At 67.1% G+C, this 57671-nt stretch carries 48 protein-coding genes and 1 pseudogene (2 of these 49 running past the window's edge); 29 read left to right on the top strand and 20 right to left on the bottom strand.

Annotated features, from left to right (window positions below; genetic code table 11):
* On the bottom strand, nucleotides 1–98 hold the beginning of the coding sequence (locus LE190_RS04705; protein WP_225237595.1) for a universal stress protein. The gene continues 397 nt to the left of window position 1, outside the view; the window shows 98 of its 495 coding nt (coding positions 1–98); the start codon lies at nucleotides 96–98; the stop codon falls past the left edge of the window.
* A 530-nt stretch (nucleotides 99–628) separates the two neighbouring features.
* Between LE190_RS04705 and LE190_RS04710 the strand changes: the two genes are divergently transcribed.
* The 11 genes from LE190_RS04710 to LE190_RS04760 all read left to right on the top strand — a co-directional run bounded on the left by LE190_RS04710 (nucleotide 629) and on the right by LE190_RS04760 (nucleotide 11823).
* Nucleotides 629–1762: a YjhT family mutarotase gene (locus tag LE190_RS04710; RefSeq protein ID WP_225237596.1), complete on the top strand. Its 1134-nt coding sequence runs from the start codon at nucleotides 629–631 to the stop codon at nucleotides 1760–1762.
* 13 nt (nucleotides 1763–1775) lie between these two features.
* Nucleotides 1776–2474, top strand: coding sequence for a FadR/GntR family transcriptional regulator (locus LE190_RS04715; protein ID WP_225237597.1), 699 nt, complete (start codon nucleotides 1776–1778; stop codon nucleotides 2472–2474).
* A gap of 193 nt (nucleotides 2475–2667) precedes the next feature.
* The gene (locus LE190_RS04720; protein ID WP_225237598.1) at nucleotides 2668–4242 is read left to right on the top strand and encodes an ABC transporter substrate-binding protein; all 1575 of its coding nucleotides are present in this window, start codon (nucleotides 2668–2670) and stop codon (nucleotides 4240–4242) included.
* Between the two features lie 66 nt (nucleotides 4243–4308).
* Nucleotides 4309–5262: an ABC transporter permease gene (locus LE190_RS04725; protein ID WP_225237599.1), complete on the top strand. Its 954-nt coding sequence runs from the start codon at nucleotides 4309–4311 to the stop codon at nucleotides 5260–5262.
* A gap of 21 nt (nucleotides 5263–5283) precedes the next feature.
* The gene (locus tag LE190_RS04730; RefSeq protein ID WP_225237600.1) at nucleotides 5284–6141 is read left to right on the top strand and encodes an ABC transporter permease; all 858 of its coding nucleotides are present in this window, start codon (nucleotides 5284–5286) and stop codon (nucleotides 6139–6141) included.
* A gap of 5 nt (nucleotides 6142–6146) precedes the next feature.
* Complete coding sequence (locus LE190_RS04735; protein ID WP_225237601.1) at nucleotides 6147–7067, top strand: dihydrodipicolinate synthase family protein; 921 nt, start codon at nucleotides 6147–6149, stop codon at nucleotides 7065–7067.
* A 5-nt stretch (nucleotides 7068–7072) separates the two neighbouring features.
* A complete protein-coding gene (locus LE190_RS04740) occupies nucleotides 7073–8095 on the top strand; it encodes an ABC transporter ATP-binding protein (protein WP_225237602.1) in 1023 nt (340 codons plus the stop codon).
* Nucleotides 8092–9114: an ABC transporter ATP-binding protein gene (locus tag LE190_RS04745; protein WP_225237603.1), complete on the top strand. Its 1023-nt coding sequence runs from the start codon at nucleotides 8092–8094 to the stop codon at nucleotides 9112–9114. Before LE190_RS04740 ends, LE190_RS04745 begins: the two co-directional genes overlap by 4 nt.
* Before the next feature lie 9 nt (nucleotides 9115–9123).
* On the top strand, nucleotides 9124–9822 hold the full coding sequence (locus tag LE190_RS04750) for an N-acetylmannosamine-6-phosphate 2-epimerase (protein ID WP_225237604.1): 699 nt from the start codon (nucleotides 9124–9126) through the stop codon (nucleotides 9820–9822).
* Between the two features lies 1 nt (nucleotide 9823).
* Entirely contained in the window at nucleotides 9824–10726 is a 903-nt protein-coding gene (locus LE190_RS04755; protein ID WP_225237605.1) for an ROK family protein, read from the top strand.
* Nucleotides 10723–11823: a sialate O-acetylesterase family protein gene (locus LE190_RS04760; RefSeq protein WP_225237606.1), complete on the top strand. Its 1101-nt coding sequence runs from the start codon at nucleotides 10723–10725 to the stop codon at nucleotides 11821–11823. The genes LE190_RS04755 and LE190_RS04760 overlap by 4 nt, the downstream gene beginning before the upstream one ends.
* Nucleotides 11824–11836: 13 nt before the next feature.
* Here LE190_RS04760 and LE190_RS04765 read toward each other — a convergent pair whose 3' ends face one another.
* Nucleotides 11837–12985 (bottom strand): N-acetylneuraminate epimerase, encoded by a 1149-nt coding sequence (locus tag LE190_RS04765; RefSeq protein ID WP_225237607.1) that lies wholly within the window; start codon nucleotides 12983–12985, stop codon nucleotides 11837–11839.
* Between the two features lie 351 nt (nucleotides 12986–13336).
* Between LE190_RS04765 and LE190_RS04770 the strand changes: the two genes are divergently transcribed.
* From LE190_RS04770 to LE190_RS04785, 4 genes are all read left to right on the top strand, one after another.
* On the top strand, nucleotides 13337–16294 hold the full coding sequence (locus tag LE190_RS04770; protein WP_225237608.1) for a TonB-dependent receptor domain-containing protein: 2958 nt from the start codon (nucleotides 13337–13339) through the stop codon (nucleotides 16292–16294).
* Between the two features lie 208 nt (nucleotides 16295–16502).
* Nucleotides 16503–17651: an ABC transporter substrate-binding protein gene (locus tag LE190_RS04775; protein ID WP_225237609.1), complete on the top strand. Its 1149-nt coding sequence runs from the start codon at nucleotides 16503–16505 to the stop codon at nucleotides 17649–17651.
* Nucleotides 17652–17653: 2 nt separating this feature from the next.
* Nucleotides 17654–19762, top strand: coding sequence for a hybrid sensor histidine kinase/response regulator (locus tag LE190_RS04780; protein ID WP_225237610.1), 2109 nt, complete (start codon nucleotides 17654–17656; stop codon nucleotides 19760–19762).
* Nucleotides 19763–19878: 116 nt separating this feature from the next.
* Nucleotides 19879–21123: an endonuclease/exonuclease/phosphatase family protein gene (locus tag LE190_RS04785; protein ID WP_225237611.1), complete on the top strand. Its 1245-nt coding sequence runs from the start codon at nucleotides 19879–19881 to the stop codon at nucleotides 21121–21123.
* Nucleotides 21124–21155: 32 nt separating this feature from the next.
* Here LE190_RS04785 and LE190_RS04790 read toward each other — a convergent pair whose 3' ends face one another.
* Nucleotides 21156–21623, bottom strand: a complete 468-nt coding sequence (locus LE190_RS04790; RefSeq protein WP_225237612.1) for an Lrp/AsnC family transcriptional regulator — start codon at nucleotides 21621–21623, stop codon at nucleotides 21156–21158.
* Nucleotides 21624–21784: 161 nt separating this feature from the next.
* On the opposite strand from LE190_RS04790, the gene LE190_RS04795 reads away from it, so the two are divergent.
* Together LE190_RS04795 and LE190_RS04800 are read left to right on the top strand one after the other, a co-directional pair.
* On the top strand, nucleotides 21785–25324 hold the full coding sequence (locus LE190_RS04795; protein ID WP_225238052.1) for an indolepyruvate ferredoxin oxidoreductase family protein: 3540 nt from the start codon (nucleotides 21785–21787) through the stop codon (nucleotides 25322–25324).
* Between the two features lie 174 nt (nucleotides 25325–25498).
* Nucleotides 25499–25750 (top strand): hypothetical protein, encoded by a 252-nt coding sequence (locus tag LE190_RS04800; protein ID WP_225237613.1) that lies wholly within the window; start codon nucleotides 25499–25501, stop codon nucleotides 25748–25750.
* A gap of 64 nt (nucleotides 25751–25814) precedes the next feature.
* Here the strand turns inward: LE190_RS04800 and LE190_RS04805 are convergent, their stop codons facing one another.
* The 10 genes from LE190_RS04805 to LE190_RS04850 all read right to left on the bottom strand — a co-directional run bounded on the left by LE190_RS04805 (nucleotide 25815) and on the right by LE190_RS04850 (nucleotide 38446).
* Nucleotides 25815–26732 carry an alpha/beta hydrolase gene (locus LE190_RS04805; protein ID WP_225237614.1) on the bottom strand — a complete coding sequence of 306 codons (918 nt, stop codon included), beginning with the start codon at nucleotides 26730–26732 and terminating at the stop codon, nucleotides 25815–25817.
* A 96-nt stretch (nucleotides 26733–26828) separates the two neighbouring features.
* Nucleotides 26829–27434 (bottom strand): redoxin domain-containing protein, encoded by a 606-nt coding sequence (locus LE190_RS04810; protein WP_225237615.1) that lies wholly within the window; start codon nucleotides 27432–27434, stop codon nucleotides 26829–26831.
* 49 nt (nucleotides 27435–27483) lie between these two features.
* The gene (locus tag LE190_RS04815; RefSeq protein WP_225237616.1) at nucleotides 27484–29634 is read right to left on the bottom strand and encodes a protein-disulfide reductase DsbD family protein; all 2151 of its coding nucleotides are present in this window, start codon (nucleotides 29632–29634) and stop codon (nucleotides 27484–27486) included.
* A 171-nt stretch (nucleotides 29635–29805) separates the two neighbouring features.
* Nucleotides 29806–31806 carry an LTA synthase family protein gene (locus LE190_RS04820; RefSeq protein WP_225237617.1) on the bottom strand — a complete coding sequence of 667 codons (2001 nt, stop codon included), beginning with the start codon at nucleotides 31804–31806 and terminating at the stop codon, nucleotides 29806–29808.
* Between the two features lie 233 nt (nucleotides 31807–32039).
* Entirely contained in the window at nucleotides 32040–32384 is a 345-nt protein-coding gene (locus LE190_RS04825; protein ID WP_225237618.1) for a four-helix bundle copper-binding protein, read from the bottom strand.
* A 110-nt stretch (nucleotides 32385–32494) separates the two neighbouring features.
* Complete coding sequence (locus LE190_RS04830; protein WP_225237619.1) at nucleotides 32495–32890, bottom strand: hypothetical protein; 396 nt, start codon at nucleotides 32888–32890, stop codon at nucleotides 32495–32497.
* Between the two features lie 95 nt (nucleotides 32891–32985).
* Nucleotides 32986–33687: a hypothetical protein gene (locus tag LE190_RS04835; RefSeq protein WP_225237620.1), complete on the bottom strand. Its 702-nt coding sequence runs from the start codon at nucleotides 33685–33687 to the stop codon at nucleotides 32986–32988.
* An 86-nt stretch (nucleotides 33688–33773) separates the two neighbouring features.
* Nucleotides 33774–36620 carry a PAS domain S-box protein gene (locus LE190_RS04840; RefSeq protein ID WP_225237621.1) on the bottom strand — a complete coding sequence of 949 codons (2847 nt, stop codon included), beginning with the start codon at nucleotides 36618–36620 and terminating at the stop codon, nucleotides 33774–33776.
* A gap of 69 nt (nucleotides 36621–36689) precedes the next feature.
* Nucleotides 36690–37085, bottom strand: coding sequence for an MAPEG family protein (locus LE190_RS04845; protein WP_225237622.1), 396 nt, complete (start codon nucleotides 37083–37085; stop codon nucleotides 36690–36692).
* A gap of 101 nt (nucleotides 37086–37186) precedes the next feature.
* Nucleotides 37187–38446 carry a metal-dependent hydrolase gene (locus LE190_RS04850; RefSeq protein ID WP_225237623.1) on the bottom strand — a complete coding sequence of 420 codons (1260 nt, stop codon included), beginning with the start codon at nucleotides 38444–38446 and terminating at the stop codon, nucleotides 37187–37189.
* 161 nt (nucleotides 38447–38607) lie between these two features.
* Between LE190_RS04850 and LE190_RS04855 the strand changes: the two genes are divergently transcribed.
* From LE190_RS04855 to ccoS, 5 genes are all read left to right on the top strand, one after another.
* Entirely contained in the window at nucleotides 38608–40170 is a 1563-nt protein-coding gene (locus LE190_RS04855; protein WP_225237624.1) for a PAS domain-containing methyl-accepting chemotaxis protein, read from the top strand.
* 150 nt (nucleotides 40171–40320) lie between these two features.
* A complete protein-coding gene (gene hemN / locus LE190_RS04860; protein ID WP_439847470.1) occupies nucleotides 40321–41769 on the top strand; it encodes an oxygen-independent coproporphyrinogen III oxidase in 1449 nt (482 codons plus the stop codon).
* 7 nt (nucleotides 41770–41776) lie between these two features.
* A complete protein-coding gene (locus LE190_RS04865) occupies nucleotides 41777–42541 on the top strand; it encodes a sulfite exporter TauE/SafE family protein (protein ID WP_225237626.1) in 765 nt (254 codons plus the stop codon).
* Nucleotides 42538–44976, top strand: coding sequence for a heavy metal translocating P-type ATPase (locus tag LE190_RS04870; protein ID WP_225237627.1), 2439 nt, complete (start codon nucleotides 42538–42540; stop codon nucleotides 44974–44976). The genes LE190_RS04865 and LE190_RS04870 overlap by 4 nt, the downstream gene beginning before the upstream one ends.
* A gap of 2 nt (nucleotides 44977–44978) precedes the next feature.
* Entirely contained in the window at nucleotides 44979–45188 is a 210-nt protein-coding gene (gene ccoS, locus LE190_RS04875; RefSeq protein WP_225237628.1) for a cbb3-type cytochrome oxidase assembly protein CcoS, read from the top strand.
* A gap of 27 nt (nucleotides 45189–45215) precedes the next feature.
* Here the strand turns inward: ccoS and LE190_RS04880 are convergent, their stop codons facing one another.
* A complete protein-coding gene (locus LE190_RS04880) occupies nucleotides 45216–45464 on the bottom strand; it encodes a TraR/DksA C4-type zinc finger protein (protein ID WP_225237629.1) in 249 nt (82 codons plus the stop codon).
* A 226-nt stretch (nucleotides 45465–45690) separates the two neighbouring features.
* Here LE190_RS04880 and ccoN point away from each other — a divergent pair, with 226 nt between their 5' ends.
* The 7 genes from ccoN (at nucleotide 45691) to LE190_RS04915 (ending at nucleotide 51672) form a co-directional block, all read left to right on the top strand.
* Complete coding sequence (gene ccoN / locus LE190_RS04885; protein WP_225237630.1) at nucleotides 45691–47151, top strand: cytochrome-c oxidase, cbb3-type subunit I; 1461 nt, start codon at nucleotides 45691–45693, stop codon at nucleotides 47149–47151.
* Between the two features lie 16 nt (nucleotides 47152–47167).
* On the top strand, nucleotides 47168–47782 hold the full coding sequence (ccoO, locus tag LE190_RS04890; protein WP_225237631.1) for a cytochrome-c oxidase, cbb3-type subunit II: 615 nt from the start codon (nucleotides 47168–47170) through the stop codon (nucleotides 47780–47782).
* A gap of 1 nt (nucleotide 47783) precedes the next feature.
* A complete protein-coding gene (locus tag LE190_RS04895; protein WP_224947365.1) occupies nucleotides 47784–47963 on the top strand; it encodes a cbb3-type cytochrome oxidase subunit 3 in 180 nt (59 codons plus the stop codon).
* Nucleotides 47956–48921, top strand: coding sequence for a cytochrome-c oxidase, cbb3-type subunit III (ccoP, locus tag LE190_RS04900; protein ID WP_225237632.1), 966 nt, complete (start codon nucleotides 47956–47958; stop codon nucleotides 48919–48921). Before LE190_RS04895 ends, ccoP begins: the two co-directional genes overlap by 8 nt.
* A complete protein-coding gene (gene ccoG, locus LE190_RS04905; protein WP_225237633.1) occupies nucleotides 48918–50297 on the top strand; it encodes a cytochrome c oxidase accessory protein CcoG in 1380 nt (459 codons plus the stop codon). Before ccoP ends, ccoG begins: the two co-directional genes overlap by 4 nt.
* A 15-nt stretch (nucleotides 50298–50312) precedes the next feature.
* Entirely contained in the window at nucleotides 50313–50831 is a 519-nt protein-coding gene (locus tag LE190_RS04910) for a FixH family protein (RefSeq protein ID WP_225237634.1), read from the top strand.
* Between the two features lie 67 nt (nucleotides 50832–50898).
* A complete protein-coding gene (locus tag LE190_RS04915) occupies nucleotides 50899–51672 on the top strand; it encodes a hypothetical protein (protein ID WP_225237635.1) in 774 nt (257 codons plus the stop codon).
* Between the two features lie 166 nt (nucleotides 51673–51838).
* Here the strand turns inward: LE190_RS04915 and LE190_RS04920 are convergent, their stop codons facing one another.
* The 6 genes and pseudogenes from LE190_RS04920 to LE190_RS21815 form a co-directional block, all read right to left on the bottom strand.
* Nucleotides 51839–52105: a PAAR domain-containing protein gene (locus LE190_RS04920; protein WP_225237636.1), complete on the bottom strand. Its 267-nt coding sequence runs from the start codon at nucleotides 52103–52105 to the stop codon at nucleotides 51839–51841.
* Between the two features lie 140 nt (nucleotides 52106–52245).
* On the bottom strand, nucleotides 52246–53841 hold the full coding sequence (locus LE190_RS04925; RefSeq protein WP_225237637.1) for an SEL1-like repeat protein: 1596 nt from the start codon (nucleotides 53839–53841) through the stop codon (nucleotides 52246–52248).
* A 96-nt stretch (nucleotides 53842–53937) separates the two neighbouring features.
* Nucleotides 53938–54303 (bottom strand): phospholipase D-like domain-containing protein, encoded by a 366-nt coding sequence (locus LE190_RS22140; RefSeq protein ID WP_439847460.1) that lies wholly within the window; start codon nucleotides 54301–54303, stop codon nucleotides 53938–53940.
* A gap of 49 nt (nucleotides 54304–54352) precedes the next feature.
* Nucleotides 54353–56104, bottom strand: a complete 1752-nt coding sequence (locus LE190_RS04940) for a phospholipase D-like domain-containing protein (protein ID WP_225237638.1) — start codon at nucleotides 56102–56104, stop codon at nucleotides 54353–54355.
* Nucleotides 56052–56936, bottom strand: a complete 885-nt coding sequence (locus LE190_RS22000; protein ID WP_225238053.1) for a DUF2345 domain-containing protein — start codon at nucleotides 56934–56936, stop codon at nucleotides 56052–56054. The genes LE190_RS04940 and LE190_RS22000 overlap by 53 nt, the downstream gene beginning before the upstream one ends.
* A 63-nt stretch (nucleotides 56937–56999) precedes the next feature.
* Nucleotides 57000–57671 (bottom strand): annotated as a pseudogene (locus LE190_RS21815) (type VI secretion system Vgr family protein) (its annotated part continues 1119 nt past the right edge of the window); the annotation flags it as partial.

A 57671-nucleotide genomic window follows, 5' to 3' on the forward strand; every position in this document is an offset into this window, starting at 1 on the left:
CGTCCCGCGCCCGAACTGGCCAGCAGGACCCCCAGTTCGGCTGCGCGAATGGCCAGGTCGGAGCCATCGGTAGCAATGCAGATGCGTTCGAGGAACATGATGAGTGCCCTTTGATCGTCCAAGTAAACACAGCATTCAAGTTTCTCGTGGCAGATTCTTTGATGCACATCAAATCTGCCGGAGATGCCGCACGCCACGCATTCCTGCGCGCGGGGTAGCCCTGCCTCCCACACCAGGCTGGGCATCACCGTGGCCACAGCCGGCTTGGGCACGCAAACAGCCTGCGAGCCGCCCTTTGGCGCTACGGACAGGGCTGACCAATCTGCCGTGGCGGTCCTGCGTCAGTGGCCGGTGGCAGCGGACCGCCGCGATGGCGATGGCCGGTGCATTGCAGCCAAGCCGGCGTGCTTGAACGCTGTGCGCAACCGGGCATGCGCGTATCGCGAAATCCAGGTACGCAGAGAAATATCAGACGGGATTCGCCTCTGCTGGAACGCTGAAATCCCCGCAAGATCCGGCCATGGTAAGATATTTGACATCTGACATCTGTGGTGCTAAGATTTTCTCCAGTTAGCATTTCAATGCCAGACTGAACAAGGCAATCGTTGCCGTCCTAAATGGAATCCCAGTGAACCTTCTCCATTGCACCCCGGTCCAGGAATCGCATCAGCGCCCTCGATTCGCCTGGCCGGATTTTCCAGTCGCCTTGAAAGAGGCGACAGGCGCGCGCGTGGACAATGTCTTGTTTGCCGGACTGGGTTCGGCTGGCCAGGCCTGGTTTTCGCTCGATACCGCGCGCGATACCGGTGCGCCGGCAAGCTGGCGGCGCCGTGCGGATTTCCCCTTTGCGGCACGCAGCGGCGCGGCCGCCGCCGCCGCGGGAGACATGATCTATGTCTTCGGCGGCTGTGGCCGCCCGGCTCCCGGGCAAAGCCTGCAGCAGTTCGACAGTATCGCCTGCTACGACCCCGGGTGCGACAGCTGGACCGAATTGCCGGCTCGCCTGCCGGTCGGCATGCTCGGCGCCTGCGCGGCCGCCATCGGCTCCTCCATCTATCTCTTCGGTGGCTACGACAAGCCGCAGTTCGACCGGTTCTTCCAGGAATACGAGGCAGCCGCCGAAGAGCGCCGGCCCGGGCTCCAGCACGCCTTCATGGCCCGCAGCGTGGACGACTTCGCCTGGAACGACCGTGTCTGGGAATTCGATACCGTGCGGCAGGCCTGGCACGACCGCGGCCCCACCGGGCACGCCCCCACATGCGGCACGGGCATCATTGTCAATGGCCGCGCGCTCACGCTCGCATGCGGCGAGATCAAGCCCGGCTTGCGCACGCCGAAAACGAGCCAGGTGTCGATCCACGCCAGCCGATTGGACTGGCAGGCCATGGACGCATTGCCGGCCGGCGAACAGCCCCAGGAAGGCATTGCTTCCGCATTTGCCGGAAAGTGCGTCAGGGTTAAGATTCTTGCTGGCGGCACACATTTTCCTGGCGCCCGCCGTGCTTATGAGTCGGGGGAACTGTATGCTCACAAGGGATTGCGCAAACTCTGGCGTGATGAGATCTATATATCGAGACGCGATGTGTGGGAACTGGCCGGGCACCTGCCTCAGGGACGGGCATCCGGATTGTCTTTTGAAGTCGAACAGGGTTTGTTGCTGGTAGGGGGCGATACGCAAGACGGAACGCCCTGTCTGGAGACCTGGCTGCTTTCATACAATGAAAGCACGGGCATAACGATAAGTAGTAACAAACTGATATAGGAACAGCACCACCATGTCGAAAAAAATTCCTGCGTATCGCCAGGCGCAAGCGGAGATCAAGCAATTCATCGAACGCAAGGGACTCCGCCCGGGCGACGGCCTGCCGCCGGAAGGCATGCTGGCCGAAGACCTCGGCATCAGCCGGCCGTCGCTGCGCGAAGCGGTGAAGTCGCTGGAGTCGCTCGGTATCCTGGAGTCCCGGCATGGCGAAGGCATCTATGTGAAGGCGTTTTCCTTCGACGCGATCCTGGAGAACCTGCCGTATTCCATGGTCGCCGATGACGCCCAGGTGACGGACCTGCTCTACGTGCGCACCTACCTGGAACTGGGCGCGATTCCCTCGGTGATGCGCAATATCCGCCCCGAGCATATCGAGAAGCTGCGCACGCTGGCCGAGACCATGCTGAGCAAGGCGCTCTCCGGCGAGACTTTCTTCGACGAGGACCGCGCCTTCCACGCCGAGATGTACCGCTGCCTCGACAACAGCTTCCTGCTGTCGATGATCGATCTGTTCTGGTGCATCTTCAATAACCTGCTGAGGAATTCGGGCGGCATGGACATCGATAACTGGCAGCTGGAAATGACGGCGCGCGACCACATGGCGATCGTCGAAATGCTGGAAAAGAACGACAAGGCCGGCCTGATGTGGGCGCACGCCAAGCACTTCGAGTCGATCTCCAAGCGCTATCCAAAGGGTGCGATACAGATCTGAGTCCCAACAAGCCCGCGTCCGCCTGGCCGGACACCGCGCTGCACGCGACTTCACCGGTGCGGCGCCCAACAACATCTCCCCTACAAGAGCTGATGCATCGGCCGGGGGAACTGTCGTCGAAACAAACACACGCACCAGGATAAAGAGGGCGCCATCACATCGTGCCCGGTTATCCGGGAGGGGAGGAGACCCGATGATGAGCACGATGAGCATGAAACAGGCCGGCACCAGGATGTTGACACTGGCCCTGGCTGCGCTACTGGGACTGGCTGTGGACAGGGGCGCCGCCGCCCAGGTCTTCACCGGCGCCTTCGACGTCGGCGCGGCCGGCAATGCCCAGAAATTCAATCCGCTGATCGCGCCCGCGGGCTTCGGCTTCTACAACAAGTATTTCGGCACCCTGAGCCTGTACGATGCCGGCCTGCGCAAGATCTCGGGCGACCTGGCGGAAAGCTGGACCTATGCCGAGGATGGCAAGCGCCTGGTCATCAGGCTGCGCAAGGGTGTGAAGTGGCACGACGGCAAGCCGTTCACCGCGGCCGACGTCAAGTTCACCCTCGGGCTGGTCAAGCATCCTGACATGGCGAGCGTGTTCGCATCGCGCCTGAGCGACGTGCGCGCGATCACGACCCCGGATGCGCACACCGTCGTGCTGGAGCTGGCGAAGATGGATGCGTCGCTGCCGGACGCCTTCACCAGCATCATGATCGTGCCCGAACATTTGCTTGGCAAGATCCCGGCCAGGGAGCTGCGCAATTCCACCTGGTGGAAGTCGCCGGTCGGCACCGGTCCCTTCAAATGGGCCAGGTACAGCCCGGACCAGTACGTGGAACTGGTCGCCAACCAAGACTTCTATCGCGGCAAGCCGCAGCTGGCAAAACTGGTCAACCGCTACTTCAAGGACGGCAGCACCGCCACCATCGCCCTGCAGGCCGGGGAGATCCAGTTCAGCGCGATGACGCTGGACCAGGTCAGGGAAAACCGCAGCACCAGGGCGGTGCACGTGATCGAAGGTCCGTCCCATGTCCTGAACTATATCGGCTTCAACAACGGCGACCCGCGCTTCAAGGACCTGCGCGTGCGCCAGGCGCTCCTGCTGGCCATCGACCGCAAGGCCATTGCCAGGAGCATCTTCGGCGGCACGGCGAGCATCGGCAACTGCGCCCTGACGCTGCCGCAATACGTTCCGGCCGATATCGAACAGTACGACTACCATGTCGCGCATGCAAAGGCGCTGTTGCGGGCGGCCGGCTGGAAGCAGGCGGAGCCGCTGGAAATGCTCACCTATTACAACGACCAGGCCAGCAAGGACGTGATGGCGGTGCTGCAGGCGATGCTGGGCAAGGTCGGCATCCAGGTCAGGCCGCGCTTCGTCGACGGGTCGACCTTCGGCACGCTCACCGATGCCGGCAGGTTCAGCCTGGTGTACGCCGGCGCCGGCAACGGTCCCGACCCCAGCACCCTGGTTCCACTGATGAAGTCTTCCTTCGCACCGCCCCGGGGCGTGAACCGGATGCGGGTGAACATTCCGGAACTGGACAGCCTGTTCGAGGCCGCCCAGCAGGAAGCCGACGACGCCAGCCGCACCGCGATCTACCAGCAGATGTGCCGCGTGACCAATGCCCAGTTGCCCTGGATTCCGCTGTGGGTCGGCAACCGCTTCGGCGGATTCTCGAAGAAGGTCGGGAACATGGTCTGGACGCCGGCGCCGGGTGGTGGACGCTACCAGGATTATCCGGAGCGCTGGACCATCGAGCAGGCGCCCTGACGCGCATTCCCACGAAACACCCACGAGACACTACGAGACGGCGGGGGCAGCCCCGCCGCAAGGAACATGCTGAGATATCTCTTCAAGCGACTGCTGGTCAACATCCCGACGCTGCTGGCGATCCTGGTCACCGTCTTCGTGCTGATCAACATGGCGCCCGGCGATCCGGTCGACGCCTTCGTGCCGCCAAGTACCGCATTGACGGCCGAGCAGAAGGAGACGCTGCGCCGTGAACTCGGGCTGGACAAGACGCCGCCCGAGCGCTTCCTGCGCTGGGTCGGGCAGGTCGCGCGCGGCGACCTCGGCTACCGCTACAAGGACGGCGCTCCGGTACTGGACGAGATCGCCAGCCGCATCGCGCCCACGCTGATGCTCGCCTTCGCCGGACTGAGCGGCGGCTCGCTGCTGGGCATCGCGCTCGGCATCGCCGCCGCGCGGCGCTACAACAGCAAGACCGACCACGCGCTGTCGATCTTCGCCTACCTGGCGTTGTCGAGTCCCGTGTTCCTGCTCGGTATCCTGGGCATGTACCTGTTTTCCCTGAAGCTGGGCTGGTTCCCGACCGGCGGCTATTCCGATCCCGGCAGCGGCGGTCCGCTCAGGACGCTGTACTACCTGGCCCTGCCGGCCACGGTGCTGTCGGTCCAGTTCGTCGCGATCCTGATGCGCTACACGCGCGCCGGCCTGCTCGAGGTACTGACCCAGGATTACGTGCGCACTGCCCGCGCCAAGGGCCTGTCGGCGCGCGCGGTGACGCTGCGGCACGCCTTCCCGAACGCCCTGATCCCGATCGTGACGGTGATCGGCGCCAACCTGAGCGCGCTGATCGGCGGAGCCGTGTTCATCGAGACCGTGTTCTCCTGGCCGGGCCTGGGCATGCTGTTCCTGGACGGGATCGAGAGCCGCGACTACCCCCTGATCATGGGCATCGCCCTGTTCATGGCGATCGCGATCCTGCTGCTGAACATGCTGACCGATGTGATCTATGCGTGGATCGACCCGCGCATCAGCCTGAAATAAACCATCTTGCGGACCTTCCTGATGAATCATTCCAGTATCGGCGCGGCGCGTTGGAAGAAGTTTAAGTCGAGCAAAACGGCGATGTGCGGCCTGGTGGTGTTCGCCGCGATTGCCCTGCTGTGCCTGTTCTCGCGCCAGCTGTTCCATTTCGACGCGAACGCGATCGACCTCGATGCGACCCTGCTGCCGCCGTCCAGCCTGCACTGGCTTGGCACCGACCAGATCGGACGCGACATCCTGGCGCGTACCTTCGCCGCCGGCCGCGTGTCGCTCCTGGTCGGTGTCGCCAGTGTCGCCCTGGCGCTCGTGATCGGCACCGTGCTGGGCGCGCTGGCGGGCTACTTCGGCGGCTGGGTGGACAGCCTGGTGATGCGCGTGGTCGACATGGTGATGACCTTCCCCCCGATCATCGTCCTGATGACGCTGGCCGCGGTGATCGGCTCCGGCACCGACAAGACCGTGATCGTGATCGGCCTGCTGTCCTGGCCGCTCGTGTGCCGCCTGGTACGGGCGCGCATCCTCAGCGTGCGTGAAATGGAATTCGTGGCGGCGGCCAGGACGCTGGGCGCCAGCCATGCCTACATCCTGCTGCGGCACTGCCTGCCGAATACCGTGGACGTGCTGGTGGTGTTTTCGTCGCTCGGCTTCGTCTCGGCCATCATCGCCGAAGCCGGGCTCAGCTTCCTGGGCCTGGGCGTGCAGTTTCCGGATGCGAGCTGGGGCAGCCTGATCAGTATCGCGCGCGAGGCTTCCGTGCTCAAGCAGTACCCGTGGATCTGGCTACCCTCGGGCATCTTCATCGTGCTGACCGCGCTGTCGGCCAATTTCATCGGCGACGGTTTGCGCCAATCTTTCGACCCCAAAACAATCAAGGAATAACCAAGATGTCCACTCTGAAACTGCATGGCATTGTGCCGCCCGTCGTCACCCCGCTGAACGAGGATTTCTCCGTCGACGAAACCAGCCTGCGCAAGGTCGTGCGCCATCTGGTCGACGGCGGCGTGCATGGCCTGTTCCTGCTCGGCTCGACCTCGGAATGCGTGTTCCTGAATGCGGGCCAGCGCGCCCGCGTGATCGAGATCGCGCTCGACGAGGCCGGGGGCAGGGTGCCCGCCGTGTGCGGCACCATGGATCCGACCACCGACCGGGTGATCGAGAACGCCAGGCAGGCCCGCTCGCTCGGCGTCGACGGCCTGGTGGTGACCTCGCAGTTCTATACCCGCTCCAGCCAGGGCGAGACCATCGACCACTTCAGCATGGTCAAGGATGCGGTCGACCTGCCGATCCTGGCCTATGACATCCCGGTGTGCACCAACCTGAAGCTGTCGCGCGAGACCATCCGCACGATGTACGAGCGCAAGCTGATCTGCGCGGTGAAGGACAGCAGCGGCGACATCGAGAACATGCGCATGCTGGGCCTGGACTTCGCCGATGCGCCGGACTTCGCCATCCTGACCGGCTCCGAGACCGTGGTCGACTACGCGCTGCTGGGCGGCGCGCACGGCAACGTGCCGGGCCTGGGCAACGTCGATCCGGCCGGCTACGTGCGCCTGTACGAGGCGGCCAGGGCCGGCGACTGGGTGGCCGCGCGGCGGGAACAGGAACGCCTGATCCGGCTGTTCCAGATCGTGTTCCAGGGCGTGCCGCACACCAGCCCGAACGCGTCCGGCGTGGGCGGCTTCAAGACCGCGATGCACCTGATGGGCCTGATCGCGCACCCGCACATGAGCCGTCCGAACCGGGTACTGCCACCGGCCGCCGTGGAGCGGGTGAAGGACATCCTGCTTGCCACCGGCATGCTGTAAGCGCCATGCACAGCGCGCAAGTCATTCTCGAGGTCAAGGGGTTGACCACCTCGTTCCAGACCCCGGGCGGCAGCGTCAAGGCGGTCAAGGACCTCGGCTTCACCCTGCGCCGCGGCGAGACCCTGGCCATCGTCGGCGAGTCCGGCTGCGGCAAGTCGGTCACCTCGTTCTCGCTGATGCGCCTGCTGGCCGCGCAGGCCAGGATCGAGGGCGAAGCCTGGCTGACGACGCGCGAGGGCGCGCGCCTCGACCTGCTTGCGCTGCCCGAGCGCGAGATGGCGCAGGTGCGCGGCAACCAGCTCGGCATGATCTTCCAGGAGCCGATGACCTCGCTGAATCCACTGCAACAGGTGGGCGACCAGATCGCCGAAGCCATGCTGGTCCACGGCATCTGCGGCAAGGCGCAGGCGCAGGCGAGGGCGCTCGACCTGCTCCGGCTGGTCGGCATCTCGGCCCCCGAAGTGCGCGCCCGGCAGTATCCGCACCAGATGTCGGGCGGCATGCGCCAGCGCGTGATGATCGCGATCGCGCTCTCCTGCAAGCCGCAGGTCCTGATCGCCGACGAGCCGACCACCGCGCTCGACGTCACCATCCAGGCCCAGATCCTGCGCCTGATGCGCAAGCTGCAGGGCGAGGTCGGCATGGGCATGCTGTTCATCACCCACGACATGGGGGTGGTGGCGCAGATCGCCGACCGCGTGGCCGTCATGTATGGTGGCCAGCTGGTGGAACTGGCCGATACCCGCACCCTGTTCCGGCGGCCGCTGCATCCGTACACCCAGGGCTTGCTGGCCTCGGTGCCGCGCCCGGGCCAGGGCGGACGCCTGGTCGGCATTCCGGGCCAGGTGGAGACCGTGTATGGCGAACCGGTCGGCTGCCGCTTCGTGAACCGCTGCGCGCTGGCAGCCGACGTGTGCCGTGCCGAGCGGCCGGTGCTGGCCGTCCATCCCGAACAGCAGCTGGTGCGCTGCCACTTCGCCGGCCAGGCCGGCGCGGCGCATCCGGCCCCAATGACGAGGGCGACATGAATACCATTTCCGCATACCGGCCCGTGGTTCCCGCCACCGCCGCCAGCGGCGACCCGATCCTGCGCTTCGCCGGGGTCGGCATCAGCTTCCAGACCAGGACCGGCATGTTCGGCAAGGCGCGGGCCCTGCGCGCCGTGCAGGACGTCTCGTTCGAACTGCTGCGCGGCGAAGTGCTGGGCATCGTCGGCGAATCGGGCAGCGGCAAGTCGACCCTGGCCAGGATGGCGATGCGCCTGCTCGCGCCCAGTGCGGGCGAGATCCTGTACGAAGGCAGGCCGCTCGCCGCCTACAAGGGCGCGCAGGACAAGCGCCTGCGCGGCGAGGTCCAGATGGTGTTCCAGGACCCGAACGCCAGCCTGAACCCGCGCCTGAGCATCGAGCAGAGCCTGCTCGAGCCCTTTATCCTGCACCGCCGCGGCAGCCGGCAGGAGCGGCAGGCGGAAATCCTGCGCCTGCTGGACGTGGTCGGCCTGCCGCCCACGGTACTGCAGCGCTACCCCTTCGAACTCTCGGGTGGCCAGAAGCAGCGCGTGGTGATCGCGCGCGCCCTGGCCCTGAAGCCGAAGGTCCTGATCGCCGACGAGGCCGTGGCAGCGCTCGACGCCTCGGTCAAGGCGCAGATCATCAACCTGCTGCTCGACCTGCGCCAGGAATTCGGGCTGTCGATCATCTTCATCTCGCACGACCTGCCGATGGTGCAGGCGATGTGCGACCGGGTGCTGGTGCTGTACCTGGGCCGCCTGATGGAAACGGCGCCGCGCGCCGTCGTGGCCCAGGGCGGCATGCATCCGTATACACGCGCACTGTGGAAGAGCTCGCCCGCGGCCGATCCCGACCAGGGCCTGGCGCACGAGGAGACGCTGGCCGGCGAGATCCCGAGCCCGCTGGATCCACCGGGCGGCTGCGTGTTCCACACGCGCTGTCCCCAGGCCACCGGGCGCTGCCGGGAAGCGGTGCCGGAACGCCGCGCGCTCTCGCCCGGGCACGACGTGGCCTGCATCCTGTTCGAACCTTCCTGAGACCATTCCATGCAACTCTCCCAACTGAAACACGCCCTCGTCGTGTCCTGCCAGCCGGTGCCCGGCAGTCCGATGGACAGGCAGGACATCATCGTCGCCATGGCCGGCGCCGCGGTCGCCGCCGGCGCTGGCGGCCTGCGCATCGAAGGCGCGGACAATGTACGCGCCGTGACCGCGGCCATCCGCGACGTGCCGGTGATCGGCATCGTCAAGCGCGACCTGGACGACAGTCCGGTGCGCATCACGCCCTACCTGAAAGACGTGCAGGCCCTGGCCGACGCCGGCGCCGCCGTGATCGCCTTCGACGGCACCGACCGGCGGCGTCCGGTGGCGGTGGCGGACCTGCTGGCCGCCACCCGCGCGGCCGGCCGCCTGGCGATGGCCGACTGCGCGATCCTGGAAGACGGCCTGGCCTGCATGGCGCTGGGCTGCGAGCTGATCGGCACGACCCTGTCCGGCTATACCGAACAGACCGCCGGACTGCCGGACGATCGTCCGGACCTGGACCTGGTCGCGCGGCTGGCCTCGGCCGGCGCCATGGTGGTGGCCGAAGGCCGCATCCGCACGGCCGCCGAGGCCGCCGCCGCGCTGCGCGCCGGGGCCTATTGCGTGACGGTCGGCTCGGCCATCACGCGCATCGAGCACATCACCGAATGGTTCGTCGCCGCCATGCGCCAGACGCGGGTGCAAGCACAGGGGCCGCGCTGAGATGCTGCTCGCAATCGATATCGGGGGCACCAAGGTGGCAAGCGCGCGCGTGGAAAACGGCACGGTCGTCGAGCGCCGCCAGCTTCCCATGGCCTATGACGAAGCGGGTTTCGCGGGCGTCATCGCCGCCTTGAGCGCGGGCTGGCCGGCGCCTGCACGCGTCGCCGTGTGCACCACCGGCTACATCGACGGCGGCCGCGTGCGTTCGGTCAACCGCGACATCATCCGGTTCTGGGACGGCTTTGCCCTGGCCGACCAGCTGCGGGCGCGTTTCGATTGCCCGCTCACCCTGATCAACGATGGACAGGCGGCGGCCTGGGGCGAGTACACCGCCCGCCGCACGCCGTTGGCGCCGGCGCCGCCGGCCAACCTGCTGTTCATCACCCTGTCGACCGGGGTCGGCGGCGGCCTGGTGCTCGACGACCGGCTGCGCGCCGGCCCGCACGGCCTGGCCGGCCACGTCGGCCATGCCGGGGTCAGGCTGGCAGCGCTGGATGGCGCCACGGTGTGCGGGTGCGGCCGCAGCGGCTGCCTGGAAATGATCGCTTCCGGGACGGCGCTGGCGCGCCAGGCGCGGGCCGCCTTCGGCAAGCCCGTGACCAGCGCCGAGCTGTTCGCGCGCGCCACGACCGACTACCTGGCCGACGCCATCCTGTCGCATGCGGCGCAGGCGGTGGCGGAAGCGATCGGCGGGCTGCACATGATCGTCGACCTGCAGGAAGTGGTGATCGGCGGCAGCGTCGGCCTTGCCGATGGCATGCTGGAGCGCATCCGCTGCGCCCTGGACTGCCTGGCGCTGCGCGCTGCGCCCGTACTGAGCGCGGCGCAACTGGGGGGCGACGCCGGCCTGGCCGGGCTGATCGCCCTGGACACGGCGGGAGCACAACGAGGGGACATCGAATGAAGCAGGACCATGAAGTGAAGCGCTGGTACGTGCTGGTGATCGCCGGGCAGTCGAATGCCCAGGGCTTCGGCGAGGCGATGCCGGAAGAGGGCGACCTGGCGCCATCGCCCCGCATCCGGCAGCTCGGCCGCTACCGCGGCATGCGACCCGACGGGCGCGTCGAGGACCGCTGGAACCGGATCGTCGAGGCCAGCCACGTGCTGGACCACGTCAAGGACATGCGCTTCTGTAACCTCACGGGGAATACCGATCCGCGCCGCTCGGGCACGGTCGGCCCGGGCCTGTTCGTGGCGCGCCATCTGCTGCCGCTGCTGCCGCCGGACGCCGGCATCCTGCTGCTGCCGGAAGCGCATGGCGGCGCCGGCATGAGCTTCGGCGACCCCGGAACCTACCGTCCCGAGCACGCATGTGTCGAGGGCGAGCAGCCCGGCGCCTGCATCGGCCGCTGCGTGCAGAATTCCCCCGGCCTGGAGGACAGCAATACGCAAGGAGCGATGGCCTGGGCCGACACGCAGGGCCGCGCATCGCCCTTGTACCTCGACCTGCGCGACCGGCTGCGCCATGCGCTGCAGCTGCATCCGGATAACCGCCTGCTCGGTGTGGTCTGGATGCAGGGGGAATCCGATGCGCGCGCGGGCGACCCGCATGCTGCGCAGCACAGCGCCAATTTCAGCCGGATGGTCGACCGGCTGGGTGCGGAACTGGCCGACCTGCGCGCGCACTTCCCGGGTGGCGACTGGCGCCGCGTCCCGTGGATCAATGTGCTGGCCACGCACTGGTGGGACGAAGCGATCGCCTCGCACAGGACCGTGATCGAGGGCTATCGCATGCTGGAGCGCCAGCGTCCAGGGCAGATGTGCCTGCTCGACCTGCGTCGGACCGACAGTGGCGCGCCCATGGAGACCAACCTGAGCCACTACGTCGATCCGCGCAGCGCGGCCTATCCGGCCAGGCCCGACAGCCTGGTGACGGACGGGCGTTCGTGCGAGCCCGAGATGATCCACATTCACCTGTCGTCCGGCGCATATCGCGGCGAGGCCGGGCGCCGCATCGCGCAGGCGCTGCGGGAACGCTGCTTCGGCGCGCCGGCATCCTGAGCCGGGTGCGGCGTCAGCGCAGCAGCTCGACTGCCTTGCCGTTCCAGGTCATCAGGAACACGTCGCGGCTGCCGGCGCCGCCCTGCAATTCACCGCCGATCAGGAGCACGCCTTCGTCCAGCTGCACACAGGACCCGTAGCCCAGTCCTGAAGGCAACTTGCCGGCCACGCTCCAGCGGCCATCGACGCTAGCATAGATATCGGCGCGCCAGGTCTTGCCCAAGCCCCGGTGGGCATACAGCTGGCCGCTGTCGAAGCGCTTCCAGGCCCCGGGAAAGTTGGCCCCGCCGGCAGCCAGCAGCACGCCTCCGCTGTAGCCGGCGCAGGCCCCGGCGATGCCTTCCTGCCGGGTGTCGCCGGGCGCGGCCGGCATCGGGCTCGGTGCGCTCCAGTGCAGCCGCTCTCCCTCCAGCCTCACCTGTTTCGCATGCGGCGAGCGCAGGCCCGGCTTGAGTTCCCCGCCGACCAGGGTGACCGTGTCGCCATCGACGGCGACCCCGGCGCCGACGGTCGGGGCGCCCGGGTCGATGCCCAGGTTGCGCCACCGGTTGCTGTCCGGGTCGTAGTGCAAGACCTGGGCGGTGAACAGGTAGTCCTGCGGGCGCTGCTCGAAATAGCGCCGGTCCACCTCGTCCAGCTGCTCCTTGCCGCCCGCCGCGGCCCGGGCCCGGTCGATGAAGTAGCCGTCGAAGATCGCCTTGTTGGCGCCGCCGAAGAACAGGATGCCGCGCCCATCCAGGGTGGCGGCGCCGGCCGCCAGGCCGCCCATGGGGGAGCGGGTCGCCACCTGGCTCCACGCGTTCGCGACGGTATCGAATTTCCAGACGGTGTCGAACACGATCATCCTGCTGTCGAGCGGGTCGGGCCTGCCCTGGCCATTGAAGACATAGATGGCGCTGCCGATCGCCACCGCGTTGGCATGCTCGCGCGGCTGGTCGGGGAAGGGCGCCTGCGCCTGCCAGGGCGCACCAGGCGTGGACAGGTCCAGCGCGTACCAGGCCTGGCCGGCGCTGCCGAGACCGGCGTAGACCCGCTGGCCGACCTTGGCTGCCGCGGTCATCTTGGCCGGGACGGGGAAGTCCGGGAAGCGCCTGTCCGCCGCTGCCGTACTGGCGGCGAGCATGGCGGAAAGGGCAAGCGACAGGAGGACAAGTTTCTTCATTTTGTAGGGTGCTTGCAAAGCGTGATGACAACTATGGGGGATTGCGAGCGATGCCGTGAGGGGACCGGATCGCCGCTTGTTTTTCTTCCATCCTGGCGCTAGGCTGCCAAATTTATTTCTTTATGGCAAGTATAACGGCCGACCTGCATATATGATATATGATGTCTTAACTGTCATGTGCCCATCCTATGGGTTGCGCCGCGTGCAGCTCAGCGCCACAGATCCTCGTATTTCATAGTAGGGCGTTCCTTCCAATGTGCGTTTTGTACAACAATTTTTAAATTGCACCCGATGAAGCTTTGTTCTACTATCACATGGTCAGATATCTGATATCAAATAAAGGGAGACGTTGTGAAATTTTCATTTGCGAATCGATCGAAGTCGTTCAGGGCGCGCCCGCGCTGGCCATCGGCAGCGCTGCTCGCCTGTCCGGCACTGCTGCTGGCGCTGCCTGCGAGCAGCCACGCCCAGGAAAACCCGGAGGCCAAGGCGGCCACCGGACAAGAGCAGGACATGAAGGTCCAGGTGGTCACCGTCACCGGCTCCAACATCAGGCAGGCCCAGAACTCGGTTTCGTCCTCGCCCATCACCGAGGTGGGTGAACACCTCATCAAGGGCACGGCATCGATTTCCATCGGAGATACGCTCAACAGCATTCCCTCGGTCACTTCCGGCCTGTCCGCGTCCTCCAACAATACCTCGGTCGGCGGCGACGCCGCCAACGTGGGTGTCGCCACGACCTCGCTGCGCAACCTCGGATCGGCGCGTACCCTGGTCCTCGTCAATGGCCGCCGCTACGTGTCGGGCGTGTCCGCCAATACCGGCTACGGCGTCGACCTGAACAGCATTCCGACGGCGCTGATCCGGCGCGTCGACGTGCTGACCGGCGGCCAGTCGGCGATCTATGGTTCGGACGCCATCGCCGGTGTCGTCAACATCATCACCAAGAAGAACTTCAGCGGCTTCGAATTCAGCGCCTTTGGCGGCGGCGCGGAAGACGGCGGCGCCGGCCGCAAGAACATCGATCTCACCTACGGCAAGAACTTCGAGTCGGGCAATGCCTGGATATCCGCGGGCCAGTCGCGCCAGGATCCGCTGCTGTCGAGCGAGCGGCCGTTCTCGGCCTACGAACTGGCCTTCATCGACGCCGACAAGGATGGCGTGCGGGAAGCGATCGCACGCAGGAACGGCCCGGCGCACGTGCCGGGCGCCGCGCTGATCGCGCCGAACGGCCTGACCATCTTCGGTAACGGCGCGCCCTTCAATACCGGCCAGCCGGTGCTCGACGGCCAGTTCAACCCGCAGGGCGGCGGCGACTGGGACAACCAGCACGCGCGCCGCTACCTGGTGGCGCCCTACCAGCGCAGCTACATCGCGTCGGGCCTGAACTTCGAACTCAGCCCCACGTCGCACGCCGACATCGAACTCAACTACGCCAGGACCACCTCTTCGGTGGCGCTCGAGCCGGCACCGGTGTCGGTGGTCGGCGATATCTTCCGGGTGCCGATGGGCGGCACCACCGGCATCAACGTGGCGACCAGCCCCTATTTCGTCGGCAGCAGCGCCGGCCGGCAGCTGCTGGCCGCCATGGGCGCGAATACCTCGCTCGACAGGCTCCAGACCTTCAAGCGCCTGTCCGAGTTCGGCGACCGTACCGTGTCGAACGAGCGCAATACCTTCCGGATCGCGGCCGGCCTGACCAACGAGCTGAGCGACAGCCTGTCGCTCAAGTCCAGCATCGTGTATGGCGTGACGCTGGAAAAGCAGAAGAATACGGGCGACTTCAGCATCGCCAACTTCCGCAATGCCGTCACGATCGTGCCGAACGGACGCGGGGGCTACCAGTGCGCCGACGCCGTCGCGCGGCTCGAAGGCTGCCAGCCGGTGAACCCCTTCGGCACGGTCGACAGCCTGGCCGGCCAGGCCGGGGTCACGGGCTTCTCGCCCGCCGCCATCAAGTACCTGATGATCGACACCGGCCAGACCGGCGAGATCCGGCAGACGGTGGTCAACAGCGTGCTGTCCGGTTCGCTGCCCTGGTCGCTCTCCGGCCAGCAGCCGCTCGGCTTCGCGGCCGGTGTGGAATACCGCAAGGAGCAGGCCGAAGAGACGCCCGACGCCTACCGCCAGATGGGCCTGTCGCGCGACCTCCAGGTTTCGGCGATCAAGGGCGACTTCGACGTGAAGGAAGCCTTTGCCGAGCTCGAGGTGCCGGTTGCCCGCTGGCTGAGCGTGGACCTGGCTGCGCGCCTCGGTTCGTATTCGACCATCGGCTCGGCCGCCACCTATCGCCTCGGCGTGAACGCGCCGCTGACCGACCTCGTGCGCCTGCGCGGCAGCTGGTCGCAGTCGGTGCGCGCGCCGAACATCAATGACCTGTTCTCCAACGGCAGCACCAGCACGGCCGCGGCGAACACCGATATCTGCAACGGCGTGACCGCGGCCACGACCGGCAACATCGCCGCGAACTGCCGTTCCATCCCGGCGATCGCGCGCCGCATCGCCAGCGTCGGCGCCTTCACGCTGGTGGCATCAGAAGCCAACAACACGCGCCTGCTGCAGGCCGGCTCGCCGACCCTGAGCGAAGAGACGGCCGATTCGGTCACGCTCGGCGCCGTGTTCACCCCGATGCGCGGACTGTCGTTCTCGGCCGACTACTTCGATATCAAGATCAAGGACGGCATCACGCGCGACTCTTCCGACGTCTACGTGAGGCGCTGCTACAGCGTGGCGCCGGGCGCGTTCGACCCGACCTGCGGCGGCAACCTGGTACGCGACGTCAACGACGGTCCGATCCTGAACCTGCGCTCGCCGCTGATCAACGCCGCCAGCATCACCACCCGCGGGGTCGACCTGGAACTCGACTATGCGCAGCGCAACTTCAACTTCGCCGCCTATGCCAACTACCTGGAGCGCTACGACGTCACCAACTCCAGCGGCGCGGTCGAGAAGTTCATGGGCCGCGTGCTGTTCCCGAAATGGCGGCTCGCCTTCAACGGCACGTATAACGTGACCAGCAAGTTCGACCTGTTCGCCCAGGTGCGCCACCGCAGCGCCACCCGGGCCTTCCTGGAGCCGACCAACCTGTCGCCGGAACTGAACCGGTTCAAGTCGGCCTCCTATGTCGACCTGCGCTTCAACTACCGGATCACGGATGCCGTGCATGCCTACGTCGGCGTGAACAACGTGGGCGACGTCCAGCCCGACATCAACCCGCGCGACGCGGCGACCGGCACCAACACCGAGCCACGTGCCTACGACGTGATCGGACGCCAGTACTTCGCAGGCATCAACGCGAAGTTCCGCTAAGCGGCCGGCAGGGCGGGGCTGCTATGCGGCTCCGCCCTGGCCAGCTTCCCAGGCTGGCCAGGCGCAGCTCCCGGGCACGATTGAGGGCGCCGGGGCGCGCAGGACCTGATTTCCAGTTTACAATGTCGGCCATAATCGAAACTTCATTATGCCGAGCCCACGTCTTTCTTCCCGCAGACTTTCGTTCGCCCGCGTCCTCGCGGCAGGCATGCTGCTGGCCTCCGCCGCCTGGCCTGGCGCGCAGGCGGCGGCGCCGGTGCGCATCGGCCTGGATGCCGAATTCGGCCTCGACAACAGCACCTCGGCGCAGGCCGTCGAACTTGGCCTGCGCGCGGCCATCGGCGAGATCAACCGCGCTGGCGGCGTGCTCGGCGGGCGGCCGCTCGAACTGGTGACCAAGGACCACCGCTCGATCCCGGCGCGCGGCATCCGCAACATCGAAGAGTTCGCGCGCATGTCCGACCTGGTGGCCGTCTTTGGCGGCAGGTTCAGCCCGGTGATCATCGAAGAGCTCCCGACCCTGAAGGCGACCCGTACCCTGTTCATGGCGGCCTGGTCCTCGGCCGACGGCATCGTCGACAACGGCATGCAGCCGAACTACGTGTACCGCCTGTCGCTGCGCGACAGCCTGGCCATGCCCAAGCTGCTGGAGACGGCGCGCAAGCGCGGCCTGCGCCGGGTCGGGCTGCTGCTGACGAATACCTCCTGGGGCCGCAGCAACCTGGCGGCGGCGGAAAAATTCGTGGCCGCCACCAAGGATGTCCGCATCGTGCAGACCGCCTGGTACAACTGGCGCGACCAGACCCTGGTGGCCCGCTACCGGACCCTGCGCGCGGCCGGGGCGCAGGCGGTGGTGCTGGTCGCCAACGACGACGAGGCGGCGGTACTGGTGCGCGAGGTGGCGGCCCTGCCAGCGGCCGAGCGCATGCCGATCCTGAGCCACTGGGGCGTCACCGGCGGCGAATTCGTGCGCCAGGCCGGCCCGGCCCTGAACCAGGTCGACTTCTCGGTGATCCAGACGTTTTCCTTCTTCCAGCTCGACCGCCCGCGGCGCGAGCGCATCCTGGCCAGCCTGGCCGCCGTGTCTCCGGTGCGCCGCATCGAGGACATCAAGGGGCCGGTGGGCGTGGCCCACGCCTATGACCTGATGCACATCCTGGCGCGCGCGATCGACCTGGCCGGCAGCACCGACCGCAAGGCGGTGCGCGACGCGCTGGAGCGCGTGCGTGAACACCGCGGCCTGATCAAGACCTATGCGCCGCCGTTCACGCCCACCCGCCACGAGGCGCTCGGCCCGCGCGAACTGCTGGTCGCGCGCTACCGTCCCGACGGCGTGCTGGTGCCGAGCGCCGACTGAGCATGGCGTGGTCGATTCCCCGCTCGGGCAGCCTGTCGCGGCGCTTCGCGATCGCCTCGGCGATCCTCACCGCTTGCGCGGTGCTGCTGGTGACGGCGACCTCGCTATGGCTGGGCAACCGCCAGCACAGCGCCGCGCTCGCGCTGCTGGAGCAGCGCGAAGCGGCCTTCCATGCGCGTACCGTCGGCAATGCACTGAACACCCTGGCCACACGCATGGATGAGGTGGCGGCCAGTCCGATCCTGGCCACCGCCCTGGTCGATAGCGCGGGCCGCGAGACCTATCTCGCTCCCTTCCTGAACGGGCTGCGCCAGATCAACGGCATCCCGGTCCAGGTGCTGTTTACCGATTTCGAAGGCAAGCCGATCGCCGGCAACGGCGGCGAAGGCTTCGACGCCGAGCAGATGGCCTGGCTGCGCGCCAGCATCGACGCCGGCAGCGAGCGCGCGGCCATCTTCGAGCGATCCGACGGCGCCGAACTGGCCGGCGTCAGCCTGCTGCGCTACTCGCGCACCAATACCCCGGAAGGCGCGCTGGTCTACAAGCTGAAGGTGCGCGACCTGCGGCCCGCCGCCACCAGCGCCCTGAAGTGGAAGGGGCAGGGCGCCGCGACGGGCGGACCCGACGACGGCGGCATCGACCTGCCGCTGGCGGCGCCGGAGCGCTACGCCCACCTGGGCCTGGCGCTGCACCTCGACACGTCCGGCATCGGCGAGATCCTGGAAACGCCCTGGGAGCAGTACAGCCTGGTCGGCGGCGTGGCCCTGCTGCTGGCCGGGGTCGTGTTCCTGCTCGGCTCGCGGCTGTCGCTGGGCCTGACCCAGGACCTGCGCCAGCTCGAGCAGTTCGCCGGCCAGCTGGGCGAGCAGGGCATCAGCACCCGCCGCGCCGAGCTGGCGGGCAGCAGCGAAACCATCAACCTGGCGCGCGCCATCAACGGGATGCTCGACCGCCTGCACCAGCAGCAGGAACGCCTGCAGCGCGAGCACGCGCGCAAGGACGAATTCCTGGCGATGCTGGCGCACGAGCTGCGCAACCCGCTGGCGCCGATCAGCAGCGCGGCCCAGCTGCTGCGCGTGCTGTTCGCCGGCGAGCCGCGCATCCGCCAGGTGAGCGAAGTGATCGGGCGCCAGGTCACCCACATGACCCACCTGGTCGACGACCTGCTCGACGTCTCGCGCGTCACGCGCGGCCTGGTCACGATCAGCAAGGTGGACGTGGAGCTGGGCGCCGTGCTGCGCGACGCCGTCGAGCAGGTCGCGCCGGTGGCCGCGGCGCGCCACCATCACCTGGACCAGGACATCGCGCCCCAGCCGGTCTTCGTGCGCGGCGACCGCACGCGCCTGATCCAGGTATTCGCCAACCTGCTCAACAACGCCGCCAAGTACACGCCGGATGGCGGCCAGCTGGCGCTGTCGCTGCGGGTGGAGGGCAAGGAAGCGCTGGTCGAGGTGTGCGACAACGGCATCGGCATCGGCCCCGAACTGCTGCCGGAAGTGTTCGACCTGTTCACCCAGGGCCAGCGCACGCCGGACCGCGCCCAGGGCGGGCTCGGGCTGGGCCTGACCCTGGTGAAGAAGCTGGTCGAGCTGCACGGCGGCCGGATCGAGGCGCACAGCGAGGGCGCGGGGCGCGGCAGCCGCTTCGCGGTACGCCTGCCCTGCCTGGCGGTGCCGCAGGACGCGTCCACCGCGCCCGGCCAGGCCGGCGCCGTCGGCCTGGCCGCCAGCCGCGCGCGGCGCATCCTGGTCGTCGACGACAACGTCGACGCCGCGCGTACCCTGGCCCTGCTGCTCGAGGCCGAGGGCCAGCAGGTGGCGGTCGAACATACGGCCCAGGCGGCGCTGGCGCGCGCCGCGCTGGAAGACTTCGACGCGGTCCTGCTCGACATCGGCCTGCCCGACATGAGCGGACATGAACTGGGCCGGGCACTGGCGCGCCTGCAGCGCGACAGCGGCCGCGTCCCCAGCGCGCTGATCGCCGTCAGCGGCTATGGCCAGGAGCAGGACCGCCGCATGTCGCGCGAGGCCGGCTTCGCGGCCCACCTGGCCAAGCCGGTGGATGCCGCGGTGCTGATGGATACCATCGCGCAGGCGACCGGCGCCGCCTAGGCGTGCACAGGCCATTGCTGCAAACACAAGACTCCGCGATAATCCCTGTTGCCGTCCAGACGCACGCGTTCCCACCACAGCCATTGCCATGCCGGCCCGCACGCCGGCCCCACACCATGAAAACAACCCGCCTTTCGTTCAAGCCGCTGCCTTTCGCCCTTCTGCTGGCGCTGTCCGCCCCCGCCGTCCACGCCGCCGCGGACGCGCCCGCGGCGCCGCCGGCGCGCATCGGCGTCGCCTCCTTCAACCTGGCCTGGGCCGGTTCGCAGCAGGATTTCGACCACCATGCCGCGGTCTGCAAGGCCGTGTCCTGGTGCGACACGCGTCCGCGCCGCCTGCCGGGCCAGACCACGCCGACCGAAGAGGCGGTGCAGGCGGCGCGCCAGTGCGCGGCCGATACCGAACGCCTGGCGGGCGGCCCCGCGCTGGCGGCGATGATGCCGCCGTGTTCGGCCTACCAGGGCCGCCGCGGCGACCCGCCGCCCACCAGCCAGGACTACGCGGCCAAGCTGGCCGGCCTGCAGGCCACCGTCGCCCAGCTGATCGAAGGGCAGGGCGTGGGCGTGATCGCCTTCCAGGAAGTGCGCTCGGCCGCGGTGGTGCGCACGCTGCTCGGCCGCCATGCGGACCGCTTCAGCGTCTGCGACGCCACCCATGACGGCTTCCAGACCGTGGCGTTCGCCTGGGACCGCAGCCTGAGCCCCGAGCCGGCGGTATGCAGCGTCGAGCACGGCCTGGCCGTGAGCGACAATCCGGGCGACCCGGAAGCGCGCAAGGTGCGCCCGGGCCTGGCGCTGGAGCTGCAGTGGCCGGGACGCCGGCTCAGCTTCCTGAACGTGCACCTGAAGTCGAGCTGCGCCAACATCGTGCCGACGTCCGCGTTCCAGGCACGCCTGCTGGACGATCCGGCGCCCGCCTGCCAGGTCCTGAACCGCCAGGTCGCGCCGCTCGAGCGCTGGCTCGACAGCGTGGCGCAGCGCAGCCCCGAGTTCGTCCTGCTGGGCGACTTCAACCGCCGCATCGACGAGGAGGAAAAGGCCGCGATCAAGCCGGAACAGGTGCGCAGCGACGGCAGCAACCCGGCCGGCGTGCCGGCCCAGGACGCCACCGGCAAGGTGAGCAGCCGCTACCTGTGGCAGGAACTGAACGACGGCACCCGCTCGCTGACCCAGGTGCCGCTGGCCGGCGTCGACCAGGGCTGCCGCGGTTTCACGGGGCTGGACCACATCGTGCTGAGCGATGCGCTCGCGAAGCGCCAGCCGGCCGGCCTGGGCTCGCGCAAGACCGCCGTGGTGCAGGCGCCGAACCAGCGCATCGAGACCAGCGACCACTGCCCGCGCAGCGTCACGCTGTCATTCTGAGCGGATCACGCCCTGCTGCAAGCGGCGCAAGCCTACAGCGGCAGGGCGGTCTCGTACTTCACTTCGCGCAGCGCCACGCTGGTGTTCAGCTGCGATACGCCCGGCAGCTTGAGCAGCACGTTGTGCAGCAGGTCGTGGTAGGCGTCCATGTTCGCCACCATCACCTTGACGATGTAGTCCGAGGTACCGGTCATTTCATAGCATTCCATCACTTCGCGGCAAGCCTTCATTTGCGCCTCGAAGGCCTCCACCACGCCCGCCTCGTGCCGGGTGAGCGACACGTGCAGCATGCATACCAGCCCCAGGTCCAGCTTGCGCCGCTCGAGCAGGGCGGCGTAGCGCCGGATGTAGCCATGCTCTTCGAGTTCCTTCTGGCGCCGCCAGCAGGGCGAGGCCGACATGCCGACCCGCTCGGCCAGTTCGTTGACGGACAGGCGCGCATCCTGCTGTAGTTCGCGCAGGATGCGGATCGAGGCGGGGTCGAGGTAGGATTTTTCCATAATTGGCATCGAATAGAAATAATTTACCTATTGTGCGGCAAAACCCGGCAAGATAGAAATGTTATTTCCTGCTGCCCGACTATCATCTAGCCCATACACACAAGCCCTTGCGCGCACCGTGCGGTGCCGTGGGCAAGCAATGGAGACGATGGATGGGATCGATGCACGAGAACGTGGCCGAGGGTGGCACGGCGGTACTGGCCGACGGCGCCTACCAGCTGGATGACAACCTGAAACGCGAACAGGGAAGGGTGTTCCTGACCGGGACCCAGGCCCTGATCCGGATGGCGCTGATGCAGAAGGCGCTCGACGAACGGGCCGGCCTGAACACGGCCGGCTTCATCTCGGGCTACCGCGGCTCGCCGCTGGGCGCGGTGGACCAGGAAGTCTGGCGCGCCTCGAAGATCCTGCAGCAGAAGGCGATCGAATTCCTTCCCGCCATCAACGAAGAGCTGGGCGCGACCGCGGTACTGGGCACCCAGCAGGTGGGCGGCGACCCGCAGCGCACGGTCGATGGCGTGTTCGCCATGTGGTATGGCAAGGGCCCGGGCGTGGACCGCGCCGGCGACGCCCTCAAGCATGGCAACGCCTACGGTTCCTCGCCGCTGGGCGGGGTGCTGGTGGTGGCCGGCGACGACCACGGCTGCGTGTCCTCGTCGATGCCGCACCAGAGCGACCACGCCTTCATGGCCTGGGGCATGCCGGTGCTGAACCCGGCCAACATCGAGGAATACCTGGAATTCGGCCTGTACGGCTGGGCGCTGTCGCGCTTTTCCGGCGCCTGGGTCGGCTTCAAGGCGATCTCGGAAACGGTGGAGGGCGGCGCGGTGGTGGAACTGCCGCCGGTGCCCGGGTTCAGGGCGCCGGAAGGCTTCACGCCACCATCCGACGGCCTGCACTACCGCTGGCCGGACCTGCCCAGCCTGGCCATCGAACAGCGCGTGGCCGACAAGCTGCAGGCCGTGCACGCCTTCGCCGGCGTGAACTCGATCGACAAGCTGGTGGTCGCGGCGCCCGCGGCCACGCTCGGCATCATCGCCGCCGGCAAGGCCTACCTCGACCTGCTGGAAGCGCTGGCCCGCCTCGGCCTCGGGGTCGAGCGCCTCGAGGACCTCGGCGTGCGCCTGTACAAGCCGGGCCTGACCTATCCGCTCGAACGCAGCCGCCTGCACGCCTTCGCCGGTGGCCTGCGCGAGATCCTGGTGGTGGAAGAGAAGGGCGACGTGATCGAAGGCCAGCTGAAAAGCCTGCTCTACAACCTGGCCCAGGATGCGCGTCCGCAGGTACTCGGCAAGACCGATGCCGCCGGCGCGCCGCTGCTGTCGGCCCTGGGCGAGCTGCGTCCTTCGCGCATCGCGCCGGTGCTGGTGCGCTGGCTGGCGCCGCACCTGCCCGCGCTCGGCCTGCAAGCCCTGCTGCCCCAGTTCTGCCGCGCCGAGGTCCTCTCCAACGGCGCCGACGCCATCAAGCGCACGCCGTATTTCTGCTCGGGCTGCCCGCACAATACCTCGACCCGGGTGCCGGAAGGCAGCCGCGCGCTGGCCGGCATCGGCTGCCACTTCATGGCCAGCTGGATGGGGCGCGACACCTTCACCCTGACCCAGATGGGCGGCGAAGGCGTGCCCTGGGTCGCGGCCTCGCGCTTCACGCGCGAGAAGCACGTGTTCCAGAACCTGGGCGACGGCACCTACTACCACTCGGGCTACCTGGCGATCCGCCAGGCGATCGCGGCGCGCACCAACATCACCTACAAGATCCTGTACAACGACGCGGTCGCGATGACCGGCGGGCAGCCGGTGGACGGCAAGCTCACCGTGCCGCAGATCGTGCAGCAGGTGCTGAGCGAAGGCGCGGCCCTGGCCGTGGTGGTGACCGACCAGCCGGAAAACTACGCGGACGTGACCCTGCCGGCCGGCGTGACGGTGCACCACCGCAGCGAGCTCGATGCGATCCAGCGCCGCCTGCGCGAGCTGCCTGGCGTGACGGTGCTGGTGTACGACCAGACCTGCGCCGCCGAGAAACGCCGCCGCCGCAAGAAGAACAAGCCGGACAACATCGTGTTTCCCGATCCGCCGCGCCGCATGGTGATCAACCCGGCCGTGTGCGAGGGCTGCGGCGACTGCGGCGTGCAGTCGAACTGCCTGTCGATCCTGCCGCTGGAAACCCCGCTCGGGCGCAAGCGCCAGATCGACCAGGCTTCCTGCAACAAGGATTACTCCTGCGCCGAGGGCTTCTGCCCCAGCTTCGTGTCGGTCATCGGCGGGCGCCTGAAGAAGCCGGCCGCCGGGGAACTCGCGCTGGGCCAGCTGGAACAGATGCTGGCGGCCTACCCGCTGCCGCCCGCCTACGATTTCGCCAAGCCCTTCGAGATGCTGGTGGCCGGCGTGGGCGGCACCGGCGTGGTAACGGTGGGCGCCCTGATCACGATGGCGGCCCACTTGGAAGGCAAGGGCGCCTCGACCCTCGACTTCATGGGCTTCGCCCAGAAGGGCGGGGCGGTGATGTCGCACGTGCGGGTGGCGCCGTCGCCGCGCCAGCTGCACCAGGTACGCATCGACCTGCAGCAGGCCGACGCCCTGCTGGCCTGCGACCTGGTGGTGGCCGCGATGCCGGACGCGCTGGCCGTGATGCGGCGCGGCCATACCCGCGTAGTGGCCAACGAGAACGAGAGCCCGACCGCCGAGTTCACGCGCAACCCGGACGCCGACATCCGCAAGGACGACCTGCTGGCCAAGCTCCAGGATGCCGGCGGACCGCTGCTGCGCCTGAACGCCCAGCAGGTCGCCAGCGCCGTGCTGGGCGACCCGATCGGCGCCAACATCCTGATGATGGGCGCAGCCTGGCAGCTGGGACTGGTGCCGGTCAGCCTGCCGGCCCTGATGCGCGCGATCGAGCTCAATGGCGTGGCGGTCGAGATGAACAAGAAGGCCTTCATGCTGGGACGCCTGGTCGCAGCCGACGAAAAAGCCGCGGCGCGCCTGGCCCAGCCCGCGAAGGTGGTGCAGTTTACCCCGCCCGCTGCGCTGGACGAGCTGGTGGCGTTCCGCGCCGACTGGCTGACGAACTACCAGGATGCCGCCTACGCCGAGCGTTACCGCGCCGCGGTGGCGCGGGTGGAAGCGCGCGAACTCGAGATCGACGGACCCGCCTCGAAGCGCGCCGTGAGCAAGGCGATCGCGCGCTCGCTGTTCAAGGTGATGGCCTACAAGGACGAGTACGAAGTGGCGCGCCTGCACACCCAGACCGGCTTCCTGGAAAGCCTGGAGCAGCAGTTCGAGGGCGACTTCCGCGTCGAATACCACCTGGCCCCACCGCTGCTGGCGCGCAGGAAGCCCGGCTCTGACGTCCCGGCCAAGATGCGCTTCGGACCCTGGATGCGCAGTGCCTTCCGCGTGCTGGCGCCACTCAAGGCCTTGCGCGGCACCGCCTTCGACCCCTTCGGCTACACCCACGAACGCCGGGCCGAGCGCCAGCTGTGCGCCGATACCCTGGCGCTGGCCGAGATGCTGGCACGCGAGCTGAACGCCGGGAACCGCGCGGCGGCGCTGAAGCTGGCCCAGCTGCCGGAGTCGATCCGCGGCTATGGCCACGTGAAGGCGGCCAACATGGCGCGCGCGGACACCGAGCGTGCACGCCTGCTGCGCGAGTTCCGCGAGCCGGTCAAGGAAGTCGTGCTGGTGCGCAAAGTGGCGCAATCCTGACCTTGATACCGCGCAGACCCGCGCCATGCCGCGCGGGGGAGGATGATGCTGTCAGGCAAAAATCCGTGTTATACTGCACTGCAACATAACTCGGACAATCGCCGGCTCCTGCCGGCGATTCTCGTTTCTGCGCCTGACTTTCATTTCTTGCATTGCCAACCTGGGAAGACGACCATGGGCCACGACATCAAGACTCTCGGCGAAGCCATCGCGCTGCTGCGGCGCGTGTGGGGCGACGCATCCGGTTTTTTCCTCAGCATCGAGCTATGGCTGATGGTGCTGGTGGCGGCGAGCACGGTCGGCGGCGCGTGGCTGGCGCTCATGGGCGACGCCTGGAGCCTGCTGGCCTTCGCCTTCGCCTTCGGCTACATCGGCACGCGCACCGTCCTGCACCTGAAGCGGATCCTGAACTGGCCCTTCATCTGAGACGAGCCGGCGCCGGTTCTGGTGGTTGACCTGCCAGACCGACGCCCGCAAGTTGCGTTGCTGCTCAAGGCGCTGTCAGGAAGGCCTTCACTTCGTTCTGGAAGCGCTGCGGCTGGTCCCACATGATGAAGTGGGCGCTGTCCGGGATGCGCTTCAGGCTGACCTGCCGCAGCGGCGCGTAGGCGGCCTTGTACACGTAGTCGAACTGTTCGGCCGGCAGCGGCACGGTTTTCGGCTGCACGTAGAGCACGGTCACCGGCCGGCTGATCTTCGGCAGTTCGGGCATCAGGTTGGTCACCAGCAGCTCGTGGTAGGCGCGCGCGCTCACGTCCGGGGCGCTGGCGGCCGAGTCGGCGATGGCGCCGGCGCGCATTGATTCGGTGTTCACCATGCCGGCGATGGTCGCTGCGGTGTTGCTGGCGCGCTGTTCCGGCGTGGCCTTACGGATCGCCGCCGTCATGGCGCCCGCCACCGCCTCGACCTGTGCCGGCGTGGCGCCGGGGCCGGCGAAGAAGCTGCCGAGGTAGGGATACATGTCCACCACCATCAGGCGCGACAGGATGTCCGGATGGCGCGCCGCCAGCATCAGGCCCATGGTCCCGCCCAGCGAGTGGCCGATTACGGCCGGCTGCTTCAGGCCCGCCTCCCGGATGTAGCGTGCGATCTCCTCGGCCACCGGCGCGGCCACCTTGCCTTCCGTGTTGCCGCCCACAGGCTGGCCGGCGAAGCCCGACACGTGCACCAGGTGGTAGCGGTAGCCCGGCAGCGCGGCCACGGTCGATGCCCAGGCGCGCGGCGAGGAGTTCAGGCCGGGGATCAGCACCACGTCAGGACCGGCACCTTCGGTGCGCACCGTGATGCGCGCCGATTCGAAGGGTGCGGCCAGCGCGCTGGCCGGTAGCAGCGCGGCGAAGGTAGCGAAGGTGGCGAAAGCGGTGGCCGCAGCCAGCAGGCTGCGGCGTGGAAGCGAAGTGCGGCGCATGGAGATCCCCTGATTATTTTTGAATACAGGAAATCATCATAGCAGCGCCCGCCGGGCGTGGCGGGTGGCCGCGGCACATTATGTGCGCCGCATGGGTCAGCCGTACTTGACCGAGCAGCCGTAGGGCTTGGTGATGGCCTGGCTGAGGGGCTTGCCGGCCAGTGATTCGTCGATCGCCTGCACCATGTAATTGGTGGCGCCCTTGATGTCGGCCGGATTGGCGGTCGGCTTGCTGTCGATCGCGCCCGCATACACCAGCTTGCCGCTCGGGTCGATCAGGTACATGTGCGGCGTGGTGCGTGCGCCGTAGGCCTTGCCGATCGCGCCGCCGGTATCCATGATGGTGGCGGCCGGCAGCGCTTTCTTCGATTTGACCCACTCGCTGATCGCGGCCGACTTGGAAGCCCGGTCGCCGTCCGCGCTGGTGCTGACCGACAGCCAGACCATGCCCTTGTCGGCGGCGTACTTCTGCACGCCGGGCATGTTGCCGCTGTCGTAGTGCTTCTTGACGAAGGGGCAGTCGGGGTTGACCCATTCGAGTACCACATACTTGCCCTTGTACTGGTCGAGCGAGACCGGCTTGCCGGCCGTGTCGACGCCCTTGAATGCCGGCGCCGGCTGGCCGACCACGGCCTCGGCGAGGGCGCTGCCGTGCAGCAGCAGGCCGGTGGCGAACAGCGAGAGTGCGATGGTGCCTTTCATGGAGTCCTCCTGGGGGTTGGTGGTATTCCTGTCTGCATGTCTGCCGGGGTCAGGAAGCGGGAAGCGTGGAAAGCGCCCGCCTGACTTCGTCCACGCTCGGCAGTTCCGACAGCAGGGCCGGCGGCTGTGCTCCATTGTAGAGCGCATACACCGGTACGCCGCTGCGCCCGAGTTCTTTCAATGCCTGCGTGATCGAAGCGTCGCGCCGGGTCCAGTCGGCGCGCAGCAGCAGCACGCCGCGCGCCCGGAAATCCGCCATCAGGCCCGGGTCGGCCAGGGTGGTGCGCTTGTTGTACTGGCAGGTCACGCACCAGGCCGCCGTGAAGTCGACGAACACCGGGCGGCCTTCTTGGCGCGCCTGCGCCACCGCCTGCGGCGACCAGGCCTGCCAGCCGGCAGTCTCGACCTTGGCCTGGCCCGCATGCGCGTACTCGAGGGCCGGCCAGGCCCAGGTGGCCGTGGCCGCGATGGCGAAGAGGGCCGCGCCGATGCCGGCGAGGCGTCCGGTCTGGCTGCGCGCCGGAATGCCGAGCAGCCAGGTCCCGAAGGCGGCAGCCACGATCAGCCCCAGCACGGCGGCCATGGCGTCGGCGCCGGCCTGCTGCCCGAGCACCCAGAGCAGCCACACCACGGTGGCGAACATCGGGAAGGCCATCAGGGTCTTGAAGCGCAGCATCCATGGTCCCGGGCGCGGCAGCAGGCGCGCCAGCGCAGGGAACAGGCTGGCGGCGAGGTAGGGTGCGGCCATGCCGGCACCCAGGACCGCGAATACCGCAAGCGCCTGGGGCGCCGGCTGGGCCAGGGCGGCGCCCAGGGCTGCCCCCATGAACGGGGCGGTGCAGGGAGAAGCCACGGCCACCGCCAGTACGCCGGTGAGGAAGTCGTCCAGCACCGGATGGCGCGCACGCGCATTGAGCAGGCGGCCGGGCAGCATGTGACGGAACTCGACCAGGCCGGCCAGGTTGAAGCCGATCAGGGTAAACAGGATGGCGAGCGCCGCCACGAAGGGCGGCGACTGCAGCTGGAAGCCCCAGCCCAGGCGTTCGCCGCTGGCGCGCAGCGCCAGCAGCAGGGCGGCCAGCAGCACGAAGGAAGCGATCACGCCGCCCGTGTAGGCGAAGCCGCCGGCCACGATGCGCTTGCGCGCGCCGCCATGCTGGGCGAAGCCGAGCACCTTCAGCGACAGCACCGGGAACACGCAGGGCATCAGGTTCAGCAGGGCGCCCCCGAGGAAGGCGAACGCCAGCACCGGCAGCCAGGGGCCGGCCGCGCCGGCGTCGGCAGGCGCTGGCGCGGCAGATGCGGCAGGTGCGGCGACCGCGCCGGCAGCGGCAGTTGCCGCAGCGCCCGGCTGCGGCCACGCTCCGGCGATCGCGAAGGAGAGCGCGATCCCGGGTGCGCGCTGTCCGGCCGTGATCACCGCCGCCATCGAGGCCGGGCTGTCGCTGCGCTGGGGCGACAGGGGCGCGCGCAGCAGCAGCCGTTCGCCTTGCCATTCCTGGGCCAGGGGCGCCGCGTGGTCGAGCACGGCGCCGTTGGCGGGGAACAGCTGCAGCGGCTGGCCGCGGTAGGCCGGCGGCAGGCCGGCAGCTTCGATGACCAGCGCGTTGTTCTCGATGCGCGCGGCGGCTTGCAGGCCGGGCAGCGCGACCGGCGCGGCGTCGAAGGCGCGCTGGAACAGGGCAGCATGGGCGCTGGCGGGGGCGGGCGCCAGTTCGGTGTCCAGTTCCGCGAATTCGGGGATGCACACCTCTTCGCAGATGAGGAAGTCGGCGCGCAGCTTCACCACGACCGGTCCGCCCCGGTAGCCGGCCGGTACCGTCAGGCGCACCGGCAGCAGCAAGTCGCCCTCGTAGCCATAGTTCATCAGGGGGCCGAGCGGCAGCTGCTTCGGCGTCGGCCAGGCGATGTCCCCGGCGGCGAAGCCGGCAGGCAGGGTCCAGGCGAGCGTCGTGGGCAGGCCGGAGTCGCCCGGATTCAGCCAGTAGGTATGCCAGTGCGGGTCGTGCAGGATGCGCAGGCCCAGCCACGCCTCGGCGCCGGGCGTGAGGCCGGCCGGGGCGTGCACCAGCAGTTCGGCACGCGCATGGCCGGTGGCGGCCGCGGAAGCGGCCCGGGCCCAGGATGCGTGGAACAGCAGCGCCAGCACCAGCAGCAGGCTGCCCAGCCAGCGCGCCGGGTGGCGCGGTTCAGCGCGCATCGGCGCGGTGCAAGTGCATGCTGAAAGCGGTCGTTCGTGCAAACGTGCTCATGTCCTGGCCCCCGGTTCGAATAGCGCGATGTGCGATGGCCGCCGGACATGCCCCGCGTAGCGGGCTGCCCGGCGGATGCACAATAGTATCAGGAACCGGGCCGGAAACCGGCCGCCCTGCTACTTTCCGAGCCGGTAGCGCTGTTCGCGATACAGCAGCGAAGGCAGGAGTACATGGGCCAGCGCCGTCTCGGCCTGGGCCGGGCTCGGCTCGCCGGCGCGGGCGTCGAGCACGCCGCGGGTGGCGTCGTAGCGTCCCAGCATGGGCGCCTTTCCCGGACGCAGGATGGTCGCCGCGCCATCCTCTTCCAGCAACGCGAACACATCGTTGAACTGGATCAGGGCGCGGCCCGGGCTCGTGCTGTCGCGCGCGAAATCGCGGCCGATCATCGGATGCGTGCTCGACACGCCCAGCAGCGACAGAAGCGTCGGCCCCAGGTCGACCTGGCTGGCGACCCGCGCGATGCGGCGCGGCTGGATGTCGGCGCCCAGGATCAGGCCCGGAATGTGGAACTTCTTGACCGGCACCAGCTCGTCCCCGTAGACCCGGTTGTCGTGGTCGGCAACGATCAGGAACACGGTATCCTTCCAGTAGTCCTGCTGCTTCGCGGCGCGGATGAACTTGCCGAGCGCGTAGTCCGCATATTTCACGGCGTTGTTGACGGTCTGGCGCTGCGGGTCGTGCAGGGCGATCTTCCCGTCCGGGAATTCGAAAGGTTCGTGGTTGGACGAGGTGAAGATCAGGCTGAAGAAGGGCTTGCCCTGGGCATGCAGGTCCTTCAGGCGTTCGAGCGACTTGTCGAACAGGTCTTCGTCGGAAGCGCCCCAGCTGCCCACGAAGGCGGGCCGCATCTGCCCGATGTCCACCACGCGCTGGAAGCCGTTGCCCGTGAAGAAGCTGCGCATGTTGTCGAAATGCGCTTCGCCGCCGTAGACGAATTCGGTCTGGTAGCCCTGCTGGCCGAGGCCGGCGGCAAGGGTGTAGAAACGCTGCTGCGCCAGCGACAGCTTGACCACGCTGCGCGCCGGCGTCGGTGCGAAGCCGGCCACCACCGCCTCGATCCCGCGCACCGAGCGGGTGCCGGTGGCGTACAACTGTTCGAACCACCAGCCTTCATCCTTGAGCCGTTCGAGTTCCGGCGTCACCGGCAGGCCGCCCAGCGACTGCACGAAGGTGGCGCCCAGGCTCTCCTCGAGCACGATGACGAGGTTGAGTGGACGGGCGCGCGCGATCGCCGCCTGCTGGGCGTGCAGCGTGGGCCGCTCGGGATCGGCGAAGCTGGCATCGGCCAGCCATGGCGCGGCGCGCACCCGGGCCAGCACCTGCTCGCGCGGCAGGGCGCCGTAGATTTCCGAGGAACGCGCTTCCTTGCGCATCGACCCGATCGCGTCCAGCACCGACCAGGCCGAATTGATAACCAGCGAATTCACCAGCGCGTCGCCGGTGAGCGCGAACAGGGCCGGGTTGGCCGGACGGTGGCCGGTGGTCGAGCGCACCTGCATGAACACCAGCACGCACAGAAGCGGCCAGAGCAGCAGCAGCCTGCGTGCCGGCCACGTGCGCATGTCCGCCGAGGCGCTGCGCAGCAGCCGGAACAGCAGCACGCCCAGCACCACGGTAAGCCCGACGCCCAGCAGCAGCGCGGTGCGGAAGCCATGCCAGAGCGTGGCCAGGACTTCGCGCGGATAGCTGAGGTATTCGACGAACAGCCGGTTCGGACGGACGTCGTACTGCAGGATGAACTGGGGCGAAGACAGTTCCATGAAGACGATCAGGACCAGGGCGAAGCTGGCCCAGACCAGCGTTCCCGTGCGCCAGAACCTGGCGGCGCCGCGGTGCGCCAACAGGGGCGCGAACAGCAGCGGAATGGCCAGGAAATAGCCAAGCAGGATAAGGTCGGCGCGCAGGCCCTGCAGGAACAGGAGACCGTCGATGCCGGTGGCACCCACCCGCGGCCACTGCCAGGCCGCCAGGCCAAGCCGCGACAGGCTGAGGATGGCCAGCCCGAGCAGCAGCATCTGCAGCAGGACCGCATAGGGCCCGGCCCAGAGCGTGGCACGCGCGAGCCAGGCCGTCGGCGCCGTGGCGCGGGGAGTATTACCGGAAGGGAAAGTGACCATGAACGCTGCTTGCCATGCCTGGAAAGAACGCATCGCCAGGCGATGCATCGACGGCGCCACGGACCGGGCCGCAGCGGCCGCGGCCAGGATCGGCAGCGGCGGTCCGATGCTATAGGGCAACTGATCAGCGTGGTGTTACTGCCCCGTTAAGACCGCGTTAAGAATCTTTCCCACGAAACAAGTATTAGGTGGACAAAGTCCGCCCAGTGGCGGGCGCGGCGCTCCCGCGCGGCTCAGATGTGGCGTTCGCGTGCGTGCTTGTCGCACTCGGCCGCGCAGCGCTCGCACGCCGCCTGGCACTCGGCGCAGTGCTGGTGCATCGCGGCGTGTTTCCCGCATTCGGCCGCACAGGCACGGCAGATGTGGGCGCACAGGGCGCAGAAGTCGCCATGGTGGGGTGAGCCGCGCAGCATCGCATTGGCGGTGGCGGCGCAGATGTCGGCGCAGTCGAGGTTGACGAGCGCGCACTGGTTCTGGTTCTCGCGGATGTCGGCCGCCGCGCACGCCTGGCAGGCGCGCAGCGCTTCCTGGCAGGCCTGAATGCAGGCCTGGATGTTCGCCATTTCGGTTTGACCCATTGTCGTCTCCTCGCGGTCGTGATCGAGCCGCCATGCTAGCGCAAGGCCCGCTCGGCAAGCGTCCGATTCCGGACTGAAACTATCGGCGCATTGCAGGGAGGCAGCCCATTTCAGGCGGCTTCCTCCGCGCGCGAGCTGCCGTCCGGCGACCGCCCCAAGCCTGTGCGCGGCCGGATGCGCGCGGGACGCACCCGTGGCGGGGGCGGCGGTGGAGCGACGGGCCGGACCTGGGTCAGGGCGCCATCGAAAGGCAAGACCGTATCGTCGATTTCGCCAGTGGCGCCGGTCGCGCCGGCGAGGAACTGGCCGATCGCGATCCTCACCAGGCTGCGGTTGCTGAGTTCCGCCGCCAGGCCGACCTTGCGGCTGTGGTAAAGATAGGTGGAAGTCACGCCGTCCGGTCCGGTGATCTCGACCTTCTTCGGCAGTGAAAATCCATAGCGTCCGGTGGCCCAGAGCTTCACCAGGCAGACGCTGCCGTGTGGGGTATGGAAGCGAAAATTCATGACCAGATGCTAATCTGGCCCGGCTGCTAGCACGCGAAGAAATTGTTCCAAACCGTAACGGGTGAAACACTCCTTTCCCTCAGGTACGAACCGTCTCAGTCGCGGCGGTAATAGACACCGGTGTGGCGCACGTTCAGGCCACCGCACGCGCCATTGTCGTCGGCCACCAGTGCCTTCCCCACGCGGACCAGCCGTACTTCGCAGCCGTCTTGCGCCGCGCTCGCGCGCCTTCCTGCTGGCTCGACCCGAAGCGGGGCGCGCATGCCGCCGAAGTGGGCCCGTGGCTCGCCGTCCAGGCCAGACCCGCCATCCCAGCGCAGGCGCGAAGCGAGGACCAGGCTCTGTCCCTGCTCAGGCGTCTTGCCCGGCGCGGCAAGGGTGATGCGGATGCTCCCACTGCCGTCCGACCACAGGCCGGTCCAGCCGCGCACCGGATCGACCGGCATAGCCGGCAGCAGCGCCAGGCTGCGCAGCGGAATCCAGGACACCGTTTCCTGATTGCGCCCCTGGTGCCAGACACAGGCCCACCCGGCATTGCGCTTGCCCACCAGCACGGCATCGCCTGGCACCAGGTAGGCCGGACGGCGGCACTGCGCGCCCCGGGTTGGACAGCCGTCGAGGTCGCTGAAGAAATGAATCTTCTCGCCTGGTTGGCCGGTGACCACGCCCCGGTCCAGTTGCTCCTGCTCGCGCGGGAACAGCCCGTTGCGGCAGTACGCGGCGTCGGCCGGGGCCGCGGCCGACGCCGCGTTTGCCAGGGCCAGCAGGAACAGGAAGCAGGGTGTCGGGTGGCGCACGGCTCGGCTTTCAAAAGGAAAGCAGCAGCATAGTGGCGCGTCCTGGCCTGCGCAATGCGCCCGGCATGAAAGTGCGGACGAAGGTTTCAGGCGGACTGCGTTCGGGCGCGGCCGATGATCTCCAGCAGCGCTTCCAGCTCGACCGGCTTGACGAAATGGTGGTCGAAGCCGGCGCTGCGCGCCAGCACCCGGTCGTGCGCCTGGCCATAGCCGGTAAGGGCGATCAGGCAGGCCGTGCGCGCGCCAGCCTGCGCGCGCAGGCGGCGCGCCAGCGCGTAGCCGTCGATGTCGGGCAGGCCGATGTCGAGGATGAACACGTCCGGCCACGCGGCCGCGGCCTGCCCGAGCGCCGCCTGCGAGCCGTGCGCGCAGCCGACCTCGTGCCCGAGCGAGCGCAGGATCTCGGCCAGCGAGAGCGCGGCGTCGACATTGTCGTCCACCACCAGGATGCGGCGCCGGCCCGTGCTGGCCGGCACCGGGCCGGCCGCCGCTACGGCATCCGCTACGGCTTCCGGGGCAGGGCCGGCCACCGGCAGCGTGACCGTGAAGGTACTGCCCATGCCCAGGCCATCGCTGCGCGCGGCAACCCGCCCGCCATGCAGCTGCACCAGGCTGCGCACCAGGGCCAGGCCCAGCCCGAGCCCGCCCTGCGAGCGGTCGGGCGTGCGCTCGGCCTGGGTGAACAGGTCGAACACGTGCGGCAGCATGGTGCGGTCGATGCCGATGCCGTTGTCGCGCACCGCGATCGTCACGCCCTCCGCGCCGGTTTCCACCGACAGCGCGATGTGGCCGCCCTGGGCGGTGTACTTGGCGGCGTTGTTGAGCAGGTTGGCCAGCACCTGCACCAGCCGGATGCGGTCGCCGTCCACCCAGCAGGGCGCCGGGCCGATGTGCAGGTCGAGCGTGTGGCGGCGCGCCTCGACCAATGGGCGCGCCTGCTCGACCGCGCTGGACAGGACCGACTTGATGTCGACCCGGCCGCGCTCGAGCTGCACCAGGCCGCGCGTGACGCGCGAGACGTCCAGCAGGTCGTCCACCAGCGAAGTCATGTGGCGCACCTGGCGGATGATCACCTCGCTCGACTGGCGCACGCGCTGCGGGTCGAGGGCGGCCATCGCCAGCAGCTGGGCCGCGTTGCTGATCGGCGCCAGCGGATTGCGCAGCTCGTGCGCCAGCATCGCCAGGAACTCGTCCTTGCGCCGGGCCTGGGCGCGCAGCTCGTCCTCGCCGGTCTTCTTGTCGTGGATGTCGGTCAGGGTGCCCATCCAGCGCGTGATCCTGCCGCCCGCGTCGTGCGAGGGCAGGCCGCGGTTCAGCATCCAGCGGTACTCCCCGGAATGGTGGATCAGGCGGTGCTCGGCTTCGTAAGGCACGCCGCTGGCAACGCTGTGGCGCCAGCGCTGGAGCAGGCCGGGCAGGTCGTCCGGGTGCACGACCCCGTTCCAGCCGTTGCCGAGCACGCGCTCCCCGGGCACGCCGGTGAACGCCGACCAGCGGGTGTTCATGTAGTCGATCAGGCCGGTGGCATCGGCCGACCACACGATCTGCGGGATCAGGTTGGCGATCATGCGGAATTTCGCCTCGCTGTCCTTCATCGCGCGCTCCGCCTCGACCTGGGCGGTCAGGTCCATGTTGGCCGCCACCGCGCCCACCAGCGCGCCGTCGGCATCGCGGATGGCGGCCGCCTGCACCAGGATGGTGCGGCGGGTGCCGGGCGCGCCGAAGGGCTCGATCTCGAACACGCCGCCGGCGCTGTCCTCTCCCGCCAGGGTCCGGGCGATCGGCCAGTCGCCTGCCAGCAGGCGCTGTCCCTCGCGCGCGGTGCCGGGCGGCCACCAGCCTTTCCATTCGGCGTATTCATCCACCGCGTCGGACTGCGGATGGGCGCCCCAGATCCGGCGGTTGAAGGCGTTCGACACCAGCAGGCGGCCGGCCGGGTCGGCATACACGATGCCGACCGGGGCCGCGTCCAGCAGCACGTCCAGCCGGCGCGCGCTCTCGTCGGCGCGGCGCAGGGCGGCCTGGACCTGGCGTTCGCTTTCGATGCGGGCCCCCTCGGCGCGCTTGCGGTCGGTGATGTCCACCGCGATGCCGGCGAAGCGGCGCGACCCGGTGGCGGCATCGGCGAACACCTTGCCGCGCGCGTTGACCCAGACCTCGGCTCCCGAGCGCTGCGGAATCCGGTATTCGATGTCGTACAGGGTCTCCGCGAGGATCGCGCGGTCGATCGCAGCCAGCACGCGCGGCCGGTCTTCCGGGTGGATCATGTCGGTGAAGCGCACCAGTGCCGTGCCTTCGCGCGCCAGCGCGGCCTCGACCTGGAACAGGCGCGCGAAGCGCTCGTCCACATGGGTGGCGGCGGTCTCCAGGTCGTAGGACCAGGTACCGATGTTGCCCGAGGCTTCGAGCGAGAGCGCGAGCCTTTCCTCGGCTTCCTTGTGGCGCGCCAGCGCGCGCACCTTCTCGCTCACTTCGATCACGGAACACAGCAGGCCCTGCACGACCCCGTCCTCGTCGCGCACCGGGCTGTACGAAAACGTGAACCAGGCCTGCTCGCGGTAGCCGTGGCGCTCGACGATGGTGCCGAACTCCTCGAACACGAAGGATTCGCCGGCCAGGACCCGCTTCGCATAAGGGCCCAGCGCAGTCCAGACCTCGGCCCAGACCTCGGGGAAAGGACGGCCGAGCGCGTCCTGCGCCTTGTTGCCGAGCAGGGGCACGTAGGCGTCGTTGTAGAACAGGACCATGTCCGGGCCCCAGGCCAGGAATGTGGGGAAGGAAGAGGACAGCACGATGCCGAGCGTCGTGCGCAGGGCCGCCGGCCAGGTGGAGGGCGCGCCGAGCGGATGATCGCGCCAGTCGTGGGCGTGGATGCGGGCGCCGGTCGCCCCGCCGTTGGCCAGGCAGGCGAGCATGGGTTCGGAAGACGTCACGGCAATCCTGGCGGTTGGAAAACCGGCGATTTTACCGGGAATGCCGCCCAGGGCGCGCCGGCGCGCGGTTCAGGGCGCGAGGATCGCGGCAAACAGCAGCACCAGCCCGGCCAGTGAAGCGAACCATACGAGGCTGCGCAGCACCGGGATGCCGGCTGCATACAGCGGCAGGTAGGCGATGCGCGCGCCCAGGTACAGCCAGCAGCCCCACAGCGTCAGTGCGCCTTCGCGTCCGGCCACGTGGGCCACCAGCACGGCCGCCGCGAACAGGGGCAGGGTCTCGAACAGGTTGGCCTGGGCCCGCTGCAGGCGCGCCGTCACCGGGCGCGGCGGCGGGGCGGCGCCGTCGCGCGGCCCCATGCTGTAGGCCATGCCGGTTTCCTGGTCGCGCAGCAGGGCGGTCAGCAGGATCTGGCCCAGCGCCAGTACCAGGGTCCAGCCTAGCAGCATCAGTTCGGTCGTCATGCGGGGTCTCCATGCTTGTCGCCAGCGTGGCGAGGAATTGTCAATACGCCAATCTTGTCATCATACGTGATAAGCCCGCCTGCCGCCACCCCGGCCGCCCTTCAGTTCGCTCCGGGCGGACGCCCGAGCAGGTCCGCGCGCGGATAGCTCCAGGTGGCCAGCGGTGCCGGGCACGGATCGCCGGCCCTGGCCGCATACGGCAGGGTCGAGAAGTTCGGCTGCCCGGGTGGTCCGAAACGCAGGTCGGTGGCTGCGCCGTCCAGCAGCGACGGCACGCGTGCGAAGCGCAGCCAGGCCTCGAAGTGGCAGTTACTGCGCTGCAGGTCCTGGAACGCGGCGATGCTGCGGGTTTCGGCGTACTTCCAGGCCAGGGCCGTCGCGCGGCTGCCCGGTTCGCCGCCGAACCGGCGCGGGCAGGCCGCGACCGGCGTGATGCCCGGCGCCAGGCTGAGTACGCCAACGCGCACCGTATAGGTGCGGGCCCGGCCAGGCCCAGGCCCAGGCGCAGGCGCAGGCCCCATGGCGACCGTGGCGAACGACCAGCACAGCGGATTGGCCGGGAAGGACGACAGCGGCAGGTCGAGCACCCGGCTGCCCGGTGCCGTACTGTCAAGCGCGGCGCGGATCTGGGCGCGGGCGGCCTGGCCGGCGAGCGCCTGGACGCCGACGAAGCCGGCGCAGGCGAGGACGGCGGCGACCAGGCCCGCGCCCGCGCCCAGGCGCCGCCCGCAGGCGAGCACCGCCAGCGCCAGCGCGGCCAGGCCGGCCAGCGAGCCCCACTGCAGGTAGCCGAGCCAGGTGAACAGCAGCGGCATCGCGGTGAAGGCCGCCAGCCCCAGCCAGCGCAGGATGGGACGCGACGCCAGCGGCGCCAGGGCAAAGCCGAGCGCCGTCCAGAACACCGGTTCCACGATGAAGACCAGGTCGCCATACAGCCAGCGTGAATCGACCGGATGGAACGGGTGTACGCCGTACACATTGAGGGCGTCGAAGCCCAGGTGCAGCACCATGCCCAGCAGAGCCGTGCCGAGGACTGCCCGGCGCGCAAGCGGGTCCGCCCGCAGCAGCCGGCGCAGGCCCGGCCACAGCAGCCACGCCAGACCCAGCAGCAGCGCCACCTGCGGCAGCGCATACAGCAGGGTATGGGTATGGCCGCGGTGGTGGATCAGGTAGCCCAGCGGGGCCGGAAGCAGCGGGGTCAGCACCAGGTCCAGGTCCGGAAAATTACTGGCCAGCAGGCCGGTCAGGAGCAGGGCGTGGCGCCGCGTCGGTCCCTGGACGGGAGCCGCGGAAGCGGGCAGGGAGCGCTCGACCAGCTCGCCCAGCGCAAGGCCGACAAGGGAATGGGTAATGTTGTCCATGGCGCAATCTTACACTGCCGGCAACAATATCCGCTGTTGTTGAAGTTTCTACACGGAAATATTATTGTGCCAGATTTGATCCAGGTCAAGAATTTCGACGATCATGCTTGCTAGAATCTTGCGTTGCAAAATCTTGCCTTCGGGCAATTAGGAGAAGTGTCGTGCGCGTCAACCTGCCGGTCACCGGCGTCGAATACCTGCTCGAAGAAGGCCAGTCGATCGTTTCCAAGACCGATACCAAGGGCCGTATCACCTATGTCAATCCCAGCTTCGTCGAGGTCAGCGGTTTCCGCGAGGATGATTTGCTGGGCAAGGCGCACAACATCGTGCGCCATCCCGACATGCCCGAGGAAGCCTTTGCCGACTTGTGGGCGACCCTGAAGGCGGGCGAACCCTGGACCGGCGTGGTCAAGAACCGCCGCAAGAACGGCGACTTCTACTGGGTGGTGGCGAACGTGGTGCCGGTCAAGGAGGCCGGCCGGGTGACCGGCTTCATGTCGGTGCGCACCGCGCCCAGCCGCGCCCAGGTACAGCAGGCCGATGCGCTGTACCGGCGTTTCCGCAGCGGCGCCGCCAAGGGACTGGCGCTGCGGCGCGGCGCCGTGCGGCGCCTCGGCTGGCGCAGCCGCCTCGCGGCGCTGCGCAACCTGCCGCTGGCGCGCCGGCTCGGGATCATGATGGCCGGCCAGTCGGCCCTGATGGCCGCCCTCGCCTTGGCCGCCGATGGGCTGGTGTGGAAGGCGCTGGCCGGCATCGGCGCGGCAGCCACCCTGGCCGCCTGGGCTGAACTGCACCGCAGCATCGCGCGCCCGCTGGCCGAGGCTACCGCCGCCGTGCATGCGCTCGCCGGTGGCGACCTGTCCCACCCGCTCACCGTGCGCGCCGGCGGCCAGGATGAGATCGGCCGCCTGCAGCTGGCCCTGCGCCAGCTGAATGTCAACCTGCAGGCGATCGTCGGCGACGTGCGCCGCAACGTGGCCTCGATCGAGCACGCGACGCGCGAGATCGCGTCCGGCAACGGCGACCTGGCCAGCCGCACCGAGGACCAGGCCGCCAGCCTGGCGCAGACCGCGAGCAGCATCGCCCAGGTGGCGGCCGCGGCCGGACAGAACGCCGACAGCGCATTGCGCGCCGACCGGCTGGTGGTGGCCGCTTCCAGCGTCGCCGGGCGCGGCGGCGAAGCGGTGGGCCGGGTGGGGGAAACCATGGAGCGCATCAGTGCCTCGGCCGGCCGGATCGTCGACATCATCGGCCTGATCGACGGCATCGCCTTCCAGACCAACCTGCTGGCGCTGAACGCGGCGGTGGAAGCGGCGCGCGCCGGCGAACAGGGACGGGGCTTTGCCGTGGTGGCGGGCGAGGTACGCAGCCTGGCGCAGCGCTCGGCGGCCGCCGCCCGCGAGATCAAGGGCCTGATCGAGGCCTCGGTGGCGCACGTCGGCACCGGCAGCGAACTGGTGGGCGATGCGGGACGCACGATGCGCGAGGTGGTGGACTCCGTGCGCGAAGCCGCCACCATCATGGACGACATCACCGGCGCCAGCCGCGAGCAGGACGCCGGCATCGCCGAGGTCAACCTGGCCATGACCCGGCTCGACCGGATCACGCGCGAGAACGCGGCCCTGGTCGAGGAATCGGCTGCCGCCTCGGCCAACGTGGCCGCCGAGGCGGCCCGGCTGGTACAGGCGCTGTCGGTATTCAGGTTCAGCGCGTCCGCCAGGTAAGGCGCACCGAGAAGTGTGTCAGTATTTGATGCAGGTCAAGGATTCAGATGACATCGGTCAATAAACTGCCTGCTATTCGAGCCGATATGCACTTCCGCACATCGGCGGCAGCAGGAGTAGATTGACATGCAAGCAGCAGCTTTCCCGGCCATGGCCAGGCCCATTATCCCGATCCAGCCGGCCCCGGCCACTCACACGGTCCAGGCCGCTGCCGGCGCCGAGTTCGACGCCGAACTGCTGCGGCGGCTCGGCAAGTCGGGCCCGCGCTACACGTCCTACCCCACGGCCGACCGCTTCGGCACCGACTTCGGCTACCGCGACTACCTGCACGCGGTGGCCGGCCTGCGCACCCGCGGCGGCGCGCGCCCGCTGTCGCTCTACCTGCACATTCCGTTCTGCGACACGGTCTGCTACTACTGCGCCTGCAACAAGATCGTCACGAAGAAGCGCGACAAGGCCGTCACCTACCTGGCCTACCTGAAACGCGAAATCGCGATGCAGGCGGCCCTGTTCGCCGGGATGAACGAGGTCGAGCAGCTGCACTTCGGCGGCGGCACCCCGACTTACCTGTCGGACGCGCAGATGGACGACCTGATGGCCCACCTGCGCCGCAGCTTCCGCTTCGCTCCGGATGAAGCGGGCGAATATTCGATCGAGGTCGACCCGCGCACGGTATCGGCCGAACGCGTGCATACCCTGCGGCGCCAGGGCTTCAACCGCATCAGCCTGGGCGTGCAGGATTTCGACCCCGAGGTGCAGCGCGCCGTCAACCGGATCCAGCCCGAGCACGAGACGCTGGCCGTGATCGAAGCCGCGCGCGCCGCGGGCTTCCGTTCGGTGAGCATCGACCTGATCTACGGCCTGCCGAAGCAGACCCTGGACAGCATGCGCCAGACCCTGGACAAGGTGGTCGCGGCCAATCCCGACCGCATCGCCGTGTACCACTACGCCCACATGCCGCACCTGTTCAAGCCGCAGCGCCGCATCGAGGAGGCCGACATGCCTTCCAGCGACACCAAGCTGCGCATGCTCCAGCTGTGCATCGAGCGCCTGGGCGCGGCCGGCTATGTCTACATTGGCATGGACCACTTCGCCAAACCGGACGACGACCTCGCCGTGGCGCAGCGCCAGGGCCGCCTGCACCGCAACTTCCAGGGCTACTCGACCCATGCCGACACCGACCTGGTGGCCTGCGGCGTGTCGGCGATCGGCGCCGTGGGCGCGACCTACAGCCAGAACGTCAAGACGCTCGACGAGTACTACGAGCTGCTGGACCAGAACGAGCTGCCGGTGGCGCGCGGCTTCCGGCTCGGCATGGACGACCTGCTGCGCCGCAGCCTGATCCAGAAGCTGATGTGCCAGTTCGAAGTCTCGATCCCCGCGCTGGAGCAGGCCTTCCCGATCGTGTTCGCCGACTACTTCGCGCCCGAGCTGGCGCGCCTGCGCCAGATGCAGGACGATGGCCTGGTGACGATCGGCCCCGACTGGCTGAGCGTCACCATGAAGGGGCGCCTCCTGATTCGCAACGTGTGCATGGTGTTCGACCGCTACCTCGCCATGGCGCGCGCGGAGGGTCCGCGCCATTCGCAAACCGTGTGAGCGGTCGATGAGCGATATCCACCCGCTGCCGGCCTTCCTGGCCGGCCTGTTCGGCAGCATCCACTGCGCCGGCATGTGTGGCGGCATCGTCGGCGCGCTGTCGGTGGCGCGCGGCGCCAGCGGGGCGCGCGCCTTCCCGGTGCCGGTACGCACCGTCACCACGGTGGCGCCCGCGGTAGCGCACGTGCTGGCCTACAACGCGGGCCGTATCGCCAGCTATGCCACGGCCGGCGCGCTGGCCGGCGCCGCGGCGGGCAGCGCCGGCCGGCTCGCCGGACTGCCGGCACTGCAGCTCGGCGCCTACGTGGCAGCCAACCTGATGCTGGTCGCGCTTGGCATGTACCTGATGGATGCGTGGCGCGGCCTGGCCCTGCTGGAGCAGGGCGGGCAGTTGCTGTGGCGCCGGATCGCGCCGCAGCTGGCGCGCCTTGGCCAGCCCGATACGCCGGGGCGCATGTTCATGGCGGGCGCGCTGTGGGGCTGGCTGCCCTGCGGCATGGTGTACAGCATGCTGGCGCTGGCCATGCTGACTGGCTCCGCGGCGGGCGGCGCCGCCGTGATGCTGGCCTTTGGCCTGGGCACGCTGCCGATGCTGGCGGCGATCGGCATGGCCGGCCTGCGCGTGCGCGCGCTGCTGGGCCTGCGCCAGGTGCGGCTGGCCAGCGGCCTGCTGATCCTGGGCTTCGGCCTGCTCGGGCTGTGGCGCGCCGCCGGCGGGTTGCCGCCGGGCTGGCTCGACGTCCTGTGCGTGGCGCCCGGGAGCGCGGCATGAGCGCCGTGCTTGCGGACTTCGCCGCGGCCGGCGCCGGCGCCGCCACGGGCACGGCCGCCGGCGCCGGCTGCTTCCATTGCGGTTCACCGGTACCGGCGGGCAGCCGCTGGCAGGCCGATATCGACGGCGCCGCGCGCAGCATGTGCTGTCCCGGCTGCGCCGCCGCGGCCGAGGCGATCGTCCTGGGCGGCTTCGGCGGCTACTACCGCACGCGCACCGAATACGCCGCACCGGCGGCGGACGGCGCCGACGATCCCGAGCTGGTCCTGATCGATCAGCAGGGACTGGACGGCGAAGCCAGCTTCTCGATCGAGGGGGTACGCTGCGGCGCCTGCGTGTGGCTGGTCGAGCGCCGCCTGGGCGCGCTGCCCGGCGTGAGCGAGGTGGCGCTGAACGTCGCCACCGGACGCGTGTTCGTGCGCTGGGACCCGGCCCTGTGCCGCCCGAGCGCCATCGTGCGCGCGCTGCGCGTGATCGGCTATGTGGCCGCACCCTACGACGCGCAGCGCCATGCCGCGCGTCTCGAGCAGGAGCGCCGTACCCTGTTCCGCCAGCTGTTCGTGGCCGGCCTGGCCATGATGCAGGTGATGATGTACGCGGTGCCGGTCTACCTGGCCGACGACGGCACCATGGACGCCGCGATGGCGGCCCTGATGGGCTGGGCCTCGTTCGCCCTGACCCTGCCGGCCGTGGCCTATTCGGCGCTGCCGTTCTTCCGCGGCGCGTGGCGCGACCTGAAGCGCGGGGTGCCGGGCATGGACGTGCCGGTGGCGCTGGGCATCGCGGCCGCCTTCGCCGGCAGCTGCGCCGCCCTGGTCTCGGGCAAGGGCGACGTGTACTTCGATTCGATCACGATGTTCGTATTCCTGCTGCTGGGCAGCCGCTACCTGGAACTGGGCGCGCGCCGCCGCGCCACCCAGGCACTTGAAGCCCTGCGCGGCGGCGCGCCGGCATCGGCGCTGCGCCTGCGCGGCGATCCGGCCCGGCGCGACACCGAACTGGTGCCGGCCGCCGCGCTGGCGGCGGGCGACCTGGTGCTGGTACCGCCGGGACGGGCGGTGCCGGCCGACGGCACCATCGTCGAAGGCTGTACCGACCTCGACTTCTCGCTGCTCACCGGCGAAAGCCTGCCGCGCCGCATGGGCCCGGGCGCGCTGCTGCCGGGGGGCGCCGTCAACGGCGGCCAGGCGATCGTGCTGCGGGTGGTCGCCGCCGCGCGCGACAGCACCCTGGCGATGCTGGTGCGCCTGGTCGAACGCGCCGGCCAGGGCAAGCCGGCGATCTCGCTATGGGCCGACCGCGCCGCGGCCTGGTTCGTGGCCGGCCTGCTGCTACTGACGGTGCTGGTCTACCTGCTGTGGAACGTGTTCGATCCCGCCCGCGCCTGGCCCGCGGCGATCGCGGTGCTGGTGGTGTCCTGCCCGTGCGCGCTGTCGCTGGCCACGCCCACCGCGCTGGCCGCCGCCACCGACCGCCTGCTGCGCCGCGGGGTGCTGGCGATCGCGCCGCACACGCTGGAAACCTTCGAGCGCGCCACCCATGTGGTGTTCGACAAGACCGGCACCCTGACCCTGGGCCGTCCGGTGCTGCGCCAGGTACTGCCGATCGGACCGCTCGACAGCGACATGTGCCTGCGCATCGGCGCCGCGATGCAGGCCGAGAACGTGCATCCGATCGGCCTGGCGATCCGGGCCGCCATGCCGGCCCATGGCCTGCTGGCACGCGAGCTGCGCTCCACCTTCGGCCGCGGTTTCGAAGGCCGCATCGACGGCGTGCTGTACCGCATCGGAACCGCCGACTTCGTGCAGGAACTGGCGGGCGGCATGGCGCGCGCGGCGGCGCCGAGCGGCACCAGCACCGCCTGGCTCGGCTGCGAAGGCCAGTGGCTGGCGCGCTTCGACCTGTCCGACGCCGTGCGCGAGGAGGCGCTTGAAGTGGTGCGGCGCTTCCAGGAAGCGGGCAAGACCGTGATCCTGCTCAGCGGCGACGGCCAGGAGGCGAGTGCCGCGGTGGCGCGCCAGCTCGGCATCGACAGCGTCTTCGGCGCCCGCCTGCCGGACGAGAAGCTGGCCTTCGTGCGCGCGCTGCAGGAACAGGGTGCGGTGGTGGCGATGGTGGGCGACGGCAGCAATGACGCCGCCGTGCTGCGCGGTGCCGACGTGTCGTTCGCGATGGGGTGCGGGGCCGAGCTGGCGCAGGTGCATGCCGACGGTGTGCTGCTGGGCGAAAGCCTGCTGCCGCTGGCGGAGGCCGCCGAGACCGCACGCCGCACCCTCGCCGTGATCCGCCAGAACCTGCTCTGGGCCTCGCTCTACAATTTCGCCGCGATCCCGGCGGCTGCGACCGGCCTGCTCAACCCCTGGCTGGCTGGGATCGGCATGGCGGGCAGTTCCGCCCTGGTAGTGCTCAATGCCTTGCGGCTGCGGAGGGACTGAAAATGGAAGCCTTGTATCTTCTCGTTCCGCTCAGCGTGATGCTGGTCGCGCTGGCGGTCTGGATTTTCTTCGGCGCGGCCGAGAGCGGGCAGTTCGACGACCTGGAAGGGCCGGGGATGCGGATCCTGGTCGATGACGACCGCGCCGACGTGGCCGGCGCGTCGGTCCAGGGGCGCGCTGGACGCGTGGGCGGCAGCGAGAAAGCGGGCTGAACCCGCGCCGGTGGGCGGCTGCCCACCCTACATCGACGGGCCGCGGCCGCAGGACTCGCAGATACCGGCGCCGCCCGCCGCCAGTTTTCCAATCGCGACATCGATCTCGTGGAGCAGGCTGGACTCGTGCCCGGCCAGCTGCGCCAGTAGCCCGATGGCCGGCGCTTCGCCGTCCTGCTGGCCGGTGCGCGCGCGCACGGCGTCGAGCAGGTCGGCCCGCGCCTGCCGCAGGCGCTTTCTCAGTTCTTTGGAGACGGAGGGCAAAATGGGCGGCATGGGCGGCATGGCGTGCTCTCCCACGTTGGACCGATATCTTGATTCATCTCAAAACACACCCTCGATTCCTGAATCGAGTCTCATGTAGACCCGGTGCGGATTTGGCAACGCGCGCTGTTGCATACTGCATGTGATGCTGAACAATTTGATTCACATCAAGGATTTTTACTCGGCGAAAAACGACACTCCTGATTGTCATTCATCAAGGTATTTTCAGGAGAGCATCTTGGACACCAGTCTAAACTATAACTACAAGATCGTGCGCCAGTTTGCCATCGCGACCGTCGTGTGGGGCGTGATCGGCATGGCCGCCGGCGTCTTCATCGCGGCGCAGCTGGCCTGGCCCGCGCTCAACTTCGACATCGCCTGGCTCAGCTACGGACGCCTGCGTCCGCTGCACACCAACGCCGTCATCTTCGCCTTCGGCATCTGCGGCCTGTTCGCCACGTCCTACTACGTGGTGCAGCGCACCTGCCAGGTGCGGCTGTTCTCGGACAAGCTGGCCAGCTTCACCTTCTGGGGCTGGCAGGCGGTGCTGGTCTCGGCAGCGATCTCGCTGCCGATGGGCTTCACGCGCGGCAAGGAGTACGCCGAACTGGAATGGCCGATCGCGCTCCTGATCACGGTCGTCTGGGTAGCCTATGCGGTGGTCTTCTTCGGCACCATCATCAAGCGCCGCGTGCAGCACATCTATGTCGCCAACTGGTTCTTCGGCGCCTACATCCTGGCGGTCGCCATCCTGCACGTGGTGAACGGCGCGGTGATGCCGGTGTCCTTCATGAAGTCCTACTCCGCGTACGCGGGCGTGCAGGACGCCATGATCCAGTGGTGGTACGGCCATAACGCGGTCGGCTTCATCCTCACCGCCGGCTACCTCGGCATGGTGTACTACTTTATCCCGAAGCAGGCCGAGCGCCCGGTGTATTCCTATCGCCTGTCGATCGTGCACTTCTGGGCCCTGATCTTCACCTACATGTGGGCCGGCCCGCACCACCTGCACTACACCGCGCTGCCCGACTGGACCCAGTCGATCGGCATGGTGTTCTCGCTGATCCTGCTGGCGCCTTCGTGGGGCGGCATGATCAACGGGATCATGACCCTGTCCGGCGCCTGGCACAAGCTGCGCTCGGACCCGATCCTGAAGTTCCTGATCGTTTCGCTGTCGTTCTACGGCATGGCCACCTTCGAGGGCCCGATGATGTCGATCAAGACCATCAATTCGCTGTCGCACTACACCGACTGGACCGTCGCCCACGTGCACGCCGGCGCCCTGGGCTGGGTCGGTTTCATCACCATGGGCTCGCTGTACTACCTGATCCCGCGCCTGGCGGGCAAAAAGACGATGTGGAGCGTCCAACTGGTGGAAGCGCATTTTTGGGTCGCGACGATCGGCATCGTCCTGTACATCGCTTCGATGTGGATCGCCGGCGTGATGCAAGGCCTGATGTGGCGCGCGGTGAACCCGGACGGCACCCTGACCTATACCTTCGCCGAGAGCGTCAAGGCCACCTATCCGTACTACGTGATCCGCTTCACGGGCGGCTTCCTGTACCTGTCGGGCATGGCGATCATGGCCTTCAACACCTGGAAGACCCTGAGCGGCACCCGCAACGTGGACGCGACCATTCCCACCGGCCCGGTCCGTCCGCACCTGCACACTGCCCAGCCTGAAGCTGCGCACGCCTGAACCATCGGAGCACACAATGAAATTCAAGCATGAATGGATCGAGAAGAACCCCTGGCTGCTGATTGGCCTGGTACTGCTCGTGATTTCCGTCGGCGGCCTGGTCGAGATCGTGCCGCTGTTCTTCCAGAAATCCACGACCGAGCCGGTCGCTGGCCTGAAGCCTTACTCTCCGCTGCGCCTGGCCGGACGCGACGTCTATATCCGCGAGGGCTGCTACAACTGCCACTCGCAGATGATCCGTCCGTTCCGCGCCGAGACCGAGCGCTATGGCCACTATTCGGTGGCCGGCGAGTTCGTGTACGACCACCCGTTCCAGTGGGGTTCCAAGCGCACCGGCCCCGACCTGGCGCGCGTGGGCGGCCGCTACAGCGACGAATGGCACCGCACCCACCTCGACAACCCGCGCGACGTGGTGCCGGAATCGAACATGCCGGCCTACCCATGGCTGGCCAGCGCGAAACTGAACCCGGCCGAGATCATCCCCAAGATGCGCGCCCTGCGCCGCCTCGGCGTGCCCTATACCGAGGATGAGATCCAGGCGGCGCCGTCCGAAGTGGACGGCAAGTCCGAGCAGGATGCGCTGGTCGCCTACCTGCAGGGCCTGGGCACCCAGATCAAGACGAGGAATTGACATGGCAATCCAACAGATCTTCGACGACGCGAGCAGCGTCATGACCGTCATCAGCTTCACGACCTTCCTGGGCATCGTCGGCTGGACCTACCTGCTGCGCAAGGGCAGCGATTTCGACAGGGCCGCGCGGCTGCCCTTCATGGACGAGAACGAAGCGGCAGGGGAGAGCGAGCGTGGCTGATTTCTTCAATGAGTTCTGGCACTGGTATGTGGCCGTCATCACGGTGCTGTCGATCCTGGGCTGCGGCATCCTTCTGTGGTCGCAGTCGACCTACAAGGTCAAGCTGCGCGCCGACGGCAAGCCCGAGCTGACCACCGGCCACGTCTGGGACGAGGACCTGACCGAACTGAATACCCCGATGCCGCGCTGGTGGATCGTGCTGTTCTGGCTCACCATCGTGTTCGGCTTCGGCTACCTGGCCCTGTATCCGGGCCTGGGCAGCTACGCCGGCAAGCTGGGCTGGAACTCCAGCGGCGAATACAAGGCCGAACTGAAGCAGGCCAAGGCCGAGTACGGCCCGCTGTTCGCCCAGTATGCGCAGCAGGACCTGAAAGCGGTCGCCGCCGATCCGCACGCCCAGGCCATCGGCGAGCGCCTGTTCCTGACCTATTGCGCCCAGTGCCACGGCTCGGATGCGCGCGGCAGCAAGGGCTTTCCGAACCTGGCCGACGGCGACTGGCTGCACGGCGGCGAACCGTCGACCATCAAGCAGACCATCATGCAGGGCCGGGTCGGCATGATGCCGCCGATGGGCGCCGCGCTCGGCTCGGACAAGGACATCGAGAGCGTTGCGTCCTACGTGCGCAGCCTGTCGGGCCTGAGCGCCGATCCGATCAAGGTCTCGTTCGGCAAGCCGAAGTTCGCCGCCTGCGTGGCCTGCCACGGCGCCAAAGGCGAGGGCAATCCCGCGCTTGGCGCGCCCAACCTGGCCGACAAGGTGTGGCTGTACGGCGGCAGCCAGGAAACCGTGATGGAAACCATCCGCAAGGGCCGCACCAACACCATGCCGGCCTTCGGCGAGTTCCTCGGCGAAGAGAAGGTGCACGTGCTGGCGGCCTATGTCTGGAGCCTGTCGCATCCGCAGCAGCCGAAGACCCTGGCGCCGGCCCAGCCCATCGTGACGGCGGCCGCAAAATGAATGCCCCGAAGGAGGCGGTGATCCGCATGTACGCCGCCCGCCAGGAGATCTATCCGCGCGAGATCAAGGGCCGTTACGCCTCGCTGCGCTGGGCCTGCGTGTGGCTCACCCAGTTGCTGTTCTACGGCCTGCCCTGGATCGAGATGCATGGCCGCCAGGCGGTGCTGTTCGACCTGGCCAGCCGCAAGTTCTACCTGTTCGGCCTGGTCCTGTGGCCGCAGGACTTCATCTACCTGGCCGCGCTGCTGATCCTGTGCGCGTATGGCCTGTTCCTGGTGACGGCGGTGGCGGGCCGGGTATGGTGCGGCTTCGCCTGCCCGCAGACGGTGTATACCGAGATCTTCCTGTGGATCGAGCGCAAGTTCGAAGGACCTCGCAGCAGCCGCATCCGGCTCGACCGCCAGCCCTGGAGCCTGCAAAAACTGGCGCGCAAGGGCGGTAAGCATGCGGCCTGGGGCCTGGTCGCGCTGTGGACCGGTTTCACGTTTGTCGGTTATTTCACCCCGGTGCGCGAACTGAGCTTCGACGCCGCCAGCTTCGGCCTCGGCCCATGGGAAAGCTTCTGGGTACTGTTCTATGGCTTCGCCACCTACGGCAACGCCGGCTGGCTGCGCGAGCAGGTGTGCAAATACATGTGCCCTTATGCGCGCTTCCAGAGCGCGATGTTCGACAAGGACACCCTGATCGTCACCTACGACGCCGCGCGCGGCGAGCCGCGCAGCCCGCGCCAGGGCTCGGTGGGCGCCGGCGACTGCATCGACTGCAGCATGTGCGTGCAGGTATGCCCGACCGGGATCGACATCCGCCAGGGCCTGCAGTACGAATGCATCGGCTGCGCCGCCTGCGTGGATGCCTGCAATGGCGTGATGGACAAGGTCAAGCGCCCGCGCGGCCTGATCCGCTACGCCACCGAGAACGCGCTGGCGCAGCGTTTCAGCACCAGCCAGGTGCGCAGCCGCATCCTGCGTCCGCGCGTGCTGGTGTACACCGCCGTGCTGGCCATCCTCGGCGGTGCGATGGTCGCCTCGCTTGCGCTGCGCAACCCGCTCAAGTTGGACGTGATCCGCGACCGCGGTGCGATGGGACGCGAGGTCGAGGACGGCATGATCGAAAACGTGTACCGGCTGCAGATAATGAACACCCTGGAAGCGCCGCAACGCCTGCGCATCAGCGTCGACGGCATCGCCTCGGCGCGGGTGGCGGACCAGGACATCGTCGCGATCGATGCCGCCACGACGCGCGCGCTGCCGGTGCGGGTGCGCATCGCGGGCGGCGACGGCCGGCCCGGTTCGAACCGGATCGCCTTCACGCTGACCTCGACGGACGGCGCCGCGCACCAGGTGCGGGAAGAGGCGGCATTCATCGTTCCAAAGTAAGGAAGGAAAACCAACATGTACGCGAATGCGACACCCCAGCCGGCCGCTCCCTGGTACCGGCACCGCTGGCCGTGGTTCCTGATGATCGGTCCGGTGCTGGTGCTGGTCGGCGGCGCCGTGATGCTGTGGCTGGCGGCAAGCCGCCCGGACGCGATGGTGGTGGGCGATTACTACAAGCAGGGCAAGGCCATCAACCAGGAACTGCGCCGCGACCGCGAGGCGACCCGGCTCGGCCTCGCCTTCGCGGCGCGCTACGATGCGGCCCGCGGGCAGCTCGAGGGGCGCCTGGATAGCCACGGCCAGCCGCTGGCCGCACCCTTCCACATCCGGCTGGCCCATCCCACCCAGCCCGAACGCGACCGCGTGCTCGAGGCCCTGCCCGACGCGCAAGGACGTTTCACGGCGGCAGCACCGCGCCTGGAAGCGACCCACTGGCAGGTGGTGGTGGAGGGCGGTGCGCGCAACTGGCGCCTGGCCGGCAGCTGGGACTGGACCAAGCAGCCGGCGCTGACCCTGGTGGCCGACGCGCCGTGACAATCCGCTGATTTTTCGGCCGGCCATTCTGCTAGGATGGGGCGAATCGCCACCAAGCTTCGCCACCATGCGCATCCTTGTCCGCTCCTGCATCGTCTTCCTTGCGTTCGCTGCCGGCGCTGCCGGCGCAGCCAGCACATCCGGCAGCGGCGCGCCGCCGGCCGAGCCGGCGCTCCAGTCGGTCGCGGTCGGCGCGTCGCGGGCGGTGGCGGAAATCCCGTACCGGTATTTTCTCGAGGCGCAGCACACCCTGGTGCGCTACCTGCCGCCGGGGCCGCGCCTGGTGGACCTGTGGTTTCGCATCAGTACCGCGGGGCTGACGGAAGCGCAGCGCGATAACCTGGACGAGGGTAGGCTGACGGCCTCGGTCCGCAGCCGCTCGGTCGATGTCATCGTGCCGGTGCGCCGCGGCGCGTATTTCTCGCTGCCCGAAATCCAGGACGCCTACGACGAGCGCGGCGAGATCGTGATCGGGGGCAGCTGGCGGCCCTGGCTCAGCGTCTGGTGGACGCTACGGGTGCCGGAGAGCCGGCGCATGCCCTACGCCGACATCGTGCGCGCGCGCGAGCAGATCGGCGCGGTCCAGCGGCGCGTCTCCGCCTACCACGCGCGCTTGCAGGGCGTGCGGCGCAGCCCCTACGACGGCATCAAGGCCTGTTTCCTGGACGGCAGCGGCGCGATCCTGGCCGAGGGCAGGGCGGTCGCCGACGCCGTGGAAGGAAGCTGCAAGATCCTGTTCCTGGATCCGGCAAGGGAGGGGCGCAACGAAACGGTGGAATTCGCGGGGCCTCTCGATGTCGTCAGCTTCGTCGACCGTCGCTACTATAGAGTCGAAAAGTAGACTGTGCGCGCGCTCCGCGCCCAACGACTGGCGCGCCATTGAAGCCGGTGGCGCGAGCCAGTCCTTTGCAATCGTCGCGCATACGGAACAGTTTGCTTTTGTAGTGCCCTTCAAGCCCTCCGAGCCGTGGTCACTATAAGCGTTTATGCAACGAAGCCGTCTGAAACTATGCCCGGCTCAGGTTTGCGGTGCTAGCAATCAGAACGGCGCCGCAAGTGGTCTTGCACCCTTCATACGCTACGCACACACCGTCGACAACGTGATGAGGGTCGCCTTCCGCAATTGTGCAGTTGTCGTGTCCCGCAATAGGACAACTGCAAGCATCGCCTACACGCGCGACTCCAATGCCCTCGACCGTAACAAGAGGTGCCTTAATACCCACGACCTTTCCCCCGTGGGACGTAGCGTCGCCAAGACGAATTACCCTAGACATACATGAACCGATAAAGAAAATAATGAAGAGTTTGCGCCATCATGCGCAACGCGCTTGAAGTGTCTCTGACCGGCCTGCAATGCCCCCCAACGCTGGTCGCGGGAAGCCATTGTCCAGCTTGTTCATAGGCGAACAAGATGTTACGAGCGATCTGCAGCAGTTTCACTGCCGCCCAAGCTGACATATTCAACGTCGCCGCGCATTTCGTTGGCTTGTTCCAGCCAATACCAAGTAAGCTCCTCTCGGCCAATGGCAAGATGCCCAGCCTTGGGGTCGGGGAAGCTGCTGCCCCTTGTTACATAGGCTTGGCGGTGCCATTGGTTGAATACGGAGGAGGATGGGTGATCTTGTGGCACGCTCGCGCTCCATATGCCTGTCTGAGGACACGGTAACTGGCCATTGCATTCGTGCGGCAGTAAGGCCAGATCGCCATAACGACCGATGCCCCGGGCGACAAGCGGATGTTCGGTCATCGCAGGCGGCAAAGCCTCCTCGACCGGCTGCCCGAGATAGTGGAACTGAATGCGGCCGTCGTCGTCGCGCAAGCCCGGCCGGCTCCGATCGAAAAATTCGCCCTGTTCGTAGCGCAGCGGAACCTGAGCAGCGTTCCAAGCTTGATGCCGCTCCGTAACAGGGCGCATCAAGCGCGCGATCCAGTAACCGCCAAGTGGCGCGGCCGTGCTTTCATACTGGGGCGCCACGGATTGTTGCGGTTTGTCAGGAAGCCTCCAGCCTTCAGGAGCGGAGGCTCGTCCAATGCGCACCGGCGCCGGAGGCGCATCAGGCCTGGGTGGCGTAGTCGGTTTAGGTACAACAGCTTTGGCCGCATTGATGAGCGTTTCCTCGTTCCCGTCCCATATCGGCAGTTTGGCCGGCGGCAGCGGTAACACCTTATCGAGGTTGGGAAAGCGCAGGTCGGGATTCCTGTAAAGTGCATTGCCGATAACCATGTAACGTTCGGAACGAAATTTGTCGAGTTCTGTAACAACATTAATAGTACTTAATGAGCTTGCGCCAAAGTCACTACCGAGAAAATTCGCTGCTCGTTCGCTTCCCAACTTTGCTGCCCCATGAAAATACCGAAGCGCCGACGCTTTTTTTGTTTTGTCTCCATGACTTTGAACCGTATAGTCCAAGCCTAATTCATAGCCAGCTCTGCCATACCCCTGGGCATATGCACATTCCAACATTTTCATACCCACACGCCTATTGGCCCATGCTTCGGGTGATTGGTCACTAGCGGCCATTAGCTTCGCTCCGATGTATGTTTGCGCAGCCATGCTCCCCATGTCGGCCGCCTTTTGCCAAAAGGCGTACGCCACGGTTGCGTCCTGTTCTAGCGGTCCGACTCCGCCCATATAATAGGCACCCATGTTATCCCAGGCGGCAGGCACGCCTTTTTGCATCAAATCCTCGGTCAGCGCGATTGCCTTCTCAAGGTCTTGCAACACGCCGACTCCCGTCAAGTACAACCCGGCCAAATTGAATTGGGCTTTCCAATGGCCCAGGTTCATCGCTTGCTCGTATAGGACAGCGATCTTTACATAGTCACGCTGCTGAGGCCAAAGCTCATGGTTGTCCAGCATCAGCGCTTGCTGGAAGAGGGCTTCCGCTTCCGCCGAGATCGACGGGTTGACGTTCGCTTCGTGTTTGCACGCGAAGTCAAGACGATGAGGATTGAACGCTTCGAGTTTGGTAAAGCGCGGCAGCGCCTTGTCCTGTGAGTCGTGTTTCATAGAGCATCCTGAAAAAAGGAATGCCAGGGCAATAATTGCCGCCCTGCCAAAGAGGGATAGATTATCGGGTACAGAATCGCGAGCGCTATTTTTCATTTATGCAAGCCTGACTTGCGGCTCTCCCCTAGGATCTTCGAAAGGATGAATAAAGCTGTTATTGATTGGTGGAAGCCCAGCAAGCCTACGCCATTTATTAAGATCCATTCGTCCTTGCCACCATGCAAGTGTGGTTTCGATAATTTTTCTTGAACCGTCGCCGCCATCGTAGTCTGACCCGGCAAGGTTCCCCCAAACTCGTTTCCGCGCTGCTTTGGTAAAAGACCATTCCTCGGTGCAGATGTTTAATTCACTGTCGCCAGCCATGCTCCGCGCGTTAAGGTTAGCACTACCTAGCGTGGTATATACATCGTCTACGAACATCAATTTGCTGTGAATGTAGATCTCGCGGTAACGCCGCGGCATAATGTTGTATTCAGAATAGTTATCTGTATCAACGTCATCGGCCTTACCCTTATGCCGGTTGGCATCGGCATTTTTTTTTCACTTCCAATTTTGCCTGCGCCTGCTGGGCGTCGTTGTCGCGCTTTTTGATCAGGATATCCTTGGCCTCATTCCTGGAATCATAGGTCAGCAGCATGGCGACGACGCTCCTGATACCCAAAGCTTCAAGTTCGGCTCGTGGATTGGCAGGAGCCGTTTTCAGCGAATCCTTGACAATGCCGCTGCCCGAATTTTCATCGCCCTTCCGCCGGCCCTGCACCAGCTTGTCGTAAGCGCTGACCGACTGGCCGTGGCCCAACTGGTTAATAGTGTCGTAAGTATTCGGCACCATCTCGCCGCGCTCGGGCTGCGGGATCACCGTGAAGATATGTAACGGCGCAATGTTGCCTGGTTTAGCGCCAGCCTGCATCATCGCCGTGCAGTATTGCGCCCGTACTTTCTTGATCATGCGGACCCAGTCGTCCAGCTGGAAATACTGATTTTCAATATAAATATAATTGACGGCGTTTGATGCGGCCAGGACATACGCTTTGAGTATGGTAGCGTCTTCTTTTTCTGGGAACGTACGCAGGATCTGCACGCGGCATCGTGCACCCCGTACAATCGGAAGATCCTTGGGCTGGACCGATTCACGTTTTTTTTCCAGGCTAGTGCTGAGGATCGAAGCACCATTTGCCAAGCCGTAGCCGCTGGCGCTATCCCACCCTTCGACAAAATTCTTGTTGAGGCAATGCAGCGCGTCACCTTTTACACGAATAGCGTAATCTCGGTAGGGTTTCCGGCGCCAGGTCTTCGTCCAGAAGGCGCCTTCGGGGCTGTGCTCGCGCCGGGGATCGTTGAATTGGTGTTCGATCGTGTCCCAATAGTCCGTTACGCTGTTGAGGCCCATAACATACCCACATGAGTTGGCTGTGGCAGCGTCTTGCTTGCTTGGCGCATAATCGATCAGTATCGGTTTTTGATGATGCGTACCGATCTCGATGATGCCGGCAGCTTCAGTCAGTGTCCTGACCGAGCCGGGCAAATACTTGCGCACGTTTTTCGCAATTGCCCCGCCATACGTTTTACGCAGTCGAACTTCTAGATTCGGGAAACCCCCACGAAGCGCAATTCTCCACCATGAACTACAATACTCCTGACGCAGCCTCATTATTTCGTGCGCTGACTTGCCGGTAGTGTATGGCGCACTCAACTCCTCTGATAACATGGGCCATGAAATGCAACTCATTTTGCCAATGTCTGGGACGTTGCCTGTCATATTTGCAACAGGATTAAAAAATGGGACGCACCCGAGAAAAGGATTTTGTCCATAAAACACCAAGAGGCGCACTTGCACCCATTCTCGCGCCTTTGCGGTCAACAGATCGCCATAAGTAGTGCCACGCGGCCAGAGGTTGCCTGTACGCACCAGTTCCATCCCAGGGTCGAACCCCCATAGCACCAGATCAATACTACTAACTGCCGCGCGAATATCTTTTTCGATAGCAGCAAATGCGTCTTGTCCGCAAATATGGAATCTTAGGTCATTGTTGTCATGAACAGGATGCGTTTTGCTGTCCTTTTCGAGAAACCACTGCAGGCTGCCCTTGGCACGTCGCTTAATCATGTCAACGTGGCTCTTTTCGCGATTTTGTATATCTGAAAGAAGTTTGGTTAGATCAGTTGGCTGAGAAAAGTTCATGTAATGGATTGCCCCTAAAATCATCGGATTAGAATGTGCCGCGGTTACGCTGCGATAGCCGTTTGTCGGCATCCTGTCCATCGGCACGATAGCCTTTATTCGATAACTGTTGTTCGTAGTATTCAGGTTTTTCTGGATCGGACTCGATCGAATCTCGCGCTACAGGCATATCGTACAGAGTGCCATTATGAAGACGCACCTGGTATGTCGCTCCCTTCTCGGCTTTGTCTATCGTAACGCGCCCATACTCATCGAATAATCCGTTATTGATTTCTGCGCCGTTCTTCAGCAATGTGTACGGTTGGCCCGCAAACAGCGCTGGTGATGGCCCGGGTATATGCTGGACCGAAAATGCCACTTGGCCCTCTGCCGGTGTTTCCTTCAATGCGACATCGATCTGCTTCGGCTCGTACACGGGAGCATTGGATGGTCCAACCATTACATGTTTGGTTGCATGCGATCGCCAAACGCCACTCGTTCCTTCTTCTATGCCTGAAGCATTCCAGCGAGAATAGCTACCTCCACCGTTGATCACGACCTCTTCCTTGGCGGTAATCAAAATACGGTTGGCAGAATGCGTGATGTTCAATCTGGCGAGAATATTGACGCTCTCCTTCAACGCCTTGATGTCGATGTCGGCATTGGCAGCCACCAGTTTCATGCCTGCCTTGTAGGCAAAAAGGCGCACAGCCTCCTTGACACTGACCAGCAAACTTCTTCCGGCGCTGATACTGGCGTGCCCTCCGCTAGTAAGAACGTTATGCTGGGTGCTGACCACATGGACTGAGCCTTCCGTGCTCGCTTCGATGCCGGCAGGGCTGGCAAGTGTCAAATGAGGCGATTGAAATTCCGGAAATAGATCTCTTTCACGCGTGTGACCCGGTCCTCTTATCGCATTGATCTGATCTTGGATCGCCTCGACGACCCGGTCTTGATCGCCGGGTTGATGAGCCTGCGCCTGCTGCGCAGCTTGAGATAGGCTGTCGTGTAGGTCGTGTCCTTGCGCCATGCGGGTCAAGGTCTCGGCCATATCGGTAATATGGCCCTCCGCATCCGGACGCGCTTCGGTTGTAATCAACAACCCCTGTTGGGCCCGGACGGCACCGTGCCCATCAGTGCGCAGTTCAAGTCCTTCGCCTCTAGCATCCTTGCGTCCGGCGTTATCGTCAATCCGCGTGATGTAGCCGAGGCTGAGTTGACTCGCTTGATGGTCGCTCTTAAGCTGGACCTGGATCTTGTCGGCTGTGTCGTCGAGTACAAGATGATTGCTACGTCCGCCCGGACAATTGCCGCCATCAGCGGTCAACTCCCGGCTGCGAAAGCCAGTCAGCGCCTGTTGTTCCGGCAGCTTCCAAGGCGGCATCATAGCTTGGTTATGCACGCATCCAGTTACCAATGGATGATCCGGATTACCGTCGAGCCATTGCACAACAACTTCTGAACCTACTCGCGGATGACTGGCCAGGCCTTTCTCGCTTCCTGCCCAGTTCGTCGCAACCCGCACCCAACAACTGCTGCTTTCGTCACGATCCCAATGAAAGCGAACTTGAATGCGACCATACTGGTCGACGTTCAGGCTGCCTCGTCCTTCGGGGCCGACGACGAGCGCGGTTTGTAGCGCAAACAGTTTGGTGTCGAGACTGGCGAA

The organism is Massilia hydrophila, from assembly GCF_020208145.1.
GTDB classification, from domain to species: Bacteria; Pseudomonadota; Gammaproteobacteria; order Burkholderiales; family Burkholderiaceae_D; genus Telluria; species Telluria hydrophila.

Bases quoted from the DNA above. Each gene is read 5' to 3' on its own strand.
- ccoO (WP_225237631.1), top strand. From the start codon at position 47,168: ATGAAATTCAAGCATGAATGGATCGAGAAGAACCCCTGGCTGCTGATT.
- LE190_RS04745 (WP_225237603.1), top strand. From the start codon at position 8,092: ATGAATACCATTTCCGCATACCGGCCCGTGGTTCCCGCCACCGCCGCC.
- LE190_RS04740 (WP_225237602.1), top strand. From the start codon at position 7,073: ATGCACAGCGCGCAAGTCATTCTCGAGGTCAAGGGGTTGACCACCTCG.
- LE190_RS04850 (WP_225237623.1), bottom strand. From the start codon at position 38,446: ATGGACAACATTACCCATTCCCTTGTCGGCCTTGCGCTGGGCGAGCTG.
- LE190_RS04800 (WP_225237613.1), top strand. From the start codon at position 25,499: ATGGGCCACGACATCAAGACTCTCGGCGAAGCCATCGCGCTGCTGCGG.
- LE190_RS22140 (WP_439847460.1), bottom strand. From the start codon at position 54,303: ATGCCGCGGCGTTACCGCGAGATCTACATTCACAGCAAATTGATGTTC.
- LE190_RS04775 (WP_225237609.1), top strand. From the start codon at position 16,503: ATGCTGCTGGCCTCCGCCGCCTGGCCTGGCGCGCAGGCGGCGGCGCCG.
- LE190_RS04765 (WP_225237607.1), bottom strand. From the start codon at position 12,985: ATGAAGAAACTTGTCCTCCTGTCGCTTGCCCTTTCCGCCATGCTCGCC.
- LE190_RS04880 (WP_225237629.1), bottom strand. From the start codon at position 45,464: ATGCCGCCCATTTTGCCCTCCGTCTCCAAAGAACTGAGAAAGCGCCTG.
- LE190_RS04940 (WP_225237638.1), bottom strand. From the start codon at position 56,104: ATGGACAGGATGCCGACAAACGGCTATCGCAGCGTAACCGCGGCACAT.
- LE190_RS04805 (WP_225237614.1), bottom strand. From the start codon at position 26,732: ATGCGCCGCACTTCGCTTCCACGCCGCAGCCTGCTGGCTGCGGCCACC.
- LE190_RS04915 (WP_225237635.1), top strand. From the start codon at position 50,899: ATGCGCATCCTTGTCCGCTCCTGCATCGTCTTCCTTGCGTTCGCTGCC.
- LE190_RS04845 (WP_225237622.1), bottom strand. From the start codon at position 37,085: ATGACGACCGAACTGATGCTGCTAGGCTGGACCCTGGTACTGGCGCTG.
- LE190_RS04790 (WP_225237612.1), bottom strand. From the start codon at position 21,623: ATGGAAAAATCCTACCTCGACCCCGCCTCGATCCGCATCCTGCGCGAA.
- LE190_RS04910 (WP_225237634.1), top strand. From the start codon at position 50,313: ATGTACGCGAATGCGACACCCCAGCCGGCCGCTCCCTGGTACCGGCAC.
- LE190_RS04830 (WP_225237619.1), bottom strand. From the start codon at position 32,890: ATGAATTTTCGCTTCCATACCCCACACGGCAGCGTCTGCCTGGTGAAG.
- LE190_RS04785 (WP_225237611.1), top strand. From the start codon at position 19,879: ATGAAAACAACCCGCCTTTCGTTCAAGCCGCTGCCTTTCGCCCTTCTG.
- LE190_RS04925 (WP_225237637.1), bottom strand. From the start codon at position 53,841: ATGAAACACGACTCACAGGACAAGGCGCTGCCGCGCTTTACCAAACTC.
- LE190_RS04820 (WP_225237617.1), bottom strand. From the start codon at position 31,806: ATGGTCACTTTCCCTTCCGGTAATACTCCCCGCGCCACGGCGCCGACG.
- LE190_RS04870 (WP_225237627.1), top strand. From the start codon at position 42,538: ATGAGCGCCGTGCTTGCGGACTTCGCCGCGGCCGGCGCCGGCGCCGCC.
- LE190_RS04895 (WP_224947365.1), top strand. From the start codon at position 47,784: ATGGCAATCCAACAGATCTTCGACGACGCGAGCAGCGTCATGACCGTC.
- LE190_RS04810 (WP_225237615.1), bottom strand. From the start codon at position 27,434: ATGAAAGGCACCATCGCACTCTCGCTGTTCGCCACCGGCCTGCTGCTG.
- LE190_RS04760 (WP_225237606.1), top strand. From the start codon at position 10,723: ATGAAGCAGGACCATGAAGTGAAGCGCTGGTACGTGCTGGTGATCGCC.
- hemN (WP_439847470.1), top strand. From the start codon at position 40,321: ATGGCCAGGCCCATTATCCCGATCCAGCCGGCCCCGGCCACTCACACG.
- LE190_RS04795 (WP_225238052.1), top strand. From the start codon at position 21,785: ATGCACGAGAACGTGGCCGAGGGTGGCACGGCGGTACTGGCCGACGGC.
- LE190_RS04750 (WP_225237604.1), top strand. From the start codon at position 9,124: ATGCAACTCTCCCAACTGAAACACGCCCTCGTCGTGTCCTGCCAGCCG.
- LE190_RS04780 (WP_225237610.1), top strand. From the start codon at position 17,654: ATGGCGTGGTCGATTCCCCGCTCGGGCAGCCTGTCGCGGCGCTTCGCG.
- LE190_RS04815 (WP_225237616.1), bottom strand. From the start codon at position 29,634: ATGCGCGCTGAACCGCGCCACCCGGCGCGCTGGCTGGGCAGCCTGCTG.
- LE190_RS04725 (WP_225237599.1), top strand. From the start codon at position 4,309: ATGCTGAGATATCTCTTCAAGCGACTGCTGGTCAACATCCCGACGCTG.
- LE190_RS04715 (WP_225237597.1), top strand. From the start codon at position 1,776: ATGTCGAAAAAAATTCCTGCGTATCGCCAGGCGCAAGCGGAGATCAAG.
- LE190_RS04755 (WP_225237605.1), top strand. From the start codon at position 9,824: ATGCTGCTCGCAATCGATATCGGGGGCACCAAGGTGGCAAGCGCGCGC.
- LE190_RS04735 (WP_225237601.1), top strand. From the start codon at position 6,147: ATGTCCACTCTGAAACTGCATGGCATTGTGCCGCCCGTCGTCACCCCG.
- ccoG (WP_225237633.1), top strand. From the start codon at position 48,918: ATGAATGCCCCGAAGGAGGCGGTGATCCGCATGTACGCCGCCCGCCAG.
- LE190_RS04730 (WP_225237600.1), top strand. From the start codon at position 5,284: ATGAATCATTCCAGTATCGGCGCGGCGCGTTGGAAGAAGTTTAAGTCG.
- LE190_RS04720 (WP_225237598.1), top strand. From the start codon at position 2,668: ATGATGAGCACGATGAGCATGAAACAGGCCGGCACCAGGATGTTGACA.
- LE190_RS04865 (WP_225237626.1), top strand. From the start codon at position 41,777: ATGAGCGATATCCACCCGCTGCCGGCCTTCCTGGCCGGCCTGTTCGGC.
- LE190_RS04920 (WP_225237636.1), bottom strand. From the start codon at position 52,105: ATGTCTAGGGTAATTCGTCTTGGCGACGCTACGTCCCACGGGGGAAAG.
- LE190_RS04825 (WP_225237618.1), bottom strand. From the start codon at position 32,384: ATGGGTCAAACCGAAATGGCGAACATCCAGGCCTGCATTCAGGCCTGC.
- ccoS (WP_225237628.1), top strand. From the start codon at position 44,979: ATGGAAGCCTTGTATCTTCTCGTTCCGCTCAGCGTGATGCTGGTCGCG.